This is a genomic window from Microbacterium sp. NPDC087868, from assembly GCF_044900755.1.
Lineage (GTDB): Bacteria > Actinomycetota > Actinomycetes > Actinomycetales > Microbacteriaceae > Microbacterium > Microbacterium galbinum.
In genome coordinates, this window is sequence record NZ_JBJDNO010000003.1 from 338,193 (window position 1) to 379,704 (window position 41,512).

At 67.3% G+C, this 41,512-nt stretch carries 46 protein-coding genes and 1 tRNA gene (1 of these 47 running past the window's edge); 15 read left to right on the forward strand and 32 right to left on the reverse strand.

From position 1 onward, the window contains the following. Positions 1–630: the 3' portion of an SDR family NAD(P)-dependent oxidoreductase gene (locus ACI2JZ_RS11850; RefSeq protein WP_404597659.1), read on the forward strand. 228 nt of this gene lie to the left of the window's left edge; only the last 630 of its 858 coding nucleotides appear in the window; the start codon falls outside the window, past its left edge; its stop codon occupies positions 628–630. 15 nt (positions 631–645) lie between these two features. On the opposite strand, the gene ACI2JZ_RS11855 is transcribed toward ACI2JZ_RS11850, so the two are convergent. From ACI2JZ_RS11855 to ACI2JZ_RS11905, 11 genes are all read right to left on the reverse strand, one after another. Then, positions 646–1,515 carry a hypothetical protein gene (locus ACI2JZ_RS11855; protein WP_404597660.1) on the reverse strand — a complete coding sequence of 290 codons (870 nt, stop codon included), beginning with the start codon at positions 1,513–1,515 and terminating at the stop codon, positions 646–648. Then, positions 1,512–1,757: a hypothetical protein gene (locus tag ACI2JZ_RS11860; protein WP_404597662.1), complete on the reverse strand. Its 246-nt coding sequence runs from the start codon at positions 1,755–1,757 to the stop codon at positions 1,512–1,514. Before ACI2JZ_RS11860 ends, ACI2JZ_RS11855 begins: the two co-directional genes overlap by 4 nt. A 241-nt stretch (positions 1,758–1,998) precedes the next feature. Further along, on the reverse strand, positions 1,999–2,613 hold the full coding sequence (locus ACI2JZ_RS11865; RefSeq protein ID WP_404597663.1) for a GntR family transcriptional regulator: 615 nt from the start codon (positions 2,611–2,613) through the stop codon (positions 1,999–2,001). 164 nt (positions 2,614–2,777) lie between these two features. Further along, positions 2,778–3,434, reverse strand: a complete 657-nt coding sequence (locus ACI2JZ_RS11870; protein WP_372491564.1) for an NADPH-dependent F420 reductase — start codon at positions 3,432–3,434, stop codon at positions 2,778–2,780. 45 nt (positions 3,435–3,479) lie between these two features. Further along, positions 3,480–3,938 (reverse strand): Fe-S cluster assembly sulfur transfer protein SufU, encoded by a 459-nt coding sequence (sufU, locus tag ACI2JZ_RS11875; protein ID WP_247623395.1) that lies wholly within the window; start codon positions 3,936–3,938, stop codon positions 3,480–3,482. Further along, positions 3,935–5,242, reverse strand: coding sequence for a cysteine desulfurase (locus ACI2JZ_RS11880; protein WP_404597664.1), 1,308 nt, complete (start codon positions 5,240–5,242; stop codon positions 3,935–3,937). Before ACI2JZ_RS11880 ends, sufU begins: the two co-directional genes overlap by 4 nt. Positions 5,243–5,254: 12 nt before the next feature. Next, positions 5,255–7,039, reverse strand: coding sequence for a malto-oligosyltrehalose trehalohydrolase (gene treZ / locus ACI2JZ_RS11885; protein WP_404597666.1), 1,785 nt, complete (start codon positions 7,037–7,039; stop codon positions 5,255–5,257). Then, positions 7,036–9,384 (reverse strand): malto-oligosyltrehalose synthase, encoded by a 2,349-nt coding sequence (gene treY, locus ACI2JZ_RS11890; RefSeq protein WP_404597668.1) that lies wholly within the window; start codon positions 9,382–9,384, stop codon positions 7,036–7,038. Before treY ends, treZ begins: the two co-directional genes overlap by 4 nt. Beyond that, positions 9,381–11,633, reverse strand: coding sequence for a glycogen debranching protein GlgX (gene glgX / locus ACI2JZ_RS11895; RefSeq protein WP_404597669.1), 2,253 nt, complete (start codon positions 11,631–11,633; stop codon positions 9,381–9,383). Before glgX ends, treY begins: the two co-directional genes overlap by 4 nt. After that, positions 11,630–11,953: a hypothetical protein gene (locus tag ACI2JZ_RS11900; RefSeq protein ID WP_404597671.1), complete on the reverse strand. Its 324-nt coding sequence runs from the start codon at positions 11,951–11,953 to the stop codon at positions 11,630–11,632. Before ACI2JZ_RS11900 ends, glgX begins: the two co-directional genes overlap by 4 nt. Positions 11,954–12,075: 122 nt before the next feature. Continuing rightward, positions 12,076–12,207 (reverse strand): hypothetical protein, encoded by a 132-nt coding sequence (locus ACI2JZ_RS11905; protein WP_404598133.1) that lies wholly within the window; start codon positions 12,205–12,207, stop codon positions 12,076–12,078. A 30-nt stretch (positions 12,208–12,237) separates the two neighbouring features. On the opposite strand from ACI2JZ_RS11905, the gene ACI2JZ_RS11910 reads away from it, so the two are divergent. After that, complete coding sequence (locus ACI2JZ_RS11910; protein ID WP_404598125.1) at positions 12,238–12,480, forward strand: hypothetical protein; 243 nt, start codon at positions 12,238–12,240, stop codon at positions 12,478–12,480. Here the strand turns inward: ACI2JZ_RS11910 and ACI2JZ_RS11915 are convergent. The 6 genes from ACI2JZ_RS11915 to ACI2JZ_RS11940 all read right to left on the reverse strand — a co-directional run bounded on the left by ACI2JZ_RS11915 (position 12,475) and on the right by ACI2JZ_RS11940 (position 16,809). Next, a complete protein-coding gene (locus ACI2JZ_RS11915; RefSeq protein WP_404597673.1) occupies positions 12,475–12,603 on the reverse strand; it encodes a hypothetical protein in 129 nt (42 codons plus the stop codon). The two genes, ACI2JZ_RS11910 and ACI2JZ_RS11915, sit on opposite strands and share 6 nt — an antisense overlap. A 226-nt stretch (positions 12,604–12,829) precedes the next feature. After that, the gene (locus ACI2JZ_RS11920; RefSeq protein ID WP_404597674.1) at positions 12,830–13,171 is read right to left on the reverse strand and encodes a hypothetical protein; all 342 of its coding nucleotides are present in this window, start codon (positions 13,169–13,171) and stop codon (positions 12,830–12,832) included. Continuing rightward, positions 13,168–13,764 (reverse strand): hypothetical protein, encoded by a 597-nt coding sequence (locus tag ACI2JZ_RS11925; protein WP_404597675.1) that lies wholly within the window; start codon positions 13,762–13,764, stop codon positions 13,168–13,170. The genes ACI2JZ_RS11920 and ACI2JZ_RS11925 overlap by 4 nt, the downstream gene beginning before the upstream one ends. Before the next feature lie 122 nt (positions 13,765–13,886). Continuing rightward, entirely contained in the window at positions 13,887–14,507 is a 621-nt protein-coding gene (locus ACI2JZ_RS11930) for a hypothetical protein (RefSeq protein WP_404597676.1), read from the reverse strand. Beyond that, entirely contained in the window at positions 14,504–16,456 is a 1,953-nt protein-coding gene (locus ACI2JZ_RS11935; protein ID WP_404597677.1) for an alpha/beta hydrolase, read from the reverse strand. Before ACI2JZ_RS11935 ends, ACI2JZ_RS11930 begins: the two co-directional genes overlap by 4 nt. Before the next feature lie 8 nt (positions 16,457–16,464). Next, positions 16,465–16,809: a hypothetical protein gene (locus tag ACI2JZ_RS11940; RefSeq protein ID WP_404597679.1), complete on the reverse strand. Its 345-nt coding sequence runs from the start codon at positions 16,807–16,809 to the stop codon at positions 16,465–16,467. Positions 16,810–16,914: 105 nt separating this feature from the next. Between ACI2JZ_RS11940 and ACI2JZ_RS11945 the strand changes: the two genes are divergently transcribed. Then, positions 16,915–17,562 carry a LysE family translocator gene (locus ACI2JZ_RS11945; RefSeq protein WP_404597680.1) on the forward strand — a complete coding sequence of 216 codons (648 nt, stop codon included), beginning with the start codon at positions 16,915–16,917 and terminating at the stop codon, positions 17,560–17,562. 35 nt (positions 17,563–17,597) lie between these two features. On the opposite strand, the gene ACI2JZ_RS11950 is transcribed toward ACI2JZ_RS11945, so the two are convergent. Continuing rightward, positions 17,598–18,224, reverse strand: coding sequence for a GyrI-like domain-containing protein (locus ACI2JZ_RS11950; protein ID WP_404597681.1), 627 nt, complete (start codon positions 18,222–18,224; stop codon positions 17,598–17,600). A 14-nt stretch (positions 18,225–18,238) separates the two neighbouring features. After that, entirely contained in the window at positions 18,239–18,793 is a 555-nt protein-coding gene (locus ACI2JZ_RS11955; protein ID WP_404597683.1) for a TetR/AcrR family transcriptional regulator, read from the reverse strand. An 88-nt stretch (positions 18,794–18,881) separates the two neighbouring features. On the opposite strand from ACI2JZ_RS11955, the gene ACI2JZ_RS11960 reads away from it, so the two are divergent. Both ACI2JZ_RS11960 and ACI2JZ_RS11965 read left to right on the forward strand, forming a co-directional pair. Beyond that, on the forward strand, positions 18,882–19,910 hold the full coding sequence (locus ACI2JZ_RS11960; RefSeq protein WP_404597685.1) for a zinc-binding dehydrogenase: 1,029 nt from the start codon (positions 18,882–18,884) through the stop codon (positions 19,908–19,910). Next, the gene (locus tag ACI2JZ_RS11965) at positions 19,910–20,479 is read left to right on the forward strand and encodes a cysteine hydrolase family protein (RefSeq protein WP_404597686.1); all 570 of its coding nucleotides are present in this window, start codon (positions 19,910–19,912) and stop codon (positions 20,477–20,479) included. Before ACI2JZ_RS11960 ends, ACI2JZ_RS11965 begins: the two co-directional genes overlap by 1 nt. An 18-nt stretch (positions 20,480–20,497) precedes the next feature. Here ACI2JZ_RS11965 and ACI2JZ_RS11970 read toward each other — a convergent pair whose 3' ends face one another. The 4 genes from ACI2JZ_RS11970 to ACI2JZ_RS11985 form a co-directional block, all read right to left on the reverse strand. Beyond that, the gene (locus tag ACI2JZ_RS11970) at positions 20,498–21,361 is read right to left on the reverse strand and encodes a GyrI-like domain-containing protein (RefSeq protein ID WP_404597688.1); all 864 of its coding nucleotides are present in this window, start codon (positions 21,359–21,361) and stop codon (positions 20,498–20,500) included. 344 nt (positions 21,362–21,705) lie between these two features. Next, positions 21,706–22,101, reverse strand: a complete 396-nt coding sequence (locus tag ACI2JZ_RS11975; RefSeq protein ID WP_404597690.1) for a helix-turn-helix domain-containing protein — start codon at positions 22,099–22,101, stop codon at positions 21,706–21,708. A gap of 93 nt (positions 22,102–22,194) precedes the next feature. Then, positions 22,195–22,473, reverse strand: coding sequence for a hypothetical protein (locus ACI2JZ_RS11980; RefSeq protein WP_404597691.1), 279 nt, complete (start codon positions 22,471–22,473; stop codon positions 22,195–22,197). A gap of 94 nt (positions 22,474–22,567) precedes the next feature. Then, positions 22,568–22,753 (reverse strand): hypothetical protein, encoded by a 186-nt coding sequence (locus ACI2JZ_RS11985; protein WP_404597693.1) that lies wholly within the window; start codon positions 22,751–22,753, stop codon positions 22,568–22,570. 34 nt (positions 22,754–22,787) lie between these two features. Here ACI2JZ_RS11985 and ACI2JZ_RS11990 point away from each other — a divergent pair, with 34 nt between their 5' ends. Beyond that, the gene (locus ACI2JZ_RS11990; protein ID WP_404597694.1) at positions 22,788–23,063 is read left to right on the forward strand and encodes a hypothetical protein; all 276 of its coding nucleotides are present in this window, start codon (positions 22,788–22,790) and stop codon (positions 23,061–23,063) included. Positions 23,064–23,224: 161 nt separating this feature from the next. Here ACI2JZ_RS11990 and ACI2JZ_RS11995 read toward each other — a convergent pair whose 3' ends face one another. Both ACI2JZ_RS11995 and ACI2JZ_RS12000 read right to left on the reverse strand, forming a co-directional pair. Then, positions 23,225–23,566 (reverse strand): hypothetical protein, encoded by a 342-nt coding sequence (locus ACI2JZ_RS11995; RefSeq protein ID WP_404597696.1) that lies wholly within the window; start codon positions 23,564–23,566, stop codon positions 23,225–23,227. Between the two features lie 125 nt (positions 23,567–23,691). Then, positions 23,692–24,870 (reverse strand): Fic family protein, encoded by a 1,179-nt coding sequence (locus ACI2JZ_RS12000; RefSeq protein WP_404597697.1) that lies wholly within the window; start codon positions 24,868–24,870, stop codon positions 23,692–23,694. Between the two features lie 310 nt (positions 24,871–25,180). On the opposite strand from ACI2JZ_RS12000, the gene ACI2JZ_RS12005 reads away from it, so the two are divergent. Continuing rightward, positions 25,181–25,456 (forward strand): hypothetical protein, encoded by a 276-nt coding sequence (locus tag ACI2JZ_RS12005; RefSeq protein ID WP_404597698.1) that lies wholly within the window; start codon positions 25,181–25,183, stop codon positions 25,454–25,456. On the opposite strand, the gene ACI2JZ_RS12010 is transcribed toward ACI2JZ_RS12005, so the two are convergent. Together ACI2JZ_RS12010 and ACI2JZ_RS12015 are read right to left on the reverse strand one after the other, a co-directional pair. Beyond that, a complete protein-coding gene (locus ACI2JZ_RS12010; RefSeq protein WP_404597700.1) occupies positions 25,453–25,701 on the reverse strand; it encodes a hypothetical protein in 249 nt (82 codons plus the stop codon). The genes ACI2JZ_RS12005 and ACI2JZ_RS12010 overlap by 4 nt on opposite strands. A 48-nt stretch (positions 25,702–25,749) precedes the next feature. Continuing rightward, on the reverse strand, positions 25,750–26,253 hold the full coding sequence (locus tag ACI2JZ_RS12015; RefSeq protein ID WP_404597701.1) for a hypothetical protein: 504 nt from the start codon (positions 26,251–26,253) through the stop codon (positions 25,750–25,752). A 222-nt stretch (positions 26,254–26,475) separates the two neighbouring features. Between ACI2JZ_RS12015 and ACI2JZ_RS12020 the strand changes: the two genes are divergently transcribed. Together ACI2JZ_RS12020 and ACI2JZ_RS12025 are read left to right on the forward strand one after the other, a co-directional pair. After that, positions 26,476–27,321: a M23 family metallopeptidase gene (locus ACI2JZ_RS12020; RefSeq protein WP_404597702.1), complete on the forward strand. Its 846-nt coding sequence runs from the start codon at positions 26,476–26,478 to the stop codon at positions 27,319–27,321. Positions 27,322–27,599: 278 nt separating this feature from the next. Then, a complete protein-coding gene (locus tag ACI2JZ_RS12025; RefSeq protein ID WP_404598127.1) occupies positions 27,600–28,622 on the forward strand; it encodes an IS30 family transposase in 1,023 nt (340 codons plus the stop codon). Between the two features lie 5 nt (positions 28,623–28,627). On the opposite strand, the gene ACI2JZ_RS12030 is transcribed toward ACI2JZ_RS12025, so the two are convergent. Further along, positions 28,628–28,999, reverse strand: a complete 372-nt coding sequence (locus tag ACI2JZ_RS12030; RefSeq protein WP_404597703.1) for a DUF402 domain-containing protein — start codon at positions 28,997–28,999, stop codon at positions 28,628–28,630. 404 nt (positions 29,000–29,403) lie between these two features. Here ACI2JZ_RS12030 and ACI2JZ_RS12035 point away from each other — a divergent pair, with 404 nt between their 5' ends. After that, positions 29,404–30,036 (forward strand): tyrosine-type recombinase/integrase, encoded by a 633-nt coding sequence (locus ACI2JZ_RS12035; RefSeq protein ID WP_404598129.1) that lies wholly within the window; start codon positions 29,404–29,406, stop codon positions 30,034–30,036. 55 nt (positions 30,037–30,091) lie between these two features. Here ACI2JZ_RS12035 and ACI2JZ_RS12040 read toward each other — a convergent pair. After that, positions 30,092–30,181, reverse strand: a tRNA-Ser gene (locus tag ACI2JZ_RS12040). A gap of 190 nt (positions 30,182–30,371) precedes the next feature. Here ACI2JZ_RS12040 and ACI2JZ_RS12045 point away from each other — a divergent pair. Both ACI2JZ_RS12045 and ACI2JZ_RS12050 read left to right on the forward strand, forming a co-directional pair. Further along, positions 30,372–32,120 (forward strand): hypothetical protein, encoded by a 1,749-nt coding sequence (locus ACI2JZ_RS12045; protein WP_404597704.1) that lies wholly within the window; start codon positions 30,372–30,374, stop codon positions 32,118–32,120. Then, positions 32,117–33,382: an MGH1-like glycoside hydrolase domain-containing protein gene (locus tag ACI2JZ_RS12050; protein WP_404597705.1), complete on the forward strand. Its 1,266-nt coding sequence runs from the start codon at positions 32,117–32,119 to the stop codon at positions 33,380–33,382. The genes ACI2JZ_RS12045 and ACI2JZ_RS12050 overlap by 4 nt, the downstream gene beginning before the upstream one ends. 22 nt (positions 33,383–33,404) lie before the next feature. Here the strand turns inward: ACI2JZ_RS12050 and ACI2JZ_RS12055 are convergent, their stop codons facing one another. From ACI2JZ_RS12055 to ACI2JZ_RS12065, 3 genes are all read right to left on the reverse strand, one after another. Further along, positions 33,405–34,409, reverse strand: coding sequence for a LacI family DNA-binding transcriptional regulator (locus tag ACI2JZ_RS12055; protein WP_404597707.1), 1,005 nt, complete (start codon positions 34,407–34,409; stop codon positions 33,405–33,407). Beyond that, positions 34,406–35,413 carry a LacI family DNA-binding transcriptional regulator gene (locus tag ACI2JZ_RS12060; protein WP_247632905.1) on the reverse strand — a complete coding sequence of 336 codons (1,008 nt, stop codon included), beginning with the start codon at positions 35,411–35,413 and terminating at the stop codon, positions 34,406–34,408. The genes ACI2JZ_RS12055 and ACI2JZ_RS12060 overlap by 4 nt, the downstream gene beginning before the upstream one ends. Before the next feature lie 80 nt (positions 35,414–35,493). Continuing rightward, positions 35,494–37,791, reverse strand: coding sequence for a beta-glucosidase (locus tag ACI2JZ_RS12065; protein ID WP_404597709.1), 2,298 nt, complete (start codon positions 37,789–37,791; stop codon positions 35,494–35,496). 145 nt (positions 37,792–37,936) lie between these two features. On the opposite strand from ACI2JZ_RS12065, the gene ACI2JZ_RS12070 reads away from it, so the two are divergent. The 3 genes from ACI2JZ_RS12070 to ACI2JZ_RS12080 all read left to right on the forward strand — a co-directional run bounded on the left by ACI2JZ_RS12070 (position 37,937) and on the right by ACI2JZ_RS12080 (position 41,126). Further along, the gene (locus ACI2JZ_RS12070) at positions 37,937–39,238 is read left to right on the forward strand and encodes an ABC transporter substrate-binding protein (RefSeq protein WP_247632907.1); all 1,302 of its coding nucleotides are present in this window, start codon (positions 37,937–37,939) and stop codon (positions 39,236–39,238) included. An 87-nt stretch (positions 39,239–39,325) separates the two neighbouring features. After that, the gene (locus tag ACI2JZ_RS12075) at positions 39,326–40,207 is read left to right on the forward strand and encodes a carbohydrate ABC transporter permease (protein ID WP_247623443.1); all 882 of its coding nucleotides are present in this window, start codon (positions 39,326–39,328) and stop codon (positions 40,205–40,207) included. Between the two features lie 10 nt (positions 40,208–40,217). Next, positions 40,218–41,126, forward strand: a complete 909-nt coding sequence (locus tag ACI2JZ_RS12080) for a carbohydrate ABC transporter permease (RefSeq protein ID WP_247623444.1) — start codon at positions 40,218–40,220, stop codon at positions 41,124–41,126. Positions 41,127–41,512 lie beyond the last annotated feature (386 nt).

Below are 41,512 nucleotides of genomic sequence, written 5' to 3' on the forward strand. Positions count from 1 at the left end.
TTCGCGACGGCATCCGACATCACCGCCGCCCATCCTCGGATCACCGCGCTCATCACCTGCGCCGGGTCGTCGATGCTCGGCGACATCGACCAGCTCACGATGGAGGAGATGCGCTGGCTCACCGACGTGAACCTCTGGGGCACCGTGTCGATCACGAAGGCGCTCCTGCCCGCGCTGCGCCGCGCCCCCGCCGCCCACATCACGCACCTCGCGAGCGTCTACGCCCTCGCCGCACCGGCCGGTCGCATCCCCTACGCGCTGAGCAAGTACGCCGTGCGCGGGTTCTCCGAGGCCCTGCGGCACGAGCTCGAGGGCAGCACGGTGTCGGTCGGCGCGGTGTATCCGGCGGGCGTGCGTACGGGCATCATCTTGCACGGTCGGTACGCCGCCGCGATCCCGCCGGCCATCGCCGATCGGGCCGCCGCCGCACAGGCCGCGATGTACCACACCGAACCCGCGGATGCCGCGGCGCGCATCGTGCGCGCGACCGTCCATCGCCGGGCGCGCACCATGATCGGCCGCGAGGCCCGGCTCATCGACGTGCTCACGCGCCTCTCCCCCAACGGGTACTGGCGCGTCATGCGCGGGCCGCTGCGCGAGGCCATCGACACGACGACACCCATCGACTGAGCCAGCGACCGGCCGTCAGCCCACCGCGCCGACCCAGATGCCCGACGCCCACGCCTGCTGATCGCCGTTGCACCCGACATCGCCCGGGTACCCGCGCACGACGGCCATGCAGTTGGCCAGGAACTCGGGGTCTCCCCCGAACATCGACTGGTACGAGCCCGAAGCGTTGAGCGCGCCCCACACCTGGAATTGGTAGATGTGCGCGAGCTCGTGCGCCATCGCCCACTGCAGGCGCCCGGTGCTCCAGTTCGCGATGTCGGCGCGGTACTTGATGTAGCCGCCGCTGTTCGCGCAGGCCGGGGCCGTGCCGCCCGCGCACGACGACGACTCGTACAGGCCCACGCCCGCCCCGCCCACCTGGTTGAGGGCGGCGCGCACGCGCGCGTACCCGTCGGGTCCGCTCGTGCTCCAGGCCGGCCCGGCCGGACCCGCGGTGACGATCTGCGCCGCCTGCCAGTCGGAGACCTCCTCGCCCACCTTCTCGGTGAGCGCGTGAACAGTGGCGGTGGCCGCGACGACCACCGCGGGATCCGACCGCTCGGCGAGCACCGTCTGCTGCGTATTCAGAGCGGATGCCCGGTGCGCCGCCGTGTCGACCTTGCCGTCCGCGCCCTCCAACGCCGTGGAGAGAGCGGCGATCTCATCGACGAAGGCGGGGCGCACCTCGAGCACCGCGTCGCGGTCGGCGGCATCCTCCTCGGCGCGTTCGACGGCCCCTTCGAGATAGGCGGTGCGCGCGGCAGAGGTGTTCGCCTGCTCGGTCACGGCGATCAGTTCGGCGACCGTCTCGGCGCGCTCCGCCTCGAGAGCGGCGGCCCGATCGACCACGGCGCCGCCCACCAGGATCGCCGCAGCGATCGTCACCGCCATCGCGCGCCGGATCACTGCATGAATCCCGTGGTGTCGGTGAGCTCGGCATCCTGCTCGGCGATCTGCGAGCGCAGGGCCGTGAGCCGTGCGGCGAGGCCGACGTTGTCGTCACCGATGTCGTCGAGACGCTCGGTGGTCTGCTCGACGCGCTCGTGGAGCTGGGCGACCTCGGCCGCACGCTGTTGGTCGGCGAGCACGACGATCGTCGCTCCCCCGATCAACAACAGACCCCCGACGACGACGGCTACGCCTCGCATACCGCTCCCCAGAGAACGCGAACACACCCAACAGGGCCAATATAGCGGTGTGCCGGGGCGGTGTGAGGGCGAAGTGCGGCGGACCGGCGTGCACTAACTCAGGAAGAACGGGCCGGATCCGGGCCCAGAGAGCGAAGATAACGATTTCAGGGGCCGGTTGTCCTGAGTTAGTGCCACGCACGCAGACCGCACCGCACCGGCACCGGCACCGGCACCGGCACCGAACGGACCAGCCCGCCCCTCAGACCTCGACGCCGCGCGCCAACCGCCGCTCGGCCGCGAGCCGCCCGCTCGCGAGGTGCTGCGGGATCAGCGTGCGCAGGGCGTCCGAATCGCGGGCCTCGATCGCCTCGAGAATGATGCGGTGCTCCTCCGCCATCGCCAGAAGGTCGTCGTGCTGACCGAACAACCACTGCAGCCGCGTGAGGAAGACGCTGATCAGCTCGTTGAGCATGTCGTTGCCGGCGAGGCGCGCGGCGATCTCGTGGAACTCGCCCGCCGCGATCCGCGCACCTTCGGCATCGCCCGCGAGGGCCGCCGCCATCTCACGCTCGTAGGCGAGGCGGATGCGCTCGATGCCGTCCTCGTCGTGGCGCTCGGCGGCGAACACGAAGATCAGGGTCTCGATCGCCTCGCGCACCTCGGCGAAGTCCTGGATGTCCTGGTGCGTGAACTCGCGCACCACGGCCCACGTGCGCGGTCGTGCGACGACGACGCCCTCCGACACGAGAACGCGGATGGCTTCGCGCACCGGCAGCCGCGAGACGTGCAGCTCGGCGGCGATGTCGCGCTCGACGAGTCGCGAACCCGGGGCGCGCCGACCCAGCACGATGTCATCGCGCAGTATGCGCGTCACTCGCACCGACTCCAGTTCGGTAGCCCCCGCCCCCGTCATTCCGGCAGTCTTGCACTCGCAGAGCGAAATCGCCAACTTTGGTATCCCAGGGCGAGAATATTCACCTGAATGAGAAGGGGACGGATGCCGCGGCATCCGTCCCCCATCGTGAAATCGATCTCGACTCAGGGCAGGCGATTCGCCTTCGCCAGGTTCGCCTCGAGCTCGGCCGCGTTCTGCCGCACGACGTACGCCGGGCGATCGCGCTCGACCCGCCACGACTCGCTGAGGGGTCCGATGTTCACGGTGTCGAATCCGATCTCATCGTAGAACTTCGTGACGAACGCGACGGCCTCGTCGTCGCCCGCGGTCGCGAGCGCGCGGCGGTCCGGCGTACCGGCCGGGGTTCCGTCGGACGTGATGTCGGCGGCCATGATGTGGTTGAACGCCTTGGCGATGCGCGAGGTGGGCAGGTGCGCCTGCACGATCTCGGAGGTCGTGGTCTCGCCCTTGTCGAGTGCGTCGATGTGGCCGTCGCGCTCGAAGTAGTAGTTGTTCGTGTCGAGCACGATCTTGCCGGCGAGCGGTTCGACCGGCACGTCACCGATCGCCTTGAGCGGCACCGTCACCACGACGACATCGCCCTCCGCGCCCGCGTCGACCGCGGTCGCCGCCTTCGCCTTCGGGCCCAGCTCGTCGATGAGATCCGTGAGGGTCTCGGGTCCGCGCGAATTCGCGATCACGACGTCGTAGCCGGTGGCGACGGCCGCGCGAGCGACCTGAGCGCCGATGTGTCCTGCACCGATGATTCCGATAGTGGTCATGCAGGGGCCAACGCCCACCGCCCGCCGGTATTCCGAGAAGTCCCCGGATGACGTCGGCGCGCCCTAGGCCGAGGGTGACAGCGTCGACTTCTGCAGGGCATCCTCCGCGGCGACCCACGCGAGCATCGCGCACTTCACGCGCGCCACGTACTTCGACACCCCGCCGAGAGCCGCGGCATCGCCGAGCAGCTCCTCGTCGGGCTCGATCTTTCCGCGCGAGCGCATCGCCTCGCGGAAGGCCGCGATGCGCACGTCGAGATCGTCGACCGAGAGCCCTTCGGCGAGCTCGGCGAGCAGCGACGCGGACGCCTGCGAGATCGCGCAGCCGTGCCCCTCCCAGGCGATCGCCTCGATCGATCCGTCAGCCGCGCGGTGCACCTGCACGGTGACCTCGTCGCCGCAGGTCGGATTGACCTGGTGCGACTGCGCCAGGATCTCGCCCCGCAGGCCGAAGCCGTGCGGCGTGCGCGAGTGGTCGAGGATGAGCTCCTGGTAGAGGTTCTGCAGGTCGCCGGACGTCATGAGCGTGCTCCGAAGAAGTCGATGGCCGCGGCGACGCCGTCGATCACGGCATCCACCTCGGCGTCGGTCGTGTAGAGGTAGGTGCTGGCCCGCGTCGACGAGGTCACGCCCAGGCGGCGATGCAGCGGCTGGGCGCAGTGGTGGCCGACGCGCACGGCGATGCCGCGGTCGTCGAGGAACTGGCCGACATCGTGCGAATGGATGCCGGCGACGTCGAAGCTCGCGAGCCCCACGCGCGGCAGGGCGATGCCCGCGCCGAGCACTCGCACACCATCGATCGCGCCGAGTCCGTCGAGCAGGCGCACGCCGAGCTGGGCCTCGTGGGCGGCGATCCGCGGCATCCCGATCTCGGTCAGGTAGTCGACCGCTGCGGCGAGCGCGATCGCCTGCGAGACCCGCTGCGTGCCGGCCTCGAAGCGCTGGGGCGGAGCCATGTACTCGGCCTCGGTGGTGGTGACGGTGGTGATCATCGAGCCGCCGGTGAGGAACGGCGGCATGATCTCGAGCAGCTCGCGGCGGCCGTAGAGCGCGCCGACACCGGTGGGTCCGAGCATCTTGTGGCCGGAGAGCACGGCGAAGTCGACGTCGAGGGCGCGCACGTCGAGCGGTAGGTGCGGGGCCGACTGGCAGGCGTCGAGCATCACGAGCGCACCGACTTCGCGGGCGCGGGCGATCACCTGCTCGACGGGGTTGATCACGCCGAGCACGTTCGAGACGTGGGTGACGGCGACGAGCTTCGCACGGTCCGTGATGTGCTCGGCAAGGGTGTCGAGGCGCAGCGCCCCGTCGTCGTCGAGCGGGATCACGCGCAGGGTCGCGCCGGTGCGCGCGGCGAGCTCCTGCCACGGGATGAGGTTGGCGTGGTGCTCCATCTCGGTCGTGACGATCTCGTCGCCCGTCCGCAGTCGCAGGGGCTCGGCCGCCGCTCCTCCGCGCCCGATCGAAGCGTTCGAGAGAGAGTAGGCGACGAGGTTCAGCGCCTCGGTGGCGTTCGAGGTCCAGACGATCTCGTCGTCGTCGGCCCCGATGAAGCGGGCGACCGTGGCCCGGGCGTCCTCGAAGAGCTCGGTGGCCTCGGCGGCGAGGGTGTGCGCTCCGCGGTGCACGGCGGAGTTGAACGTGGTCGCGAACTCGCGCTCGGCGTCGAGCACCGCGAAGGGCCGCTGCGAGGTCGCGCCCGAGTCGAGATAGGCGAGCGGATGCCCGTTCACCGTGCTCGCGAGGATCGGGAAGTCCCTGCGCAGCCGACGCACCTCGTCGTCGCTCAGCGGGGTGGCCGGGGCGGTGAGGGACGACGTGCTCATCCTTCTAGCTTCTCACCCCGAGACGGCCTCCGGGCCCTCGGGGGGAGCGACGACGGCCGCCGATTCGGACGGGACCGTGATCTCTCCGTCGACGATGCGCGCCTCGCCCGTCGCCAGGAGCACCTCGTCACCGGCGCCGACCGCGAAGGACGCGGGCTCGGGCGACAGGTTCACCAGCACCGCCAGCGCACCGCGGTCGATCCGGTAGACACGGGCGTCGGGCGCGTTGCCTGCCGAGTCCGCGCTCACCTCGACCGTGACGCGGTTGCGCGACGAATCGGGGTCGGTGAGTTCGGGTCGGGCGCGGCGCAGCGCGATCAGATCGCGGTACAGCGCGTACAGTCCGGCATGCGAGGGCCGGTCGAGTTCGGCCCAGTCGAGGTGCGAGCGCTCGAAGGTCTCCGGGTCCTGCGGGTCGGGCACCTGATCGGGGTCCCAGCCCATGCGGGCGAACTCGGCGATGCGGCCCTCGGCGGTCGCGCGCCCGAGATCGGGCTCGGGGTGCGAGGTGAAGAACTGCCAGGGCGTGGAGGCTCCCCACTCCTCTCCCATGAAGAGCATGGGAGTTCCGGGAGCGGTGAGGGTGAGCACGGCCGCGACCGCGAGCCTCCCCGGCGACAGCGTCTGCGAGAGCCGGTCGCCCGCCGCACGGTTGCCGATCTGGTCGTGGTCCTGGGCGAAGGTCACCAGTCGCCAGGCGGGGACGGTGTCGGGGACCGGTCGGCCGTGCGGACGCCCACGGAACGACGAGAACGTGCCGTCGTGGAAGAACCCTCCGCGGGTGACCTTGGCGACGGCATCCGCCGCGGCGAAGTCCTCGTAGTAGCCCGCCGTCTCACCGGTCAGGGCCACGTGCACGGCGTGATGCCAGTCGTCGGACCACTGCGCCGTGAGCCCGTAGCCGCCCGCCTCGCGCGGGAGGATGAGCGTGGGGTCGTTGAGGTCCGACTCGGCGATCAGAGTGAGCGGCCGCTGCTGATGCGCCGACAGCGCATCGACCCGCTCGGCCAGCTCCTGCAGGATGTGCACGGGCTGCTCGTCGTGCAGCGCGTGCACCGCGTCGAGGCGGAGCCCGTCGACGTGGAAGTCGCGCAGCCACATCAGCGCGTTCTCGATGATGTACTCGCGCACCGCCGGCTCATCGAGGTCGATCGAGTCGCCCCATGTGTTGCGCTGACCGTCGCGCAGATACGGACCGAACTCGGGCAGGTAGTTGCCGCTCGGACCGAGGTGGTTGTACACGACGTCCTGGATGACGGCGAGACCGCGGGCGTGCGCGGCATCCACCAACCGCTGGTAGGCGCGCGGGCCGCCGTACTGCTCGTGCACCGCATACCAGAGCACGCCGTCGTAGCCCCAGTTCCAGAGGCCGTTGAAGGCGTTCACCGGCAGCAGCTCGATGTGCGTGACGCCGAGGTCGACGAGGTGGTCGAGCCGCTCGATCAGCGCGTCGAGGGTGCCGTCGGGGGTCATCGTGCCGACGTGCAGCTCGTAGATCACGCCGCCCGCGAGGGGGCGGCCGGTCCACGCGGCATCCGTCCAGGCGAAGGTCGACGCGTCGAATGCCGCCGACGGGCCGTGCACGCCGTCGGGCTGACGACGCGAGCGCGGGTCGGGGCGGGCTTCGTCGGCGTCATCGATCACGAAGCCGTAGCGGTCGCCCTCGGCGAGCGCCACGTCGGCGCGCCACCAGCCGTCGGATGCCGAGGCCAGCTCGGTGTCGTGGGCGGATGCCGCGGCATCCGCCCAGCGGCGCAGCCGCAGTCGCTGCGCCCGCGGCGCCCAGACCTCGATCATCGTGCCTCCATCAGCAGGGCGACGGGATAGGTGTCGAGCAGCTCGGCCAGGCGCACGGGGCCCGGGTCGATGCGGCGGCCGGTGAGCACATCGGTGGCCGCACTGTCGGGGCGCATCAGGAGCGTGTCGCCCCAGCCGCCACGGGCCGCGAGACCTACGGGCAAGCGGGTCGCGACGACGGTGACGCGGCCGCGGTCGACCGCGACGGCGTGGGCGGACGCGTCGCCCACGACCTCGGCCGGACGGTAGCGGGTGAACAGCTCGGAGTGGTCGCGGCGCAACCGGAGGGCGCGCGAGGTGACCAGCATCTTGGCGAGACCCGTGCCGTCGACCGCCGGGAGGAGCCCGTGCGCCACGTCGGTGTCGAGCGCGCCGAGCAGCTGCGCGTGCGCGGCGAAGTCGACCGGGCGTCGGTTGTCGGGGTCGACGAGCGACAGATCCCACAGTTCGCTGCCCTGATAGACGTCGGGCACGCCGGGACCGGTGAGCTGGAGCAGCTTGGCCGACAGCGAGTTCGACCGACCGAAGCCGGTGATCTCGGCGACGAACCCCTCGAGCGTCTCGCGGGCGGCTCCGTTCGCGGCATCCGCGATGGCGATCACGCCCCGCTCGAAGTCCTCGTCGGGGTGCTGCCAGGTCGTCGACTCGGCCGCCTCGCGCGCGGCCTTGAGGCCGTAGTCGCGCAGACGTTCGGAGGTGATCGGCCAGGCGCCGACCGCCGCCTGCCACAGCAGCGAGTCGAGGGGACCGTGACCGGTCGATGCGATCGCGCGCAGATCGGCGAGCACATCGGCCCAGCGCTGCGGCATCTCGGCGAGGACCGACAGCCGCGCCCGCACGTCTTCGGAGCGCTTGGTGTCGTGCGTCGAGAGCGTCGTCATCGAGTGCGGCCAGGCGGCGAGGCGGTCCTGCTGAGCCGCGTGGAACTCGGCCGGGGTCAGCGCCGCGATCGACGGGTCGCCGCCGACCTCGGTCAGGGTACCGAGGCGGGTGTAGCGGTAGAACGCCGTGTCCTCCACGCCCTTCGCCATCACCGCGCCGCTCAGCTGCGGGAAGCGGTCGGCGATCTCGAGCGCCGTGTCGGCGAGGAGCGGGGCGAGTTCGGCGATCGACCCCGCGAGATCCGGTCGGCGCCGGGAGGCCTCGGCCAACGCCCGGTCCAGGTGCTCGCGCCCCGCGGGCAGATACGGGCGATACAGCGGGAAGCACGCCACGATCTCGGTGAGCGCGTCATCCGCGTCGACGATGCCGAACGGCAGGCTGCGAACGAGGCGTCGCACCTCGGACTGCAGGATCGTCTCGGCGATCATCCGCTTCGTCGTGTGCGTCAGGTCGTGCCACGACTCCGCCTCGGGCAGGCCGGTGTCGGCACGCAGACGGGAGTCGAGGGCGTCGAGCGCCGCGACACCGGCCGGGTCGATGAGCACGCGGTCGATCTCACCCAGGGCGTCGTACCCCGTGGTGCCGTCGGTGCGCCACCAGTCGGGCAGCGCCTCGCCCGGCTCGAGGATCTTCTCGACGAGCACGTACGCCCCGCCCGTCGCATCCGCCAGGCTCTCGAGGTAGCCGCCCGGATCCGACAGGCCGTCGGGGTGGTCGACCCGGAGCCCGTCGGCGAGGCCCTCGGTGATCCACCGGACGATCTCGCGGTGCGACGCCGCGAAGACATCGGGGAGCTCGACACGGATGCCGGCGAGCTCGGGCACCGCGAAGAACCGCCGGTAGTTGAGTTCGGTGTTCTGGTCCTCCCAGAACCGCAGCTCGTAGTGCTGCGCGGCGAGCAGGGCCGGCAGATCGTCGGCGAGCGCGGCCGTGCCGGGGGCCAGCGGGAGAACGTGCTCGAAGTAGGAGAGGGTGCCGTCCGGAGCATCCGTCTGCGGAGTCGTATCGACCACGAGGTCGCCCGACGCCACCACGTCGGCGGGCGCCGCGCCGAGGATCGGGAGGCGCACCCGGTCGTCGCCCCGTCGCCAGTCGATGTCGAACGCGACCGCGTGCGACGACGATCGACCGAGGCGCAGCACATCCCACCACCACGGGTTCGCGCGCGGAACGCCGACCCCCATGTGGTTCGGGACCGTGTCGATCAGGATGCCCAGGCCCGCTCCGTGCGCCGCGGCCGCGAAGCGCTCGAGTCCTTCCGCTCCCCCGCGGCTCGGATCGACGCGCGAGTGATCGACGACGTCGTAGCCGTGGTCGGATCCCGGAGTCGCGGCGAGCAACGGCGAGAGATACGCCCAGTCCGCACCGAGCGCGGTGAGGTACGGCGCGACGCGCGCCGCCTCGTCGAGCGTGAGGCGCGAGGTGATCTGCAGGCGGTACGTCGAGAGGGGGCGACGGGTCACGGGTTCTCCTCGTCCGGTGCCTCGGTCGGAGCGTCCTCGGCCTCGGCGGCGGATGCAGCCGCAGCCGCCTCGACCGCCTCGACGTGCTCGGTCTGCGCGCGCAGAGATGCCTCGACGGAGTCATCGGTGTCGATCTCCGCCTCGGGGCGCTCGCGCAGCACGAGCAGCGACTGGGCCTCGAGAATGAGGTCGTCGCGCGGACGCAGGGTCGCGCCCTCGATCGACTGACCCGCCGTGTCGACGACGATCTCCCAGCCCTTCGCGAGCCGGGCCGGCGGCAGAACGGCGTCGACCGCGGCATCCCCGCTGTTGAAGTAGACGAGGAAGTTCACGTCGGTGACGGGGCGCCCGCGCACGTCCTTCTCGCGGATGCCGTAGCCGTTGAGGAACATGCCGACCGAGAGTCCGAATCCGGAGTCCCAGTCCTCGGGCTTCATCGGGCGTCCGTCCGGCCGCAGCCAGACGACGTCGGGCACGCGCTCGCCGTCTTCGTCGCGCACGGGGCGCCCGTCGAAGAAGCGGCTGCGTCGGAACGTCGGATGCTCGTGCCGCAGTCGGGCGACGGATGCGGTGAACTCGATCAGGGGCCGGTCGGCGGCATCCCAATCGACCCAGGTGATCTCGTTGTCCTGCGCGTAGCCGTTGTTGTTGCCGCCCTGCGTGCGGCCCAACTCGTCGCCGTGCGCGATCATCGGCACGCCCTGCGAGAGCAGCAGCGTGGCCAGGAAGTTGCGCTGCTGGCGCGCCCGGCGGCGGTTGACATCGGCGTCGTCGGTCGGCCCCTCCACCCCGTTGTTGTCGGAGCGGTTGTGGGATTCGCCGTCGTTGTTGTCTTCGCCGTTGGCCTCGTTGTGCTTCTCGTCGTACGACACGAGGTCGCGCAGGGTGAAGCCGTCGTGCGCGGTGACGAAGTTGATCGAGGCCACGGGGCGACGGCCGGAGTGCTCGTAGAGGTCGGCCGAGCCGGTCAGGCGCGACGCGAACTCGCCGAGCGCCTGCGGCTCTCCGCGCCAGAAGTCGCGGACCGTGTCGCGGTACTTGCCGTTCCACTCGGTCCACTGGGGCGGAAAATTGCCCACCTGGTAGCCGCCGGGTCCGACGTCCCACGGCTCGGCGATCAGTTTCACCTGCGAGACGATCGGATCCTGCTGCACGAGCTCGAAGAACGCCGCCAGCCGGTCGACGTCGTAGAACTCGCGAGCAAGGGTCGAGGCGAGATCGAAGCGGAACCCGTCGACGTGCATCTCGGTCACCCAATAGCGCAGCGAGTCCATGATCAGCTGCAGCGCGTGCGGACTGCCGGCGTTGAGGCTGTTGCCCGTGCCGGTGTAGTCGGTGTAGTACCGCTTGTCCCCCTCCAACCGGTAGTACGCCCGGTTGTCGATCCCGCGCATCGAGAGCATCGGCCCCAGATGATTGCCCTCGGCGGTGTGGTTGTAGACGACATCGAGGATGACCTCGATGCCCGCGGCGTGGAGGGCGCGGACCATCGCCTTGAACTCCTGCACCTGCTGACCCTGCTGGCCGTTCGAGGCGTAGTCGTTGTGGGGCGCGAAGAATGCGAGCGTGTTGTAACCCCAGTAGTTGGTGAGGCCCTTGTCCTGGAGCACCGAATCGTGCACGAACTGGTGCACCGGCATGAGCTCGATCGCCGTCACCCCGAGGCGCACGAGGTGGTCGATGATGGCGGGATGCGCGATGCCCGCGTAGGTGCCGCGCAGGTCGTCGGGCACGTCGGGATGCTGAACGGTGAGGCCCTTCACGTGCGCCTCGTAGATCACGGTCTGCGCGTAGGGCGTCTTGAGCAGTCGGTCGCCCGCCCAGTCGAAGAACGGGTTGATGACCACGCCCTTCGCCATCGACGCGGCGGAGTCCTCGTCGTTGCGCGAGTCGGGGTCGCCGAAGTCGTAGCCGAAGAGCGACTGCCCCCAGTCGATTTGACCCGCGACGGCCTTGGCGTAAGGGTCGAGCAGCAGCTTGTTCGGGTTGAACCGCTGACCCTCGGTGGGGTCGTAGGGGCCGTGCACGCGATAGCCGTAGAGCTGCCCCGGCTGCACCGCCGGCAGGTAACCGTGCCAGACGAACGCATCGACCTCGGTCAGCTCCACACGCTGCTCGGTGCCGTCGGCGTCGAACAGGCACAACTCGACCTTCTCGGCGCATTCGCTGAAGAGGGCGAAGTTGGTTCCCTGTCCGTCGTAGGTGGCCCCCAGGGGGTAGGGCGTTCCCGGCCAGATCTCGAGGCTCATGCCGTGATCTTAGGCGCACGCGGTGACGCGGCTGTTTCGGCGACGATCTCCACGGCGCGATGGAAGTCGTGAACCTGGGCGATCTCGCTCGCCTGGGCGTAGGGGTGGCCGACGTAGCAGACGAACACGGGCGGCACGACCTCGACGAAGCCGACCGGGCCGTCGTGCAGCACGACGTAGCGGTCGGGGTCGACGCGCTCGTACGAGACCTCGCTCGGAGCGTCTGCGGTCGTCGGGATATCGGCGGCGGGCGAGTGGACGAGTCCGTGCTCGTCACCGCCGCATGCGGAGCCGGGGGATGTGCGGGTCTGTGCAGTCATGCGGGCTCCTGTGATTCTGTTTGTGGTGTCGACGATAGGCGCGCGCGGGGAATCGGAGAATGCCATTGCCAGAGCGGTAGGCCAGCGGTTAGCATCGGCAGTTCTCTTCATCGCGCCCGGCGTCACAGATCGCCGCGCTGTCCGGTCAGAGCGGGTGGAGCGACCGCGCTCCCCGTGGAGAAGAGGAGACCATGCCCGACGCGCTGTCGCCCGCCGACGGCCTGAACGATGCGCTCGAGGCCTTCGACGCTCATCGCCGTCGCCTCTTCGGCGTCGCCTACCGGATGCTGGGCAGTGTGTCGGATGCCGAGGACATCGTGCAGGAGACGTGGATCCGCGTGGTGGTGAGCGTCGTGAGCGCTCAACAGCTCGTCAGGGAGACACCGCGCAACTCGAGAAGCTTTTCGCCGAGGAGGTCGTCAGCTACACCGACGGCAACGGGGTCAAGATCGCCGCCACGCTCGTCGAAGACGGGGTCGTCACGACCATGGTCAAGTTATCCGCAGCCCGATCCAAACCACTCATGACCACCCCCACGGATGCTCGAGCATGTAGAGGAGCAGGACGGGACCGAGCGCCGCGATGGCGAGCGCTCCCGTCGCGCCGAAGATCTTGGTCGCGAGCGATCCGAATCGAGTACGGAAGTGCACGTTCTGTAGATGAACGCCGCGAGCACGATCGACACCCCGTACTGCACGTACTGCCAGATCGGGACGAAGTTCAGGTAGACGGACCAGATCGTCCAGAGCGGGAATGCCATCCAGAGTGCACCCGCCGCGACCATTGTCATCCAGGCCGCAGCGCGTGCTCGCTCTCGCTGCGCCCAGTTCGGGACATATGGATGCGTTGGCTCGGCCGCGTGCTCGATGTCGTCGCTCATGCGCCCGGGAACTGCGAGTAGATCATGCCCAGCACCAGCGATTCGAGCATTCCGAGCGCCCCATAGAGCGCCGCCCGCCGGTTGCCCCACAGCGCGAAGAACAGAACCAACAGCGAGGCCACACCGAACACCCACCAGGCCATCGCGAGATAGCCGAAGATGGCGAGCCCGATGATGCCGTAGATCGGCGCCGCCAGGATGACAAACGACAACCCAGTGACGATCAGTGGCGTGAACACCACGATCGCGCCGAAGGTCTCGGCTCTGTCGCGCTTTTTCGGCGCTGTCGGCGACTGGACGGGCGTAGTCGGCGGTGTACCCCCGTTGTCCTCGATCATGATTCGGGCGAAGCGGTTGGGGCCGGAGTTGCCATGCCGAACTTGGGAGTCTCCGTAGGATGCTCCCGCTCAACGACGTCGTAGTCGAATAGATTATCCGGAAACATGAGCTCTCTGAGTTCCCAACGGTCTCCTGCTTCGCACGTACTCGTGGCGCGTATCGTGACAATGTCGTTCTCCACGCCACTGGAGATCGTGATGAGTAAGTCATCGATGTAACTCGATCTCTTCTCCGCCTCAACGGTGACGGATGAGACTCCAGCGGCGTAAGTCCGTCCGACGATTCCCGTCCACCCACGGCCCTCGAGCCAATCCATCAGCTCGTCCGCCATGTCCGGGGCTGTCGGTGCCGACATCCGCCAGTTGCTCTCGAGCGGCGTTCCACGCTGAACGTAGAAGTTGTATCCGTCCGCGCCACAGCCATTCGGCACGTCGCCGTACTCACCTACTGCCCACTCGCCATCGAAGATATGCAGTTGCAATGCGGCAATCTCACTCCTCATGCTCATGTAGACGTCACGCGCCTCGTTGTATAGGTCGGAACTGCTCGGGAAGCACCCTGTCATGACAGCTAGAAGCGCACCCATCACCATCAAGACAGGGGCTCGACGAATGGATGTCGATGATCTCCGGTCACTTATGCACACCGGAATAGTGCGCCTGCTGTCCGAGCGCATCATCGGAAGTTATCCACAGCTGGCCGGCCGTCTCGCGCTCACGGTCTCGGTGTGGGGGTAGCGAAGCCGAACCTCGGCTCAGCCGCCGGATGCTCCGGCTGTGACCAGTCGCGCCCGTTCAACCCGTCTGGGAACATGAGGTCGGCGAGCCCATCCGCACTTCCCGGCTCGCAGGTGCTCGTCACGTCGATATCCATCCAGTCCCGCGACTGTCCGGCGGCAACTGTGATGACGAGAAGTTCGATGTGCGCAGAAGGCTTGTGCGCTTCCAGGACGAGGTCCTGCACGTCGCCGGAGTAAGAGCGCACGACGATTCCGGACCATCCGTGCTCGTCTAACCACTCAGACAGAGCGTCGATCGTCTGGTCGAGCGAACCGTCGGGCAAGCGCCAGCCGTCGTTCTGGGGCGTCGAGCGTCCGAACGTGAATCGATATCCATCGGCCCCGCATTTGCTAGGAATGTCCCCGTACTTCTGCACGTCCCACTCGCCATCGAAGACACGCAGCTGCAACGATGCGATCTCGTCCTTTACAACGAGGTTCACGCCTCGCGCCTGTTGATAGAGATCCGCGCCGACCGGGGCACAGGCCGTTGCCATCATGAGAATTGCTCCTAACATCGAGGCGAGTTGAATCCAGCGTGGCACCGCGTATTTCATCCGCGGTCCTCCACACGCTCCGCAAAGTCCGCGACCGACTGTTTGAATGACTCACCGCGTGGATCGAAGTAGCCCACACTGTCTTCCGGCATCAGCAAGAGCGGAGCGAGCGGGCCCTCGACCGGGAAGACAACAGGATTCCAGCCGGGGGAACGGTGGATTCGATAGAAGAAGTCCTCTGAAACGCCAGCGTTGTGTCCACCCGTCGGAAGACCGAAGCCGGATTCTGAACCTTCGGTGATGAAGTCCGGCACCGATCCTCCATCGGAGCCGAACACATCCATGCCGGGAATCCCTCGCGGATCGATCCCGTGCGATGACCAGAACGGACGGCGCCCGAGAGGCGCGATCCAGTCCCACGGCGAACCGGTCGCAGAGACCGTGACGTCACCTTCGGCAATCGATCGCCGCAGATCCTCCGCAGTGGCGGGAGTCACCCCCGCCGATCCGAAAAGGGTCAGATGGTCGAACACACCCGGCGCCTGGCTCTGAGCAGTTGCTGTCATTGCCGTGCCCAGCGAATGCCCCCAACCTTCCTGCCATGCAGTCGGGTTGGCATACCGGAGTCCTTCGACGAGAGCGACTTCCCGACGCGCTCCCTCGGACTGATGGTTCTCTTGCCACACCGTCAACGCCCACCCGGAATCCCACTCCATCTGAAGGACCACAGCAGTTGACGCATCCAGGCCGCGGCGCTCAATCTGCTCATTCGCGTGTTGGTAGAGGTTCGACGCGATCGTTCCCCATTCGCCAAGCGTTCCGAGGTCAGTAGCGATTCCGTGAGTCACCGTGATCACCTGGTCCGCCGTATCCGGATCGCCGAGAACGAGAGACGCCCTCGGCGCGCCGCCGTCATCGATGAAGACAGACAGAACTCGCATCCCATCGACGGCCGTCTTGTCGAGCAGTTCAAGCTTGGAGCGCTGACTATCTGTAAGCGTCGGATCATCGAGAAGGCGCTGTAGCTCCTTCTCGGACCACGGCATGCGATCCGCGGTCTTGAGGCCGTTGAGGTTGCCGATCGCCCCGGGCGCTCGATTCCATAGCGTCGCAAGGGGCCCGGATATCCAAGCGCCCGACGAGTCCATCGTCGAGCGTGATTTGAGCCCGTCCCAGATCTCATTCACCTTCGCGGGCGGGATGAAGCCAATCGTGGCGAAGAACTCGGGGTGGGCGGCCAGCCAATCGCTCACGTCCTGCGCGCCCGCTGTCGTGAACCAATTGATGCGATCAGATGCCGCGTCGCCGATCGCGAGGTCGAGGTAGTCCCCGAGAGGCACAGCCTTTGGCGCCGTTCCTGGTCCCGACGTGGGGCCTGGAGGTACTAGTCCCCAGAACGCCTGCGAGGTGGTGACGGCCGCCCCGGAGGCTTGTGTGATGACGTCACCGCCGGACAGCCCCCGCAGTTGTTTGGCGAGATCCTGTTCTGCCTGGTCAACGGATCGGTTGAACATCTCGACTTTCAATGCGAGCTGCTCTGCCTCCTGATCGAGGAGTCCCAAGTTCACCTTCGCGGTGCTGTACGCATCCGTCTCGGGGTGGTTTCTTCCGTTGACGACCGGATCGTTCGCAGGGTCCGCTTGGAAGGTGGCGATCTCCTGATCGAGGATCAACGAGTGGGCGTAGTGGCGCTCGTTGAGGTTCTGGATCGTCCCTTGCAATTCAGCACGCGTCTGCTCGAGCTTCGCGAACACGTCCTCGGAGGAATTCACCAGCACGTTTCGGGCCTGTGCCATGACGTCTGCAAAAAGACTCGTCGAAAGAAGCGGTGAACCCATCGCATCGGAGGGCGTCCCGTACGGGATGACGACGAACGCCCCCTCGATGAGCAACCATTGCGTGTTGACCGCGTCCATCGTTTCCCACACCGTCTTTCCCACGGCTTGGGCATCGGCGCCCAGCTGGGCCATCGCGGCGGAGGACGGAATTTCGCGCAGTGTGTGCGCCACGAACGCACTCATCCTCGCTCCATTGCGTTCTCGAACAGCTCGGGATGTCCTGCACGCCACTCCTGCGCCATGACCTCATCACCCGCCGTGATCGCGAGCACGCCTTCCACCACCGCGGCCGCCGCATTCGACACTGCGGTGATCGCCTTCCCCGGCACCAGTGCGCGCACTTCGAGGAAGTCGTCCCATGCCTCGGCGAGAGTCGTGCGCCCGGTCACGATGAGGTCGGAGCGACGCTCGGCGAGAGCCTGGGCATCCTTCACCGCCTGCCCCAGCGGCTCCCCCGCCACGTCCACGTTCTGCAGCACGACCGATACCTGCTCGGGCGATACCGACCATCCATCATCAACCATTCGAACCTCCGATCTCGAAGGCGAGATTACGACACATCGACCCCGAATGAAGACAGATGAACCGCATCTGTGGAGAGCATATTGATATGCCTTTAGGATCGGCTCATGTTCGCTCCCGAGACGCTGCTCGCGTTCGTCGTCGCCGCGTTCGTGATGGTCGTGATCCCCGGGCCGACGGTGCTCTTCACCATCGGTCGATCGATCGCTCTGGGCCGGGTCGGCGGGTTCCTCAGCATCCTCGGCACCGCCGTCGGATCGATCGTGCTGGTGCTCGCCGTGGCCCTCGGCGTCGGTACGGTGATCGCGCAATCCGTGATCCTGTTCACGATCGTGAAGGTGCTCGGCGCCGGCTACCTCGTGTTCCTCGGCATCCAGGCGATCCGGCACCGGCACGATGCCGCCGCAGCCGCGACCGCACCAGCCACGCGCAAGTCCGGCACCCGGCTGCTCTTCGAAGGCTTCATCGTGGGGCTCACCAACCCGAAGTCGATCGCGTTCTTCCTCGCGATCCTCCCCCAGTTCGTCGACCTGCACGCGGGCTCCGTGCCGCTGCAGCTCTTCGTGCTCGGCGTCATCGTCGTCGCGATCGGCGTCAGCTGCGACGCGATCTGGGTGCTGCTCGCGAGCGCGGCCCGCGACTGGTTCGGCCGCTCACCGCGCCGCCTCTCGACCATGTCGGCCACGGGCGGCGGCATGATGATCGGGCTCGGCGCCTTCCTGCTGCTGTGGAGCGAGAAGCCCGCGACGGCGTGAGCGCGGGCGGTGGCCCTTCGTCTCGCTTCGATCGCTCAGGGACCGGCGGGAGCGACCGGCTGCCGCAGGATCGTGCGGAGTTTGGCCGGCTCGGCCCGGCGCGCGTCGCTGAGGTAGATCTCGTGGTGGATGCCGCGCATCTCCAACCCGTTCCCGGGGATGAAGCGGTGGTGCAGATCCTCGAGCACGGGCGCCTCGTCGTCGTACGAACCGACGTGCAGCGTCTGCACGCACAGCCCCTCGTCGAAGGTCTCGAGCCGCACGGCCGACAGGCTCGGCGAGGCATCCTTCTTCGCCGCGGCCTTGTCGCGCGCCGCCTCGACCATCTCGGCGGTGACATGGTCGGGAATCATGATCATCATCGTCCACAGCCACGTCGACTTGTCGCGGCGCGAGGTGAACGACGCCATGTCCTCGGCATGCCAGAGGCCCTCCAACGGCATGACGACGGTGTCGACGCCGAGCTGCGCGCGGCTCGCGAACCTGACCCCGTAGGCGATCGGATACAGCGCGGCGAGGGCATCCGCGTAGGCCTGCGACACGTTCGGATCGCCGGCACCGTCGATCATCAGGTACTGCATCGGCGGCACGTCGACGAGCCGGAACACCCCGCGCTTCGCCTGGTACGCGTCGAGCGTCTTCTTCAGATCGGTGGCCGGCATCGCGAGTCCTTCCGTCATCCGCGGGTGAGCAGGTCGCCAAGGTCCCGCACGCGGCGCAGCGCCTCGGCATCGCGGGAGACGATCGCCGCGACCATCGCCCCGAGCAGCGCATCCGCGACGAGCTCGTGCCCCTCACGCCCCGCCGCCGCGAACGAACGCTCGATCGCATTCCGCAGCGGAGCGAGGAAGTGCTCGACCATGCGCTGCCGCGCCGATTCATCGGATGCCGAGGCCACGAGCAGCGCCCGGAACAGTGCGGCGTCGGCATCCGCTTCGATCGAGGCGATCGAGCTCTGCAGCCAGAGGTCGATGTCGGCGCGGAGGTCGCCGGTCGCGGCGACGACGACCAGTTCGACCGGCAGCACGTCGTCGAGCACGCAGTCGGCGACGAGCGCCTGCTTCGTCGGCCAGCGGCGGTAGAGCGTCTGGCGCGGCACGCCGGCTGCGGCGGCGATGTCGCTCATCGCGACGCCCTCGTAGCCGCGGGCGAGGAGGAGCTCGCGGGTGGCGCGGAGCGCGGCCACGCGGGTGCGCTGATCCGGGGGCCGCCCGATCCGAGATTCCGCCATGAGTCGAGAGTACCGAAGGTGTTCCGCTACTTATGTGACATGTGTAACATAAGTGCCGCGTGAACTTCCGACCCGAATGGAGCCCCCGATGAGATCAGTCCTGGTGACCGGCCCCGGCGAGACGACCGTCGTCGACGTCGACGCCCCCACCGCCGGCCCGCGCGACGTGCTCGTGCGCGTGCGCGCCTGCGGCATCTGCGGCTCCGACCACATGTACACGACCTATGGCGGCATCCCTCCGCGCCAGGGCGCGACGCCGCTCGGTCACGAACCGGCAGGCGAGGTCGTCGAGGTCGGCACCGAGGTCGATGGCGTCGCCGTCGGCGACCACGTCGTCATCAACGTCATGGCCACCGTCGACGGCCTGCTCGGCTCCGGCGGCGCGCAGGGCGCGCTCAGCGAGTACGTGGTGCTGCTCGATGCGAAGCCGGGTGAGCAGTTCCGTGTCATCCCACCGCACGTGCCGTTCAGCGTGGCCGCGCTCAACGAACCGATGGCGGTCGCCCGCCACGCGGTCAACCGCCTCGACCCCGCGCCGGAGCACCGGATCGCGATCTTCGGCGCCGGCCCGATCGGCCTCGGCGCCCTGCTCAGCCTCAAGCGCCGCGGCGTCGCGCACGTCGTCGTGATCGACATCGTGCCCAACCGCCTCGAGAAGGCGCTGGCGCTCGGAGCGGATGCCGTCATCGACTCCCGCACCGAAGACGTGGCCGCGCGGCTGATCGAGCTGCACGGCCGGTCGACGGGCATCGGATTGCGCGGCGAGCGCTCCTCCACCGAGGGATACATCGACGCCGCGGGTGCGCCGCAGGTGATCCGGACGGTGCTCGGTGTCGCCGGCAAGCGCGCCGTGCTCAGCGTGGTCGCCGTGCACAAGGCTCCGGTCGAGATCGACCTCGGCGGGCTCCTGACCACCGAGCTCGACATCCGTCTGTCGATGGGCTATCCCACCGAGATCTTCGAGGTGACCGACGACATCATCGACAACTGGCAGAAGTACGCGCAGATCGTCAGCGACGAGCTCCCCTTCGACCGCGTGCAGGACGCACTCACCCTCGCCGCAACGCCCGGACAGGCCGAAAAGGTCGTCGTCACCTTCGGCGGAGAGAACGACTGATGCCACTCGCACCCCTCGACGAGAACGTCGCGCTGATCGTCGTCGATCTCCAGGTCGCCACTGCGCCCCGCATGGAGCAGGACACCCTCGAGCGGGTCGTCGCGAACACGAACACGCTCGCCGCCGCGTTCCGGGCATCCGGCCAGCCGGTGGTCATCGCCACGGTCAGCGGGTCGGTGCCCGGGCGCACCGAGATGACCAAGGCGCACGGGGTCTCGGCGGTGCCCGCCGGTGGCGACGAGCTCCTCCCCTCCCTGGCGACGGATGCCGCCGACATCCGCATCCGTCGCGCACCGTGGAGCGCCTTCGCCGACTCCGATCTGCACGACCAGCTCTCCCGCCGCGGGGTGACGCAGGTGGTCGTGACCGGCGTCGCCACCAGCATCGGGGTGGAATCGACCGCGCGAGACGCCTACGCGCTCGGTTACTCGGTGGCGCTCCCGACGGATGCCGTCATGGATTTCCGCCCGGACGTCGGTGCAGCGCACCTCGCGCAGATCGCTCCCCTGCTGGCCGAGGTCACGACGACCGAGGAGTTGATTGCCGCGCTGGGCGCATCGGGTCGCTGACGCGCGGCGCAGACCCGCTCACGCCTCTTCGATCGGCAACCAGAGCTCGCACGACGCGTGCGTGCCGGTGAACTCCAGGTACCGCACGATCGAGGGTCCGGGCCGCAGTCGCCACGGGTTCGAGGGGAACCATTCGGTCGCCGTCGCCGCCCAGAGGTTCTGCAGCGTCTCGGGGAACGGCCCGTCGGCCGCGAATATCGCCCAGGAGCCAGCGGGCAGCGGCATCGCATCGAGGTCGGCGGGCACGGGCGACGACTTCTTCCGGGCCACGCCGTGCAGATAGGTGAGGGGGCTGCCTTCGGGTGCGTCGGGCTCGACGTCAGCGGTGACGGCCAGGATGCCGGTGGGCTCGGCATCCGACAGCGCCTTGAGGCGCGCGTGCTCTTCGGGAGCGATCGCGGCGATGTGCTCCTGGATGCGCGGGTTGACCCCGCGGTGGATCAGCGGGACGTCGACCGCGTGCCCGACGAGGACGATCGCAGGGTGATGGGTGATGGTGACGTGCATGGGAGTGCTCCCTTCAACGCTCAGGCGGAACCGGAGCGTGGGTTGTGTGCGAAGAGGTCCGCCGTCACGGCGCGCGTCGGCAGGTCCGATCCCGTGCACGGCTCGGAACGCTCGGCCGAAGGCTTCGACCGAGCCGTATCCGTGCCGCACGGCGACATCGAGAAGATCGGATGCCCCGGCGACGAGTTCCGCGCCTGCCCGAGTCATGCGGCGACGTCGCACGTACTCCGACAGCGGCATGCCCGCCAGCGTCGAGAACATCCGGCGCAGGTGGTACTCCGTGGTGCCGCGCGCGCGAGCTAATCCGGCGACATCGAGATCATCGACGTCGGTGCTCTCGACCAGGTCGACCAGAGCATTCAGCGTGCCGATCATGCGTTCCTCCTCCGTGGATGCCCCCAGCATCCCGCGCGTCCGGCTCCCCCCACCCGATCATTCCGGACGGATTCGATCGGGTCGCACCCACGATCCATACCAAAGGATCGGCCCGTACCCTTTGGTATGGATCGGCGGCACGACTCCACCGGAGAGCGCGAAAAAGCCCCCGATCACTCGGGGGCTTCGCTGCGGAGACGAGGGGATTTGAAACCTCACCCCAGCGGTTGACAACATCCGGATCGGCGTAGTTCCGCGAATCTACGTCTGCTTTGAGCGGGTTCGAGGTTGCTGAAAGGTCGACGATTGGTGGCAGAAACGTGGCAGGAAGTTGCCCCGCCCGCCTAGCGGCTCCGACGCCGTGCCCTCGCTGGTTGCGCCCAGATGTCCCGAGCGTAGACGCGGGCGACCTCGGACGGGTCCGGCGACTCACTGTGGAATCTCTGCCCCAAGCCTGCTGACTCGATGATGTTGTACGGAGTGATGCCGAGCAGATCGGCGATGTTCTCGAGTTCGGCCTGCTTGAACTCGTACGCGCCACTGAGCCGACCAGTTATCGTCGGGCGACTCACGCCAAGCACCTCAGCAAGCTCCGAGTGGTGCTTCCCTACCCGAGCCGCCTCCGCTCGAACAGCGGCGCCAACGGCCTTCGCAGATAGGGAGTGGGCGACCGGAACGCCCTGAGTGCGAGCCAACTCCTCACGGATCATCTCTCGAAACACTCGTTCGACGTTACTCATGCGCACCTGCTCTCGTTCGTAGCAGAGACACTACTCAGAAATCGTGTCAGTAGGTGCTGACCTCGGCTCCAGGCGGCGGCGGAAGAGATGGTTCTAGAAACGTCGGGGCTGGTCGGGCAGCGTGGGCACCCAGCGAACCAACTCTTCCACCATGATGACCGGTTTCGTGTTCGCGTAGGCCGGCACAAGCTCGTTACGGTCGATGGCAAACCGAATCGAGTCCACGCTGTAGCCGCAAGCCGCCGCAGCATCCTTGAGGTTCAGCGCCACACGTTGAGGTAGAGCGCCGATGTTCACGACAAGCTCAAGCTCCTCACGGATTGCATCGCGCACGATGTTCTGAATTTCCTCGGCCGTATCAGGATTCAACATGTCGAGGACGATAGCGGCCCTTTATTCTCGTGTCGAGCACGCATTTGCTTTACTTGTCGATATCGACTCTTGCCCTGTCGATATCGACAGAATGTCATTTCTGAGTGGTGACATCCAAATCGAAGGAATCCGCCGGCACCTCAAGGCTGATCGCGATGACGTCGCGGGCCATGACCTCGATCTCGTCGACCGTGCGCGCCTGCGTGAACAGGCCAACCTCAGGGATCTCCACGAACCAGAGATTGCCGTCACGCCGCGCCTTCGCTTCGTACACGTTCATGTCGTGAGCCTAATCGCGATGCCAGACTGCTGGAATGACTGAATCCGTCGGGGTGGTCGTCGCTGCCCTCATCGCCGCCCTCACGTTCACCGTGGGCGAGATCATCAGAGTCCGCGAACGCCGCAGGGATCAGATCGCGACGCGGGTAGCTGAGGTGCAACTAGCCGTTCGAGCCTTCACGCTCGAAGCGGTGCGCTCTGAGGCCAGAGACGAAGCTGTGCAACTCAAGACTGCGATGCACGCGACCGGCGCGATAACCTCGCTCCTTGCTGTCGTGCCCAAGCGAGACCGAGGCTTCGTGATGAGATAGCTCCAGAGCGTCGGGACTGTTCACGAACTGCCCCCGGACCAGACGGCCATTCTCCTCGCGACCGTCTCTGCTCAACTCGATACATGGCTGATGTCGCCCAAGATCGGACGCAAGCAGGATCATCCTCGCGACAGGCTCACGCTGAGACAGTCGCGCGAGGCCTAAGCGGCATCCTTCGCGCAGTCACAGCTCACCGTGCGCTTTCGAGGGCGGGTCACGTCCAGAACTAGTGCTGCGAGTAAGAGCGCCACAAACCCGATCACGACGAGGATCACTGTGTTGATCCCTAACGAGACCCCGAGCGTCACGTCGCCGTTAGAGAGCTGGCCGATCGAGATACCAGCAACCAGCACTGAGGCGATTGCGAGCACCCACTGGGTGATCACGGCGAGGTCCGCGAACCGCGGAACGTGCTTCCCCAAAAGAGGTACCGCGATCATCGAGAGGAAAGCTAGGCACGAAGCCAGGATGCCAAGGGTTGCAACCGTCTCATCAAAGTTCATACCCGAACAATAGTGAGGGCTACGGCCACACAGGTTCCACCCGTGTCCGGTTCACGTTAATGTCACCATGCGCCGAGCCTTCCAACTGGTGGACTTTGGAAGTCGCGACGGCCTCTAGGAGTTCCTTAGTGAGGCGCCTCGAGAAGTCGAGCCACGTGGGAGGCGAAGTACAACCTCCCGTAAGAGCTCCCTGTCACCTCGCGCACCACTCCGAGTTCTTCCAACTCGGCTATGCGTCGCGCTGCGGTGTTGATGGCAACTCCGATACCGTTGTGGAGCTCGTTCACGGAGAACACGGGCTGTCCAAGCAGGAAATCCCCGATCTCTACTCCGATGCGGCGGTATCCGGCTGCTGTTGCCCGCGCCACAAGATCGTCCCGGTACTCGAACAGTCGGTTCACCGTCGCAACCGCGGCGTCCGCACGCTCTTTCACGGCTATACAGAAGACTCGGATCCAGCGATCAAAGTCTCCGCTGATGCTCACGTCTCGTAGCGCATCGATGTACTCAGCCTTCCGAGGCTCGAACCATGCCGACAGATTCAACACCGGGTGGGTCAGCTCCCCCGCAGCAATCAGTTGGAGCGTGATTATCAGCCGCCCAAGCCTCCCATTGCCATCCGAGAACGGGTGCAAGGTTTCGAATTGGTAGTGAGCCATCGCGACTCTGGCGAGGAGCGGGATTCGTACGCCATCGTCGTTAATCCATCGTTCCCAGTCCGAGAATCCGAGTTCGAGGATGCGACCCGGTGGGGCTGGGACAAACCGGGCCTCTTCTACGGGAGCGTCTTCTTCCCCGACGAATACCTGCCTCTGGCGTATCGAGCCCGCATCGTATCCGTCACCCCTCGTCCCGCGGATCAGGATCGCATGCAGCGGTTCGATGAGCCGCCTGCTGATCGGAAGGTCGTCGATGAGAGAGAGCGCCCTCAGTGCCGCCTCGATGTAGTTTCGAACCTCTCTTACTTCTCTCGAGGTGTTGCCGTCAACGTACTCCGCCGTGAGGATCTCGTCGAGAGTGGCGTAGGTACCCTCGATCGCTGAGGTCGCCTTCGCTTCCGTCGCCAAGACTGGGCGGACGAGCAAAGCAGGGTTGGGCAGGAACTGAACTCGGGCATTGATGTGACCGAGTGCGCGGTCGGCCTCTGACATCACCACGAGTGTTTCGGGAGACAGCGACACGGCTGCCGGAAGCGGTGCCGGCACGAACGCCGAGTAGTTGTAGTGCCGGTCAAAACGAGCGTCATGGCCAGCGATCGGGACGAGGCTTCCCACTGGCGAGGCACCGAAGGCTTCGAGATCCATGATTGTCAGTCATGGCCGGATGTTGAAAATCTGTGGATAACAATGTCAACTGTTGGGGCGAGCGTAGTCAGAACATCAACTTCGGCTCCGGATTGACAATCTCGGCAGTGAAATGTCAATCGTGGTGCGGCCCCGCCATGCAGCAAGTGGGGATCGGAACCAGGTTGCTAGGGGTCAGATCCCCAAGGCGTGTAGATGACACCACGTGCCGCCGACGTCGGAGCCGAGACGTACAATCGAATCTCTCGGCCGGAGGAAGGTACTGCCGGCTATGGGGAACCCTGGGGCGACGCTCTCTGCGTACCGTGACATGCAATCGCAGGCCCGATCGATTCTCGAGGCAGCAAGGCACGGCCCACTGCAGAGCCTCACCGATCGTGAACTCGACATCCGCGAGCAGCCGGTCACGATCTACCCGCGCCCAGCCTCGGTGCGTGCATGGGTGCGGTTCGGACCCGAAGCCGTGCGCGTCGAGGCGAAGGTGATGCGCTCGACTCCCCTCGCCGCCGGTATCGAGTTCCGCGCAGGCGAGCAGACCTTCCTATGCTGGGTATGGGGCAACGCAGTGCAGCTCGTCGAAGACTAGAGGTTCGCGCGGAAGTCTGGTTCGCGGAGCCTTGGAGGTCGCGACTGGCTCGCTTCCTCACGCTCACGCTCACGCTCGCGCTCGAGCGCGCGGCGATCAAGCTCTTCGTGCGCGCGAATCATCCCGTTCTTCACCGCGGTGCGGGTGATCAGGTAACCGATCCACATCATCAACGCTGTCAGCGCAACCGCTCCGGTGATCCACATGAGAGTGATGTCGAGGGCTGCTGACTGGCTGCTGGTCATCCTCGAACCCTATCGGAGCCCCCGCCTAGGCTGGTCTGACGCTCGTCGCTACTTGAAGACGGCGAAGTAGACAGCAAAGATGCACCAGACGACCGTCATGCTCGCGGGGATGAACACGTCGAGCTTGAGGCGGGTCTGTCGCATGGTGCGGAAATTCTGCCCGGGCGGCATGTCGATGTTCGACGCGACGTTCGCGCGGAGGCGCCGCCCACCGAGGACGTTCGCGTAGGCGCGCTCGGACAGCTTCGAGTCCTCACGTGCGGTCCGGAGCGCGCCGTCTTTCGAGAACCGTTCCCCGAAGTTGAACTTGTGGAAGTCGACCACGGCGGTGCGGGCGAAGATCACGGGGAAGAACACGTACCAGGTCGTCACCATAGCGAGCACGAACACGGTGAAGAACGGCACCTTGTCCCCGAGACCGAGCAGGATCGCACCGACCGCAAGATACAGCGACTGCGCCGACATCGACAGGCCACGGTACGACTGCACGTTCGCCTCGTACGTCGACCACTGGCTATCCGGCGTGATGTGATTCTGGAACTGCTCGACCATCCCCTCAGCATAGGGAAGCCCGACCGCTTCCCTCCCCCGACCTCGAAAGCTCACACCCCGACTGACAATATCGATGCTTTCGCATAGACGTCTGTAGGCCAAAGAGGGGACAGCGCCCGCCCTCGAATCCTGAATATGTTGTGGGTCATGAGTCCACCGAGAAAACCGCCAGCAGAGGGCGAACCCGACGTCCCCGCTGAGGCCGCAGGAAACGAAAACGGAATGACACGTCGATCGGCGGTGACGTTCCTCAGTATCCTCGCCGGAGCTGCAGCGCTCGGTGCCGTCGGGCTCGATGCGGACCCCGCGCTCGCGGCCCCCGAGTGGGGCCACCCGTTCACCTTCTACTCCAACCGCTCCCGGGGATTCACCGGTCGCTATAACGCTGGCGGGCACGCGGGAATCGACTACACACCGGGCCCCGGCACGCCGATTCACGCAGTTGCTGACGGCGTCGTCACTCTCAGCGGCATCTCCGGAAGCCAGGGCGCCTTCGGCGAAAGCATCTGGATTCAGCACTCCGACGGCTTCGTCAGTATCTCCGCACACATGCAGGAAGGGACACGCATCCCGTACGGGACTGTCGTAAGCCGCGGTGACTACATCGGACGCGTCGGCAATACCGGTAAGTCCTACGGAGCTCACCTTCATCTCGAGATTCGACACAACGGCATCGAGGTCGATCCCGACCCACTCGTTGACCGAAACCGCACCGCGCCGCTTGCCGGCACCACCCCACCACCGCCACCCCCTCCCAAGGAGACTGAAGTGCCAGATACCCTCGTCATCCGCAACAACGAAACCGGTCACATCTACACGATCGGCACCGAGTACATCAGACATGAGTCCACCACGAACGGCCTCGGTCCGGCGGTGAACCTTCATAACTTCACGCCCACCAACCTTTGGCGCCGCGATCCATCTGACGGAATCGTCAAGCTTGAGGGATGGATGTTCGCCTCGTACATCGCTTCCCGGGGCATCCCCCAGGACAAGCCCCTTGCCGTTGTTCCGGGCAAGCTCTGGTCCCGCTCGAACGACATCTGGACGAAAGTAAGTACGCTCTAGCGACCAGAGTCGAGATCGACGAAAGACCCCCACCCGGCCCCTTGGGTTCTAGTGGTCGTTGCAACACCTGATCTCAGGAGTTGCAGATGGAGTTCGATCTCCAGCCCGATGGTCGGAAGAAGCACGTGGAGCGTGCGCGGTTCTTTGAGCTCGTTGCCGATGGTTGTGGTTTCCGTGAGGCCGCGAGAATCGTGGGCGTGAACTACCGCACGACGAAGCACTGGCGACACGGTCGCCCGTCACAGACAAAGAAGCCCGGTACGGGCGCGAAACCTCTGATGAGGCCGCGCACGTACCGGGCTTCTTTGTCGTCCCGTTTTCTGTCCGAGGAGGATCGCATCTTCATCGCTGACAGGCTCGTTGCGGGGTGGTCAATTCGCCGTATCGCTGCAAGTTTGGAGCGGCCGGCCTCGACGATCAGCAGGGAGGTGCGCCGCAACCGGAACCCACGCACAGGCTCTTACCGGCCTTTCGCTGCGCATGATCGCGCCCTCGCCCGCCTGCCACGTCCGAAGGTGGGGAAGATCGGGCAGAGCCCAGAGCTACGCGCCTACATCCAAGAGAGACTGGAGCGTCGGTGGAGCCCGGAGCAGATCTCCCGAATGCTGCGGCTGGACTTCCCCGGCCGAGAGGAGATGCACGTAGTTCACGAGACGATCTATCTTGCCCTCTACGCTCAGGGGCGCGGTGAGCTGCGTCGCGATCTCCACAAAGCGCTCCGGACCGGCCGCGCGCGACGCAAGCCCCGCCAGCATGCACAGCGCCGTCAGCCGCGGTTCCGTGACCCGATGGTCATGATCAGCGAACGCCCTGCTGAGGTCGAAGACAGAGTAGTTCCCGGACATTGGGAGGGCGATCTCATCATCGGAAAGAATCAGAAGTCCGCGATCGGCACCCTCGTCGAACGCACCACCCGCTACGTGATGCTCGTCCATCTCCCCGACGACCACGGCGCCGAATCAATGCGCGACGCTCTCACCGCAACCATCGAACGACTCCCCACACCCCTACGCCGATCTCTCACATGGGACCAGGGCAGCGAGATGGGACAGCACAAAGCCTTCACTACAGCCACGGACATGCCGGTCTACTTCTGCGACCCCGCATCCCCCTGGCAGCGCGGCTCGAACGAGAACACCAACGGGCTCCTCCGCCAGTACTTTCCCAAGGGCACCGACCTCGCCCAACACGACACCACCGAACTCGAGCGCATCGCCCACGAGCTCAACACCCGGCCCCGCAAGACACTCGAATGGGACACCCCAGCCGAACGCCTCGCGACGCTAATTGGTGTTTGGTGAGCGATTCACGGAACATCCCATCCAGGTGGGAGCTCGAGGGCCGGCTCGGGCGTCTTCGGAGGATATGAGAGGTGCCAGAGCCCGAGGTCGCGAATGAACGAGCGTGGGTCGGCAGCGATGAGATCTCCTGCACTTCGCGCCCGAACAAGGTCTTCCTCGCGCAAGTACTCCGTCTGAACCGCAGCGGCCGCCTCGTCCTCGTCCTTCCACTCAACCTCATAGTCGGCGGAGATCAAGAGGTCCAGATGCCAATCCACAGCGACCAGCCCTAGCCGATCGCGATGCTTCTCAGACTCGAGATTGACGTACCACCCGGCGAACGTCCCATCTGGGTTCCAGAAGTGAAGGACTTGCCACGGCTGAGTCAGTGGGATCACTCGAAGCACGCTTCCGCCGCTCCAGATTCGGCGCGCGGTAGTGAGGAATTGGGAGAACCTTGAATTCAGCGGGGTCGAGCGAGGGTCTGCCCCTCGTTCAGTGGCCCAATACGCGATCTCAGAGCCCGAAGAAAGCCATCCCGCCACGAGATCAGGCGACGTCTCGACGACTCGAAGGGGCAGAGCGGCTTGCACACGCCCGTCAGGATACAAATACCTCAAGAGCGTCCGAGCTGCGTCCATCCGGAAACCCTACGATGGAAACTCGTCGTGTTGCAACGATCTCTGGAATCCGCCCCCGGAGACTAGGTGGGGGTCTTCTGCGCGTACTTGTTACTTGAAGACGGCGAAGTAGACGGCGAAGATGCGCCAGACGACGGTCATGCTCGCGGGGATAAACACTTCTGGCTTTCGACAGGTCTCGTGAGCACCGCTACCTTGCACCACAGCAACTACACGCCGTAGCAGACGCCTCAGGGAAGCACAGAGCGCTTGTGCTCATGCTCGGGTACTGCGGACTGCGGTGGGGCGAAGCGATCGCACTCAGAGGCCAGGACGTCGACCTAGCACGCCGTCGACTCTTGGTGCGTCGGAACGCAGTAGAGACGCTCGGCACGATTCACGAGGGAACCCCGAAGACGCGCGCCGGCGCGAGACAGGTTCCGATTCCGCGGATCGTGGCTGATGCTCTGGCATCCGTGGTCAATGGCGATGACGACCTAGTGTTCCCCGGCCCGCACGGTGGCTATATGCGACGCGTTCGCGCTTCGGAGGGATCGAAGTCCTGGTGGAAGTCGGCGTTGCGAGCAGCGGGCGTCGAGCCGATGGTTCTACATGCACTGAGACACACCGCAGCCTCTATTGCTGTGAGTGCTGGCGGGAACGTGAAAGCCATCCAGCGGATGCTCGGTCACGAGTCCGCAGCCATGACGCTCGACATCTATGCGGATCTGTTCGACGACGACATCGACACGCTTTTGGATCGCATCGATGCGCTTGCCAACGCCGTGGTTGATGGCAAAAGCGTGGCAGATTGAAAAAGGAAAGGCCCGAATCCCAGTGTTTCCAAGAGGATCGGGGCTTTCTTGAGTGCGGAGACGAGGGGATTTGAACCCCTGGACCCCTTAAAGAGGTCTCCACCTTAGCAGGGTGGTGCACTAGGCCGGACTATGCGACGTCTCCAGGCATCCTCGCCCGAAAGCTCGGATGCACCTAGCCATCGTAACGGATTCCGCGGCATCCCACGAACCGGGACCGAACCCGGTCCGATCCCCGCCGGATTCCCCCGCTCGCCTTGCCCGACACCCGGCGCGTACGGCAGGATTGAAACGTACCAATCCGGGCTACGGCCCACCCCGTGCAAGGACGCATCATGACGTGGAACCGCCCCGAACGCGACGAGCGCACCCTCGGGGACTGGACGATCGAGCGCCGCGACGATGAGCTCGCCGACCTGCAGTGGCGCGGACATCGGGTGCTCCGCAGCATCCGCGCCGTGGTGCGCGACGGCGACTGGAACACCCTGCCCCTGACCGTCGGCGAGATCACCGGCGACGACTCGCGCCTCGAGATCGCCGTGCGCACGACCGAGCCCGCGTTCGAGGGCACTCTCCGCGCCACGTCCGACGCCGCCGAACTCATCGTCGCCCTCGACCTGCGGGCGACGCGAGATGTCGACACCAACCGCACCGGACTCGTCGTTCTGCACCCACCCCAGGTCGCGGGAGCCGCCCTGCAGGTCGGCCACTCCGACGGCACGACCGAGCAGACCGCGTTCCCCGGACGCATCAGCGCGCACCAGCCGGTCTTCGACATCACCGCCCTCGGCTGGACGCACGACGGTGCGCGGGTCGACCTCGCCTTCGACGGCGACGTGTTCGAGATGGAAGACCAGCGCAACTGGACGGATGCCTCGTTCAAGACCTACAACCGGCCGCTCTCGCTCCCCTTCCCCTACCGCGTCATCGAGGGCGAGCACGTCGTGCAGGCCCTCCGGATCCAGGTTCAGGAAACGGCGGATGCCGAGATCCGCGCCGCGTCCGACACCATCCGCCTCACCCCTGCCGGCCCCTTCCCGTCGGTCGGGGTCGCCGCGGCATCCGCCCCCGATCCCGCTCCGGTCGTCGACCCCGTCGGCACGACCCTGCTCGTCGAGCTCGACCTCGCGAGTCGCGACTGGCGGGCGGCCGTCGCCCGGGCCTCCACCTCCGGTCTCCCCCTCGACGTGCGCTTCGTGATCGACCCGGCGGCGCCCGAGAAGATATCGGATGCCGTCGCCGCCCTCGCGGGCATCGACCTCGTGCGCGCCACGGCCTTCCACCAGGTCAGCGATGCCCGGCACGTCTCGGACGGCGAGGCGATCGATCTGCTGCGCGCCGCCCTCTCCACGCACGGCCGCACGCCCGCGGTGATCGGCGGCAGCCGCTCGCACTTCACCGAACTCAACCGCGAGCTGCACCGGCTGCCCGACGACCTCGACGGGATCGCGGTCACGGTCACCCCGCTGTTCCACTCGGCCGACACCGAGCAGATCGTCGAGTCCGTCTCGATGCAGCGCCTCGTCGCCGAAGAGACCGTCGTGCGCGCGGCCGGGCGCCCCGTGCACATCGGCCCGGTCTCCCTCCGCCCCCGCTTCAACGACGTGGCCGCCTCCCCCCAACCGCTCTCGCCGCATGACGACCTGCGCGACGGCTACGGCCCGCAGTTCACCGGCATCGATGACGACCGTCAGCAGGCACCCGAGCTCGCAGCCTGGACGATCGCGAGCGCCGCGGCCCTGGCTGTGCCCGGAGTGGCCTCGCTCGTGTGGTTCGAGGAGTGGGGGCCGCGCGGCATCCGCTCGTCCGACGGAGAGGACTTCCCCGTCGCGTCCGCGCTGCACGCGCTCGCCGCCCTCGCGGCGCGCGACGGCGCGACGCTGCTCACCGGACCCAGCGCCGACGGACTGACCTGGGCGATCGGAGCCCGCACCGACGCCGGCGACGACATCCTCGTGGCCAACATCGCCGACGAGCCGCGCTCCCTGCACATCTCGACCGACCGCGGCGAAGCAGCCGTCGCGCTCGCCCCTTCCGCCTTCACTCGCATCTCCCTCCCCCGAACCGAGGACCCGCACGCATGATCGACACCTGGAAGTCCGACCTCCGCACCTACGTCACCGAGCACGCGACGCAGATGACCCGCGAGCCCTCCGGCGTGCTCGCCCACCCGTACACGGTGCCCAGCTCGCCCGACTCCCCCTACTACTCGAACGCGCTGTGGGACTGGGACTCCTGGTTCATCAGCGTCGTGCTCGGCCAGGTCGAGCTCGAGACCGGCGAGGCGGGACGCTTCGGCCCCTACGAGGAGGGCACGATCCGCAACTTCCTCGACCACACCGACGCCGACGGCGTGATGCCGCTGCTGCTCAAGCCCGAGGGTCCGCTGCTGCACGGCGACCCCTCGCGCGCCGCCGGGTTCTCGCAGAACATGCACAAGCCGATCATCGCCCAGCAGGCCGCACTGCTCAGCCGTCGCCGGGGCAGCGCCAAGTGGATCAGTGACGGTATCCCGGTGATCCAGTCGTTCCTCGAGCGCTACCTCGAGAGCCACATCCACGCCGAGACGGGCCTGGCGTATTGGCAGACCGACTTCGCGATCGGCGTCGACAACGATCCCTCGGTCTACTACCGCCCCGACCGCAGCACGGCCTCGATCTACCTGAACTCGCTGCTCTACCGCGAACTGCTCGCCTTCGGGTCGCTGCTCGAAGACCTCGACCGGCTGCCCGAGGCGAACCGCTGGCGCGGACGCGCGCAGGACCTCGCCGATGCGATCAACACGCACCTGTGGGACGAGCGCGACGGCACCTACTACAGCGCCGACCTGGCCTTCCGCGAGATCGACGGCGGCGACTGGCTGCACAGCGGCGCTCCGCGATCGTGGTCGGCACTCCTGCTGCGGGTCGACAACTGGTCGAGCTTCCTGCCGCTGTGGGCGGGGTTCGCGTCGCAGGAGCAGGCCGAGCGGATGCGCGAACGCCTGCAGGACACTCGCACGTTCCGGGCGAACTTCGGGGTGCGCACCCTGTCGCGCCTCGAGAAGCCCTACAACCTACGTGCGTCGAACAACCCCTCCAATTGGCTCGGACCGGTGTGGGGCATCAGCAACTACCTCGTCTTCCGAGGCCTCGAGAAGTACGGCTTCGCCGACGACGCCCGCGAGCTCGCCGAGCAGACCGTCGAGCTGTTCGGCAGAGACCTCGCCACGACCGGATGCCTGCACGAGTTCTACAACCCCGACACCGGGGAGGCGATCATGACGCGCAACTTCCAGAACTGGAACTTCCTCGTGCTCAACCTCATCGCGCACCTCGACGGACGCCCGGTCGTCGCGGAGTTCTGAGGCCGCGCGGGCGGGCCAGGGCTCAGGCCGTCGAGGCGCGCGCGACGAGTTCGGACTGGAACACGATGTGCTCGGGCGCACGGCCCGGGTCGTCGGCGCTCTCGAGCAGCAGGCGCATCGCCGTCTCGCCCATGAGGTTGCTCGGTTGCCGCACCGACGAGAGGGGCACGGCCGCAGCCGCCGCGAAGTCGATGTCGTCGAAGCCGATCAGGGCGACGTCCTGGGGCACGCGGATGCCGTTCGTCAGCAGTCCCTGCAGCACCCCGAGCGCCACGAGGTCGTTGGCGCAGAAGATCGCGTCCGGGCGTTCCGACGCCGCGAGTGCGGCGACCTGATCGCCCGCGAGACGACCGGCGTCGACCGTCGACGCCGCCGAGGGAAGCGTGTCGAGCACGGCGCCGGGCACCTCCGCGATCGCGCGGCGTGCACCGCCGAGGCGGTCTTCCACCTGACGCATGTCGAGGGGGCCGCCGGCGAAGAGGATGCGGCGACGCCCGGTGTCGAGCAGGTGGCGAGCCGCGAGGTACCCGCCGGTCTCGTCGTCGACCGAGACGCTGCTGAACGAGTCGTCGGCGCCGCGCCGATCGACGAGCACGGCGGGGATGCCCCGGTCGCGCATCCGGCGCAGGCGCGGTCCCGCCTCCTGATAGGGCGAGAGCAGGATGCCGCGCACGCGCTGCTGCTCGAAGAGGTCGATGTGCCGGGCCTCCTGCGCGACGTCCTCGTCACTGTTGGCGAGCACGACAGAGAGCCCGTGTCGGGCGGCTTCGCGCTCGGCGCCGCGGGCGAGCTCGGTGAAGAACGGGTTACGCACGTCGAGCACCACCAGGCCGACCATCAGACTGTGCCCGGCGCGCAGTTGACGGGCGGCGTCGTTGCGCACGTACCCGAGCTCGGCGATCGCCTCGTGCACGCGCCGGACGGAGTCCTCTTTGACGCGGTCGACGTGGTTGAGCACGTTCGAGACGGTGCCCACCGACACCCCGGCGCGGTCGGCGACGTCGCGGATGCTCGCGGCCACGGTCATGCCCTCCCGGTGCTCGCGCGCACCACGAGCTGGGGTTCGAACATCCGATGCGGCGCGGCGATCGCGTTGCCGCCGATCGCGTCGAAGAGCAGGTCGACCACGGCGATGCCGAAGCCATCGTGGCGGCCCATGACGCTCGTGAGCGGGATGAGCGAGGCTTCCGCGAACTCGATGTCGTCGTAGCCGACGATCGCGGTCTGCCGCGGAACCTCGACCCCGCCGGCGACGAGCGCGTTCATGATGCCGAGCGCGAGCAGGTCGTTCGCGGCGAAGATGCCATCGGGCATCATGTCCGCCGGACGCGAGAGCAGCGCCGCCCCGATCCGCTTGCCGCCGCGCACCGTGCGATCGGGCTCGTCCATCACCTCGAGCGTCGCCGCCCCGAACTCGCGCACGACCTCTCCCGCACCGGCCAGACGCCCCGAGACCTGCGGGATGTCGAGCGGGCCACCGACGAACAGCAGGCGACGGCATCCGACCTCGATCAGGTGCTGCATCGCCTGGCGCCCGCCCGAGACCTCGTCGAGCGAGACGGAGGGCTGCTCGTCGGACTGCCCGCGCTGGCCGACCAGCACCGAGGGCGTGCCGCGACGGCGCACCTGCGCGAGGCGGTCTTCGACGGGCAGGTGCGACGACATGAGCAGTCCCTGCACGCGGTACTGCTCGAAGAGCTGGATGTAGTCGTTCTCGCGGTCGCGGCTTCGGTGGGAGTTGGCGAGGAACACGGTGAAGCCGAGCTCGCTGGCGCGCAGCTCGACGCTCTCGGCGATCTCGGCGAAGTACGGGTTGCTCACGTCGGGCGCGATGTAGCCGATCGCGCTGCTCACCCCGAGGCGCAACTGCCGACCGGCGTTGCTGGGCACGAACCCGAGCGAGTCGATCGCGGCGCGGATGCGCTCGGCCTTGTCGGCCGAGACGCGGTCGGGGTGGTTGAGGTAGTTCGACACGGTACCCACGGCCACACCCGCGAGCACCGCCACGTCACGGATTCCGACTCGGGCCATGCGCGGCCTCCTTCGGCTCGGTGATCGATCAGTCACTTTACCGGCTCCTCTGCGCGCCACCCGGAGCGGCACACGCACGCTCAGCCACGGCGTTCCCAGACCGGTTCGTCAGCGATCGCGTCGACGCGCTGCACGTCTCCGATCAGGTCGATCTCGATGGCCTGCCCCTCGTCCGCGGCATCCGCGGCCACCCGCAGCACGATGCGACCGGGTTCGACGATGCGATGCCCCGCGACACCGGTGAAGGCGAAGGCGGCAGCGGGGATTCGCACCCGACACGTCTGCGCCTCCCCCGGGGCCAACGGCACCTTGTGGAACGCGACGAGCTGGCGGAGAGGACGCACGACCTGCGCCGCCGGGTCGCTCGCGTAGACCTGCAGCACGTCGGCTCCCTCGCGGTCGCCCGCGTTACGCACCGTGACCTCGGCCTCGACGACGCCGTCGACGGCGACCCGGGTCTCTGCGACGCTCAGTCCGTCCCGCACGAAGGTCGTGTACCCGAGGCCGTGGCCGAACGGATGCCGCGGCGTCGGGTCGGCCGAGCTGACGCCCGTGAGCGATCCGAGCTTCGGGGCGAGGTAGCTGCCCGGCTGCGGGGTGCCCGGCCGGGGCATCTGCACGGGGAGACGCCCCGAGGGCGAGGTGACCCCGAGGAGAGCATCCGCGATGGCCGGCCCGCCCTCCTGCCCGGGGAAGAACGCCTGCACGACGGCCGCGCACCGGTCGGCGGCGGCGCCGAGCGCGTAGGGGCGACCGGTCAGCAGCACGAGCACGACCGGGCGACCGGTCTCGACGAGCGCGTGGAGCAGCTGCTCCTGCACCCCGGGCAGACTCAGGTCCTCGCGGTCGCAGCCCTCGCCCGACGTGCCGCGTCCGAACATCCCGGAGTCGTCACCCATCACCGCCACCACCACGTCCGCGGCGAGCGCGGCCGCGACCGCCGCGTCGAGTCCGGAGACGTCGTCGTCCATGACGGCGCAGCCCTCGACGACATCGACCTCACCCGGCCAGCGCCCGCGCAGCGCCTCGGCGACCGTGGGCGCGGCGATCAGCGGATCGACCTCGGGATGCCGCGGCAGCACGTGCTTCACGAAGGAGTAGCACCCGAACACCGCCCCGAAGCGGTCGGCGTTCGGACCGACGACGGCGAGCCGTGGGGTGCGCCCTGCATCGAGCGGCAGAACACCGTCGTTCTGGAGCAGCACGATCGAGGCATCCGCCATCTCGCGCGCGAGCGCACGGTTGGCCGCGGAGTCGAGGTCGACGGTCGGGTCGCCCTCGGGTTCGGCCGCCCCCAGCAACCCCAGATCGCGCTTCTGCCGCAGCACGCGGCGCAGGGCGCGGTCGACGAGCGACGCGTCGATCCGCCCGCTCTCGACCGCGGCGACGAGCGGCGCGAGGTAGTCGGAGCCGGTGGGGAGTTCGACGTCGATGCCGGCCGAGAGCGCGAGCACCGCCGCGTCTTCGCCATCGACGGCGACCCCGTGCATCGTCTCGAGGAACCGCACGGCGAAGTAGTCGGCGACGACGGTGCCGTCGAAGCCCCAGCGGTCGCGCAGGATGCCGGTGAGCAGGTCGGCGGATGCCGCGGCCGGAACCCCGTCGACATCGTTGTAGGCGTTCATGACCGAGCGTGCCCCCGCGCGGATCGCTCGTTCGAACGGAGGCAGGTGGACATCGGCGAGCTCGCGCGGACCGACCGAGACCGGTGCGTGATTGCGGCCGGCGCGCGACCCGGAGTATCCGGCGAAGTGCTTGAGGGTTGCGACCACCCCCGCCGACTCGAGGCCGCGCACGTAGGCGCTGCCGACGACGCCGACCGTGAACGGGTCCTCGGCGATGCACTCCTCGACGCGGCCCCAGCGGGCATCGCGCACGACGTCGAGCACGGGGCCGAGTCCCTGATGCACGCCGAGGGCGCGCAGGTCGTCGCCGATCCGCCGGCCGAGGCGTTCGGTGAGCTCCGGGTCGAAGGCGGCGCCCCAGGCCAGCGGGGTCGGGTAGGTCGTGGCTCCCCAGGCGAGGACGCCGGTGAGGCACTCCTCGTGCACGAGAGCGCGGATGCCGGTGCGCTCGGCGAGAGCGGCCTGGCGTCGACGCAGCTCGGCCGTGCCCGCTTCGACCGCGATCGGCGTCGTTCCCCAGTGACGCGTGAGCTGGCCGAGGCCGTGCGCGGCGAACTCGTCGACGTGCATGCCGTCGGCGATCAACTGATCCTGCATCGGGGCGGCGTTGTCGTCGCGGCGGGCGCCCGCCCACAGCCCCACCAGCTGGGCCGTCTTCTGCGCGAGCGTCATCTCGGCGATGAGTCGATCGACCGCGTCGTCGACGACCACCTCGTCGTCGATCACGGCTGATTGTGACGTTTCAATGCTCATGGATTCATCCTTGCGCATCCGCCCGACGGCCGCCGAACTTCCTCACCGTGCCTCAGAACAGTTTTCGTTTGACAGGCCACAGATCTCCCCCTAACATCAGTTTTGAAACGTCTCAATAACGAGATATCACTTTCAAGGAGGAAATGTGTTCACAGCAGAACGGCGGCGCCTTCGCAAGCCGCTCCTCAGCGTTGCCGCTCTGGCCAGCGCCGGGGTTCTCGTCCTCTCCGGCTGCGCCGGTGACAGCGGATCGGGTGCGACCACCTTCGAGTTCCTGAAGAACTCCGAGAACACCACCACGCAGCCGGTGCTCGAAGCCCTCGCCGGCGACCAGTGCGCCGCCGAAGAAGAAGCTATGCCCCTCGAGTTCAACTCCGCACCGCAGGCCGATCTCGACGCCCAGGTGCAGCTGCTCGCCACGCAGGACGAACTGCCCCCGATCTTCTCCGCCGGCGGCAACCCCTCCGAGGGCGCGAAGCTCGCCAAGGGCGGCTACCTCGTCGACTTCGACGAGAAGCTCACCGAGCTCGGCGTGCGCGACAAGATCGCCGAAGGCGCCGTCTCGACCATCAAGAAGCTCTACGGCGGCGAGTTCAACTTCCTGCCGTTCCAGTACAACATCGAGGGCATCTGGTACAACAAGCAGATCTTCGAGGAGCAGGGCTGGGACGTCCCCGAGAGCTGGGACGACCTCACCACCATCGCCGCCGAGGCCAAGGCCGCGGGCTACACGCCGTTCACGGCATCCGGCGAGCAGGGCTGGCCCATCACCCGCCTCATCTCGAGCTACCTCTTCCGCTCGGTCGGTGACGACGCGCTCGAGAAGGTCGCGTCCGGCGACGCCAAGCTGACCGACCCCGAGTACGTGGCCGCCGCGCAGGCGATCGCCGACCTCGGCGCCGAAGGCTACTTCGACGCGAACGTCACCTCGCTCGACATCGACAGCTCGTACAACGAGTTCCTCACGGGCAAGGCCGCCATGATCTACATGGGCAGCTGGATCCTCGGCAACATCAACGGAGACGGCAACCAGATCGGCGCCGACAACGTCGGGTTCTTCAACTTCCCGGCCGTCGAGGGTGGCAAGGGCACGCCCGACGCCTACCCGTCGAACGTCGGCCTGCCCGCCACGATGAGCAACGCCGCCTACAACGAGGGCACCGGCGCCTGGCTCGGCTGCATCGCCGAGAACTACGGCAACGAGGCGCTCGAGCAGGGCCAGATCACCGGCTTCATCGCCGACGACGCCGACGTCGAGCTGCCCGCGATCTCGCAGACGATCGCCGACGAGATCTCCACCAGCACCGACAGCGTGCTGTGGTTCGAGGCGCTCTTCAACGCGAAGGCGAGCAACATCTCGTCGACCAACGCCGCGCTGCTCGTGACGGGCCAGCTCACGGCCGAGGAGTTCATGACCCTCGTCCAGGACGCTCTCGACGCCGGTTGATCCGCACCGGCTCCGCGCACTCGTACCCGGAGTGCGCGGAGCCGGTTCTCTCGTCTCACCCCCTCTACACCCGAAAGGCCGCCACGCATGAAGTCCGTCCTCGGCGACCGGAAGACGATCCTGCTGCTGCTCCTGCCGGCACTGGTCATCTATACGCTCATCACCATCGTCCCCGTGCTCTGGTCGTTCGGCCTCACGTTCTTCACCGGCAGCATCCTCGAAGGCTTCGAGTTCAACGGCATCGAGAACTTCCAGCGGCTCTTCTCCGACCAGTACGTCGCCGACGCCTTCTGGTTCACGATCCGCTACGCGCTGCTGACCACCCTGTTCCAGGTCGTGCTCGGCTTCGGACTCGCGCTGCTCTACCACTTCGTGCTCCGCCGCTCCTCGGTCATCGTCCGCACACTGGTGTTCTTCCCCGTCGTGCTCCCGACCGTCGCGATCGGCATCCTGTACCAGAAGCTCTTCCAGTCGGCCCCCGGCGACGGCCTCGTCAACGAGCTGCTCGTGAACGTCGGCCTCAGCAACATCGACTGGCTCGGCGACGGCGCGACCGCGTTCGTCGTCATCGTCATCATGGACGTCTGGCGCTCCGCCGGCTTCTACGGCATCCTCGTCTTCTCCGGCCTGCTCGACATCCCCGACGAGATCATCGAGTCGGCCCGTCTCGACGGCGCGAAGTCGTTCAGCCTCTTCCGCTACATCGTGCTCCCGATGTCGCTGCCGATCCTCTTCGCCTCGATGATCTTCAGCATCAACGGCACGATCAAGGTCTTCGACTCGGTCTTCGCCCTCACCGGCGGCGGCCCCGGCAACGCGACCACGCCGCTGACGATGTACATGTACCGCACGGCGTTCCAGTACAGCGACTTCGGCTACGGCTCGACCGTCGCCCTCGTGCTCACGATCATGTGTCTGCTGATCACGCTCGTCATCTTCCGCTCGTCGCGTCGCGACAACACCGTCTGAGGACAGCATCATGACCACCACACTCGACACGACGGCCGTTCCCAGCGCGAAGGCGTTCGTCCCGCACCGCCGCGGTCCCGCAGCGATCGCCCTCGGCATCCTGCGCAAGATCCCGACCTGGCTGACCATCGCGGTGCTCGTCATCGTGACGGCCTACCCGCTGTTCTGGATGTTCATCAACTCGCTGAAGTCGAACAACGAGTTCCTCAACAACCCCTCGTACACGCTCCCCGAGAACTGGCGGTGGGACAACTACGCCGTCGCCTGGGAGACCGGCAACCTCGCCACCACGATCACGAACTCGCTGATCGTCACGGTGCCGTCGCTCGTGTTCATCGTGCTGCTCGGCACGGCGGCGGGCTACGCGCTCGAGATCATGGTCTTCAAGGGCCGCGCCTCGGTGCTGCTGCTGTTCCTGGCGGGCATCATGATCCCCGGGCAGATGATCATCCTGCCGCTGTTCAACGCCTTCTCGAAGATGGGCCTCAGCGGCTCGTACCTGCCGATGATCCTCATCTACGTCGCGGGCGGCCTCCCGCTCACGGTGTTCATGATGGCGACGTACTTCCGCGCGATCCCCCGCGAGATCTTCGAAGCCGCGACGATCGACGGCGCCTCGATGCTGCGTTCGTTCTTCGCGATCGGCCTGCCGATGATGAAGAACGCGATCTTCACGGTCGCGATCGTGCAGTTCTTCCTCATCTGGAACGACCTGCTCATCGCCCTCGTCTTCGGCGGCAAGAGGAGCCTCAACACGATCCAGGTCGGGCTCCTCAACTTCTCGGGCGAATACGGCGCGATCAACTACGGCCCACTGTTCGCCGCGATCTGCGTGACGGTGTTCGGCATCCTGATCATGTATCTCTTCCTCAACCAGCGCATCATGAAGGGCCTCGCGGCCGGCGCGGTCAAGGGCTGAGACCCGCGACGACGAAGGGGGCGGATGCTGCGGCATCCGCCCCCTTTCGCGTCCCCGTCCGGGTGGTGAGGGGTCACGACACGCCGCGCGCGGCCACGCGCCAGCGACGTGTCTCGACTCCTCGCGCGCGACGAGGTCGCTGAGCCTGTCGAAGCCCCCGCCCGCGCACCAACGGAGGAGAACTCGCGAAAGGGAGGAGCGAATCCGCGAAATGCTCCTCCCCTGGGTGAGATCTCCTCCCGAACGGTGCAGTCCCGAGCTTCGTTCGCTCCGGGCTTGCGCGCGAGGGGTGGGGTCCCGCCGCCGGCGGTTGGCCCCACCCGGCGGGGGCGGGACCCACCCCCGGGGGGGGGGGGGGGCGACCACACACGGGGGGGGGGTGGCGG

Excerpts from the sequence above, each read along its gene's own strand:
- ACI2JZ_RS11925 (WP_404597675.1), bottom strand. The coding sequence starts at position 13,764 with ATGGTGATGGGTGCGCTTCTAGCTGTCATGACAGGGTGCTTCCCGAGC.
- sufU (WP_247623395.1), bottom strand. The coding sequence starts at position 3,938 with ATGACGTCCGGCGACCTGCAGAACCTCTACCAGGAGCTCATCCTCGAC.
- treZ (WP_404597666.1), bottom strand. The coding sequence starts at position 7,039 with ATGATCGAGGTCTGGGCGCCGCGGGCGCAGCGACTGCGGCTGCGCCGC.
- glgX (WP_404597669.1), bottom strand. The coding sequence starts at position 11,633 with ATGAGCCTCGAGATCTGGCCGGGAACGCCCTACCCCCTGGGGGCCACC.
- ACI2JZ_RS12060 (WP_247632905.1), bottom strand. The coding sequence starts at position 35,413 with ATGGCCCGAGTCGGAATCCGTGACGTGGCGGTGCTCGCGGGTGTGGCC.
- ACI2JZ_RS12020 (WP_404597702.1), top strand. The coding sequence starts at position 26,476 with ATGACACGTCGATCGGCGGTGACGTTCCTCAGTATCCTCGCCGGAGCT.
- ACI2JZ_RS11905 (WP_404598133.1), bottom strand. The coding sequence starts at position 12,207 with ATGAGCGTCGAAGGCCTCGAGCGCATCGTTCAGGCCGTCGGCGGGCGA.
- ACI2JZ_RS11965 (WP_404597686.1), top strand. The coding sequence starts at position 19,910 with ATGCCACTCGCACCCCTCGACGAGAACGTCGCGCTGATCGTCGTCGAT.
- ACI2JZ_RS11955 (WP_404597683.1), bottom strand. The coding sequence starts at position 18,793 with ATGGCGGAATCTCGGATCGGGCGGCCCCCGGATCAGCGCACCCGCGTG.
- ACI2JZ_RS11990 (WP_404597694.1), top strand. The coding sequence starts at position 22,788 with ATGACTGAATCCGTCGGGGTGGTCGTCGCTGCCCTCATCGCCGCCCTC.
- ACI2JZ_RS12055 (WP_404597707.1), bottom strand. The coding sequence starts at position 34,409 with ATGACCGTGGCCGCGAGCATCCGCGACGTCGCCGACCGCGCCGGGGTG.
- ACI2JZ_RS11980 (WP_404597691.1), bottom strand. The coding sequence starts at position 22,473 with ATGTTGAATCCTGATACGGCCGAGGAAATTCAGAACATCGTGCGCGAT.
- ACI2JZ_RS12075 (WP_247623443.1), top strand. The coding sequence starts at position 39,326 with ATGAAGTCCGTCCTCGGCGACCGGAAGACGATCCTGCTGCTGCTCCTG.
- ACI2JZ_RS11975 (WP_404597690.1), bottom strand. The coding sequence starts at position 22,101 with ATGAGTAACGTCGAACGAGTGTTTCGAGAGATGATCCGTGAGGAGTTG.
- ACI2JZ_RS11950 (WP_404597681.1), bottom strand. The coding sequence starts at position 18,224 with ATGCCGGCCACCGATCTGAAGAAGACGCTCGACGCGTACCAGGCGAAG.
- ACI2JZ_RS11880 (WP_404597664.1), bottom strand. The coding sequence starts at position 5,242 with ATGAGCACGTCGTCCCTCACCGCCCCGGCCACCCCGCTGAGCGACGAC.
- ACI2JZ_RS11940 (WP_404597679.1), bottom strand. The coding sequence starts at position 16,809 with ATGGTTGATGATGGATGGTCGGTATCGCCCGAGCAGGTATCGGTCGTG.
- ACI2JZ_RS12025 (WP_404598127.1), top strand. The coding sequence starts at position 27,600 with ATGAGGCCGCGCACGTACCGGGCTTCTTTGTCGTCCCGTTTTCTGTCC.
- ACI2JZ_RS11985 (WP_404597693.1), bottom strand. The coding sequence starts at position 22,753 with ATGAACGTGTACGAAGCGAAGGCGCGGCGTGACGGCAATCTCTGGTTC.
- ACI2JZ_RS12045 (WP_404597704.1), top strand. The coding sequence starts at position 30,372 with ATGACGTGGAACCGCCCCGAACGCGACGAGCGCACCCTCGGGGACTGG.
- ACI2JZ_RS12000 (WP_404597697.1), bottom strand. The coding sequence starts at position 24,870 with ATGGATCTCGAAGCCTTCGGTGCCTCGCCAGTGGGAAGCCTCGTCCCG.
- ACI2JZ_RS12050 (WP_404597705.1), top strand. The coding sequence starts at position 32,117 with ATGATCGACACCTGGAAGTCCGACCTCCGCACCTACGTCACCGAGCAC.
- ACI2JZ_RS11970 (WP_404597688.1), bottom strand. The coding sequence starts at position 21,361 with ATGATCGGCACGCTGAATGCTCTGGTCGACCTGGTCGAGAGCACCGAC.
- ACI2JZ_RS12080 (WP_247623444.1), top strand. The coding sequence starts at position 40,218 with ATGACCACCACACTCGACACGACGGCCGTTCCCAGCGCGAAGGCGTTC.
- ACI2JZ_RS11920 (WP_404597674.1), bottom strand. The coding sequence starts at position 13,171 with ATGATCGAGGACAACGGGGGTACACCGCCGACTACGCCCGTCCAGTCG.
- ACI2JZ_RS12005 (WP_404597698.1), top strand. The coding sequence starts at position 25,181 with ATGCAATCGCAGGCCCGATCGATTCTCGAGGCAGCAAGGCACGGCCCA.
- ACI2JZ_RS11900 (WP_404597671.1), bottom strand. The coding sequence starts at position 11,953 with ATGACTGCACAGACCCGCACATCCCCCGGCTCCGCATGCGGCGGTGAC.
- ACI2JZ_RS11945 (WP_404597680.1), top strand. The coding sequence starts at position 16,915 with ATGTTCGCTCCCGAGACGCTGCTCGCGTTCGTCGTCGCCGCGTTCGTG.
- ACI2JZ_RS12065 (WP_404597709.1), bottom strand. The coding sequence starts at position 37,791 with ATGAGCATTGAAACGTCACAATCAGCCGTGATCGACGACGAGGTGGTC.
- ACI2JZ_RS11910 (WP_404598125.1), top strand. The coding sequence starts at position 12,238 with ATGCTGGGCAGTGTGTCGGATGCCGAGGACATCGTGCAGGAGACGTGG.
- ACI2JZ_RS11860 (WP_404597662.1), bottom strand. The coding sequence starts at position 1,757 with ATGCGAGGCGTAGCCGTCGTCGTCGGGGGTCTGTTGTTGATCGGGGGA.
- ACI2JZ_RS12010 (WP_404597700.1), bottom strand. The coding sequence starts at position 25,701 with ATGACCAGCAGCCAGTCAGCAGCCCTCGACATCACTCTCATGTGGATC.
- ACI2JZ_RS11930 (WP_404597676.1), bottom strand. The coding sequence starts at position 14,507 with ATGAAATACGCGGTGCCACGCTGGATTCAACTCGCCTCGATGTTAGGA.
- ACI2JZ_RS11995 (WP_404597696.1), bottom strand. The coding sequence starts at position 23,566 with ATGAACTTTGATGAGACGGTTGCAACCCTTGGCATCCTGGCTTCGTGC.
- ACI2JZ_RS11960 (WP_404597685.1), top strand. The coding sequence starts at position 18,882 with ATGAGATCAGTCCTGGTGACCGGCCCCGGCGAGACGACCGTCGTCGAC.
- ACI2JZ_RS12015 (WP_404597701.1), bottom strand. The coding sequence starts at position 26,253 with ATGGTCGAGCAGTTCCAGAATCACATCACGCCGGATAGCCAGTGGTCG.